51 protein-coding genes and 1 pseudogene (2 of these 52 cut by a window edge) are annotated in these 57,189 nt (G+C 65.2%); 38 read left to right on the plus strand and 14 right to left on the minus strand.

Translation table 11 applies throughout. The annotated features are described in order from the left end of the window. A protein-coding gene (locus ABIG06_RS11400) for a S1C family serine protease (RefSeq protein WP_370136485.1) crosses the window boundary here: on the plus strand, positions 1 to 1,218 show its 3' portion. It extends 30 nt beyond the left edge of the window; only the last 1,218 of its 1,248 coding nucleotides appear in the window; the start codon falls outside the window, past its left edge; it ends in the stop codon at positions 1,216 to 1,218. A gap of 98 nt (positions 1,219 to 1,316) precedes the next feature. Here ABIG06_RS11400 and ABIG06_RS11405 read toward each other — a convergent pair whose 3' ends face one another. The 4 genes from ABIG06_RS11405 to ABIG06_RS11420 form a co-directional block, all read right to left on the minus strand. Continuing rightward, positions 1,317 to 1,694 (minus strand): SRPBCC family protein, encoded by a 378-nt coding sequence (locus tag ABIG06_RS11405; protein ID WP_370140824.1) that lies wholly within the window; start codon positions 1,692 to 1,694, stop codon positions 1,317 to 1,319. After that, a complete protein-coding gene (locus ABIG06_RS11410; RefSeq protein WP_245454497.1) occupies positions 1,661 to 2,110 on the minus strand; it encodes an ArsR/SmtB family transcription factor in 450 nt (149 codons plus the stop codon). Before ABIG06_RS11410 ends, ABIG06_RS11405 begins: the two co-directional genes overlap by 34 nt. Before the next feature lie 92 nt (positions 2,111 to 2,202). Next, a complete protein-coding gene (locus ABIG06_RS11415) occupies positions 2,203 to 2,481 on the minus strand; it encodes a DUF3551 domain-containing protein (RefSeq protein WP_370136488.1) in 279 nt (92 codons plus the stop codon). 149 nt (positions 2,482 to 2,630) lie between these two features. Continuing rightward, complete coding sequence (locus tag ABIG06_RS11420; protein ID WP_370136489.1) at positions 2,631 to 3,605, minus strand: Bug family tripartite tricarboxylate transporter substrate binding protein; 975 nt, start codon at positions 3,603 to 3,605, stop codon at positions 2,631 to 2,633. A 119-nt stretch (positions 3,606 to 3,724) separates the two neighbouring features. Here ABIG06_RS11420 and ABIG06_RS11425 point away from each other — a divergent pair, with 119 nt between their 5' ends. Together ABIG06_RS11425 and ABIG06_RS11430 are read left to right on the plus strand one after the other, a co-directional pair. After that, the gene (locus ABIG06_RS11425; protein ID WP_319332999.1) at positions 3,725 to 4,135 is read left to right on the plus strand and encodes a VOC family protein; all 411 of its coding nucleotides are present in this window, start codon (positions 3,725 to 3,727) and stop codon (positions 4,133 to 4,135) included. Between the two features lie 226 nt (positions 4,136 to 4,361). Continuing rightward, positions 4,362 to 5,942 carry an AMP-binding protein gene (locus tag ABIG06_RS11430; RefSeq protein ID WP_370136491.1) on the plus strand — a complete coding sequence of 527 codons (1,581 nt, stop codon included), beginning with the start codon at positions 4,362 to 4,364 and terminating at the stop codon, positions 5,940 to 5,942. A gap of 78 nt (positions 5,943 to 6,020) precedes the next feature. Here the strand turns inward: ABIG06_RS11430 and ABIG06_RS11435 are convergent, their stop codons facing one another. From ABIG06_RS11435 to ABIG06_RS11445, 3 genes and pseudogenes are all read right to left on the minus strand, one after another. Further along, a complete protein-coding gene (locus ABIG06_RS11435) occupies positions 6,021 to 7,115 on the minus strand; it encodes an HD-GYP domain-containing protein (protein ID WP_124160166.1) in 1,095 nt (364 codons plus the stop codon). Between the two features lie 380 nt (positions 7,116 to 7,495). Continuing rightward, a pseudogene (locus ABIG06_RS11440) lies at positions 7,496 to 9,782 on the minus strand (molybdopterin cofactor-binding domain-containing protein). After that, a complete protein-coding gene (locus ABIG06_RS11445) occupies positions 9,779 to 10,270 on the minus strand; it encodes a (2Fe-2S)-binding protein (RefSeq protein ID WP_124160164.1) in 492 nt (163 codons plus the stop codon). Before ABIG06_RS11445 ends, ABIG06_RS11440 begins: the two are co-directional and overlap by 4 nt. A 357-nt stretch (positions 10,271 to 10,627) precedes the next feature. Between ABIG06_RS11445 and ABIG06_RS11450 the strand changes: the two genes are divergently transcribed. The 3 genes from ABIG06_RS11450 (at position 10,628) to ABIG06_RS11460 (ending at position 12,584) form a co-directional block, all read left to right on the plus strand. Then, entirely contained in the window at positions 10,628 to 11,413 is a 786-nt protein-coding gene (locus tag ABIG06_RS11450) for an alpha/beta fold hydrolase (protein ID WP_124160163.1), read from the plus strand. Positions 11,414 to 11,416: 3 nt separating this feature from the next. Beyond that, a complete protein-coding gene (locus tag ABIG06_RS11455) occupies positions 11,417 to 11,752 on the plus strand; it encodes a hypothetical protein (protein WP_124160162.1) in 336 nt (111 codons plus the stop codon). 160 nt (positions 11,753 to 11,912) lie between these two features. After that, a complete protein-coding gene (locus tag ABIG06_RS11460; protein ID WP_370136496.1) occupies positions 11,913 to 12,584 on the plus strand; it encodes a dienelactone hydrolase family protein in 672 nt (223 codons plus the stop codon). Positions 12,585 to 12,731: 147 nt separating this feature from the next. Here the strand turns inward: ABIG06_RS11460 and ABIG06_RS11465 are convergent, their stop codons facing one another. Next, positions 12,732 to 13,475: a polysaccharide biosynthesis/export family protein gene (locus ABIG06_RS11465; RefSeq protein WP_370136498.1), complete on the minus strand. Its 744-nt coding sequence runs from the start codon at positions 13,473 to 13,475 to the stop codon at positions 12,732 to 12,734. Positions 13,476 to 13,776: 301 nt separating this feature from the next. Beyond that, entirely contained in the window at positions 13,777 to 14,094 is a 318-nt protein-coding gene (locus ABIG06_RS11470; protein WP_027563964.1) for a hypothetical protein, read from the minus strand. A gap of 423 nt (positions 14,095 to 14,517) precedes the next feature. On the opposite strand from ABIG06_RS11470, the gene rpsT reads away from it, so the two are divergent. The 13 genes from rpsT to ABIG06_RS11535 all read left to right on the plus strand — a co-directional run bounded on the left by rpsT (position 14,518) and on the right by ABIG06_RS11535 (position 30,936). Next, a complete protein-coding gene (gene rpsT / locus ABIG06_RS11475) occupies positions 14,518 to 14,784 on the plus strand; it encodes a 30S ribosomal protein S20 (RefSeq protein WP_035704405.1) in 267 nt (88 codons plus the stop codon). A 1,234-nt stretch (positions 14,785 to 16,018) separates the two neighbouring features. Continuing rightward, complete coding sequence (dnaA, locus tag ABIG06_RS11480) at positions 16,019 to 17,428, plus strand: chromosomal replication initiator protein DnaA (RefSeq protein WP_124160157.1); 1,410 nt, start codon at positions 16,019 to 16,021, stop codon at positions 17,426 to 17,428. 259 nt (positions 17,429 to 17,687) lie between these two features. Next, positions 17,688 to 18,806, plus strand: coding sequence for a DNA polymerase III subunit beta (gene dnaN, locus ABIG06_RS11485; RefSeq protein WP_124160156.1), 1,119 nt, complete (start codon positions 17,688 to 17,690; stop codon positions 18,804 to 18,806). A 56-nt stretch (positions 18,807 to 18,862) separates the two neighbouring features. Then, entirely contained in the window at positions 18,863 to 19,150 is a 288-nt protein-coding gene (locus ABIG06_RS11490) for a GIY-YIG nuclease family protein (RefSeq protein ID WP_370136500.1), read from the plus strand. 47 nt (positions 19,151 to 19,197) lie between these two features. Then, entirely contained in the window at positions 19,198 to 20,334 is a 1,137-nt protein-coding gene (gene recF, locus ABIG06_RS11495) for a DNA replication/repair protein RecF (protein WP_124160154.1), read from the plus strand. A gap of 110 nt (positions 20,335 to 20,444) precedes the next feature. Then, the gene (locus ABIG06_RS11500; RefSeq protein WP_370136502.1) at positions 20,445 to 21,188 is read left to right on the plus strand and encodes a hypothetical protein; all 744 of its coding nucleotides are present in this window, start codon (positions 20,445 to 20,447) and stop codon (positions 21,186 to 21,188) included. Positions 21,189 to 21,327: 139 nt separating this feature from the next. After that, positions 21,328 to 23,475, plus strand: a complete 2,148-nt coding sequence (locus tag ABIG06_RS11505) for a hypothetical protein (protein ID WP_370136504.1) — start codon at positions 21,328 to 21,330, stop codon at positions 23,473 to 23,475. Between the two features lie 325 nt (positions 23,476 to 23,800). Next, positions 23,801 to 26,236 carry a DNA topoisomerase (ATP-hydrolyzing) subunit B gene (gene gyrB / locus ABIG06_RS11510; protein ID WP_370136505.1) on the plus strand — a complete coding sequence of 812 codons (2,436 nt, stop codon included), beginning with the start codon at positions 23,801 to 23,803 and terminating at the stop codon, positions 26,234 to 26,236. Between the two features lie 200 nt (positions 26,237 to 26,436). After that, positions 26,437 to 26,904, plus strand: a complete 468-nt coding sequence (locus ABIG06_RS11515; protein ID WP_370140825.1) for a hypothetical protein — start codon at positions 26,437 to 26,439, stop codon at positions 26,902 to 26,904. A 126-nt stretch (positions 26,905 to 27,030) separates the two neighbouring features. After that, on the plus strand, positions 27,031 to 28,326 hold the full coding sequence (gene murA / locus ABIG06_RS11520) for a UDP-N-acetylglucosamine 1-carboxyvinyltransferase (protein WP_124162473.1): 1,296 nt from the start codon (positions 27,031 to 27,033) through the stop codon (positions 28,324 to 28,326). A gap of 83 nt (positions 28,327 to 28,409) precedes the next feature. Continuing rightward, complete coding sequence (locus ABIG06_RS11525) at positions 28,410 to 29,804, plus strand: MATE family efflux transporter (protein ID WP_370136507.1); 1,395 nt, start codon at positions 28,410 to 28,412, stop codon at positions 29,802 to 29,804. Then, entirely contained in the window at positions 29,801 to 30,289 is a 489-nt protein-coding gene (locus ABIG06_RS11530) for a DUF2867 domain-containing protein (protein ID WP_124162471.1), read from the plus strand. Before ABIG06_RS11525 ends, ABIG06_RS11530 begins: the two co-directional genes overlap by 4 nt. Beyond that, positions 30,286 to 30,936, plus strand: a complete 651-nt coding sequence (locus tag ABIG06_RS11535; RefSeq protein WP_370136509.1) for a 2-hydroxychromene-2-carboxylate isomerase — start codon at positions 30,286 to 30,288, stop codon at positions 30,934 to 30,936. The genes ABIG06_RS11530 and ABIG06_RS11535 overlap by 4 nt, the downstream gene beginning before the upstream one ends. A gap of 1 nt (position 30,937) precedes the next feature. Here the strand turns inward: ABIG06_RS11535 and ABIG06_RS11540 are convergent, their stop codons facing one another. Next, positions 30,938 to 32,053, minus strand: a complete 1,116-nt coding sequence (locus ABIG06_RS11540) for an FUSC family protein (protein ID WP_370136511.1) — start codon at positions 32,051 to 32,053, stop codon at positions 30,938 to 30,940. A gap of 118 nt (positions 32,054 to 32,171) precedes the next feature. Between ABIG06_RS11540 and ABIG06_RS11545 the strand changes: the two genes are divergently transcribed. From ABIG06_RS11545 to ABIG06_RS11555, 3 genes are all read left to right on the plus strand, one after another. Next, on the plus strand, positions 32,172 to 33,542 hold the full coding sequence (locus tag ABIG06_RS11545; RefSeq protein WP_370136512.1) for an MmgE/PrpD family protein: 1,371 nt from the start codon (positions 32,172 to 32,174) through the stop codon (positions 33,540 to 33,542). A 186-nt stretch (positions 33,543 to 33,728) separates the two neighbouring features. Next, the gene (locus ABIG06_RS11550; RefSeq protein WP_370136515.1) at positions 33,729 to 34,646 is read left to right on the plus strand and encodes a pirin family protein; all 918 of its coding nucleotides are present in this window, start codon (positions 33,729 to 33,731) and stop codon (positions 34,644 to 34,646) included. A 92-nt stretch (positions 34,647 to 34,738) separates the two neighbouring features. Beyond that, positions 34,739 to 35,653 carry a phosphoribosylaminoimidazolesuccinocarboxamide synthase gene (locus tag ABIG06_RS11555; protein WP_370136517.1) on the plus strand — a complete coding sequence of 305 codons (915 nt, stop codon included), beginning with the start codon at positions 34,739 to 34,741 and terminating at the stop codon, positions 35,651 to 35,653. Positions 35,654 to 35,689: 36 nt separating this feature from the next. Here ABIG06_RS11555 and ABIG06_RS11560 read toward each other — a convergent pair whose 3' ends face one another. Continuing rightward, complete coding sequence (locus ABIG06_RS11560) at positions 35,690 to 36,826, minus strand: SbmA/BacA-like family transporter (RefSeq protein ID WP_370136518.1); 1,137 nt, start codon at positions 36,824 to 36,826, stop codon at positions 35,690 to 35,692. A 324-nt stretch (positions 36,827 to 37,150) separates the two neighbouring features. Here ABIG06_RS11560 and ABIG06_RS11565 point away from each other — a divergent pair, with 324 nt between their 5' ends. Further along, positions 37,151 to 38,533, plus strand: coding sequence for a hypothetical protein (locus tag ABIG06_RS11565; protein WP_370136520.1), 1,383 nt, complete (start codon positions 37,151 to 37,153; stop codon positions 38,531 to 38,533). Positions 38,534 to 38,693: 160 nt separating this feature from the next. On the opposite strand, the gene ABIG06_RS11570 is transcribed toward ABIG06_RS11565, so the two are convergent. Then, the gene (locus ABIG06_RS11570) at positions 38,694 to 40,187 is read right to left on the minus strand and encodes an NAD-dependent succinate-semialdehyde dehydrogenase (protein ID WP_124162464.1); all 1,494 of its coding nucleotides are present in this window, start codon (positions 40,185 to 40,187) and stop codon (positions 38,694 to 38,696) included. A 107-nt stretch (positions 40,188 to 40,294) separates the two neighbouring features. After that, complete coding sequence (locus ABIG06_RS11575) at positions 40,295 to 40,615, minus strand: hypothetical protein (RefSeq protein WP_124162463.1); 321 nt, start codon at positions 40,613 to 40,615, stop codon at positions 40,295 to 40,297. Positions 40,616 to 40,957: 342 nt separating this feature from the next. Here ABIG06_RS11575 and ABIG06_RS11580 point away from each other — a divergent pair, with 342 nt between their 5' ends. After that, positions 40,958 to 42,154: a serine hydrolase domain-containing protein gene (locus tag ABIG06_RS11580; RefSeq protein WP_124162462.1), complete on the plus strand. Its 1,197-nt coding sequence runs from the start codon at positions 40,958 to 40,960 to the stop codon at positions 42,152 to 42,154. A 198-nt stretch (positions 42,155 to 42,352) separates the two neighbouring features. After that, on the plus strand, positions 42,353 to 44,047 hold the full coding sequence (locus ABIG06_RS11585) for an AMP-binding protein (protein WP_124162483.1): 1,695 nt from the start codon (positions 42,353 to 42,355) through the stop codon (positions 44,045 to 44,047). A 110-nt stretch (positions 44,048 to 44,157) separates the two neighbouring features. On the opposite strand, the gene ABIG06_RS11590 is transcribed toward ABIG06_RS11585, so the two are convergent. After that, positions 44,158 to 45,159 (minus strand): adenosine kinase, encoded by a 1,002-nt coding sequence (locus tag ABIG06_RS11590; RefSeq protein WP_124162461.1) that lies wholly within the window; start codon positions 45,157 to 45,159, stop codon positions 44,158 to 44,160. A gap of 126 nt (positions 45,160 to 45,285) precedes the next feature. Here ABIG06_RS11590 and murJ point away from each other — a divergent pair, with 126 nt between their 5' ends. From murJ to lnt, 13 genes are all read left to right on the plus strand, one after another. Then, positions 45,286 to 46,821, plus strand: coding sequence for a murein biosynthesis integral membrane protein MurJ (gene murJ / locus ABIG06_RS11595; protein ID WP_370136522.1), 1,536 nt, complete (start codon positions 45,286 to 45,288; stop codon positions 46,819 to 46,821). A 219-nt stretch (positions 46,822 to 47,040) separates the two neighbouring features. Further along, positions 47,041 to 48,093, plus strand: a complete 1,053-nt coding sequence (trpS, locus tag ABIG06_RS11600) for a tryptophan--tRNA ligase (RefSeq protein WP_124162459.1) — start codon at positions 47,041 to 47,043, stop codon at positions 48,091 to 48,093. A gap of 89 nt (positions 48,094 to 48,182) precedes the next feature. Next, positions 48,183 to 48,677 carry a universal stress protein gene (locus tag ABIG06_RS11605; protein WP_124162458.1) on the plus strand — a complete coding sequence of 165 codons (495 nt, stop codon included), beginning with the start codon at positions 48,183 to 48,185 and terminating at the stop codon, positions 48,675 to 48,677. 148 nt (positions 48,678 to 48,825) lie between these two features. Continuing rightward, on the plus strand, positions 48,826 to 49,395 hold the full coding sequence (locus tag ABIG06_RS11610) for a NifU family protein (RefSeq protein WP_124162457.1): 570 nt from the start codon (positions 48,826 to 48,828) through the stop codon (positions 49,393 to 49,395). 88 nt (positions 49,396 to 49,483) lie between these two features. After that, positions 49,484 to 50,179, plus strand: coding sequence for a tRNA (adenosine(37)-N6)-threonylcarbamoyltransferase complex dimerization subunit type 1 TsaB (tsaB, locus tag ABIG06_RS11615; protein WP_370136524.1), 696 nt, complete (start codon positions 49,484 to 49,486; stop codon positions 50,177 to 50,179). Then, positions 50,176 to 50,661: a ribosomal protein S18-alanine N-acetyltransferase gene (gene rimI, locus ABIG06_RS11620; protein WP_370136525.1), complete on the plus strand. Its 486-nt coding sequence runs from the start codon at positions 50,176 to 50,178 to the stop codon at positions 50,659 to 50,661. Before tsaB ends, rimI begins: the two co-directional genes overlap by 4 nt. Before the next feature lie 38 nt (positions 50,662 to 50,699). Then, positions 50,700 to 51,155: a Fur family transcriptional regulator gene (locus ABIG06_RS11625; protein WP_124162454.1), complete on the plus strand. Its 456-nt coding sequence runs from the start codon at positions 50,700 to 50,702 to the stop codon at positions 51,153 to 51,155. A 5-nt stretch (positions 51,156 to 51,160) separates the two neighbouring features. After that, positions 51,161 to 51,841 carry an HAD family hydrolase gene (locus ABIG06_RS11630; RefSeq protein WP_124162453.1) on the plus strand — a complete coding sequence of 227 codons (681 nt, stop codon included), beginning with the start codon at positions 51,161 to 51,163 and terminating at the stop codon, positions 51,839 to 51,841. A gap of 190 nt (positions 51,842 to 52,031) precedes the next feature. After that, positions 52,032 to 53,426, plus strand: coding sequence for a tRNA (N6-isopentenyl adenosine(37)-C2)-methylthiotransferase MiaB (gene miaB / locus ABIG06_RS11635; RefSeq protein ID WP_424578281.1), 1,395 nt, complete (start codon positions 52,032 to 52,034; stop codon positions 53,424 to 53,426). 64 nt (positions 53,427 to 53,490) lie between these two features. After that, positions 53,491 to 54,486, plus strand: a complete 996-nt coding sequence (locus tag ABIG06_RS11640; RefSeq protein ID WP_124162451.1) for a PhoH family protein — start codon at positions 53,491 to 53,493, stop codon at positions 54,484 to 54,486. A gap of 58 nt (positions 54,487 to 54,544) precedes the next feature. Then, positions 54,545 to 55,054, plus strand: a complete 510-nt coding sequence (ybeY, locus tag ABIG06_RS11645) for an rRNA maturation RNase YbeY (protein ID WP_124162450.1) — start codon at positions 54,545 to 54,547, stop codon at positions 55,052 to 55,054. A gap of 1 nt (position 55,055) precedes the next feature. Beyond that, positions 55,056 to 56,174, plus strand: a complete 1,119-nt coding sequence (locus ABIG06_RS11650; protein WP_245454603.1) for a hemolysin family protein — start codon at positions 55,056 to 55,058, stop codon at positions 56,172 to 56,174. Beyond that, positions 56,171 to 57,189, plus strand: the 5' portion of a protein-coding gene (gene lnt / locus ABIG06_RS11655; protein ID WP_370136529.1) for an apolipoprotein N-acyltransferase. It continues 595 nt past the right edge of the window; 1,019 of the gene's 1,614 nt are visible here — the first part of the coding sequence; the start codon lies at positions 56,171 to 56,173; its stop codon lies off the right edge, out of view. Before ABIG06_RS11650 ends, lnt begins: the two co-directional genes overlap by 4 nt.

A 57,189-nucleotide genomic window follows, 5' to 3' on the forward strand; every position in this document is an offset into this window, starting at 1 on the left:
GTGTTGCAAGTGAGTTTGGTCGGGGCGAACGCGGCGGGGCCGTTCGGCACCGTCAATGTCGGCAACTGGGCCGGCGGCGCCTTCAGCAATGACGAGACGGGCGCGTTCTCCCATTGCGCGGCGACCGCACCTTACGCCAACGGCGTGAGTCTCTTCGTCGCGCAGAATGCGGCCGGCTCCTGGCTGCTGAGCTTTGCCAGCCCCAGCTTTCGCTTCAACAAGGGCGATACCGCTCCCATCGACTTCATTTTCGACGGCCAGGAGCAGGCCAGGTTGTTTGCGACCGCCGGCACCACCAATATGGTGACGACCATCCTGCCCCCCAACGTCGCTCGCGCCTTCCAGAAGGCAAGCCTGATGGTGGTGACGACCAACGGCAGCAAGCCACTCCAATTTGTGCTGACGTCGACGGCGCCCCTGATCGCGGCGCTGGCGAACTGCGTCACGCGGGTGAAGGCAGACGGGCTCAGCAAGGCCGGCGATTTCACCAAGGGTGCGGCCAAGCCGGCGGCGACGGCGGAGAAACAGGCGGCAGCGCCGGCCGGCGGCAAACCTGCCCGAGCCAGGAGCGGCACCGGTTTCGTCGTCAGCACGGGCGGGCACATCGTCACCAATCACCATGTGATCGACGGCTGCGTCGGCGACATCAAGGGCAATCTCACCGGCGAAGCCGCAATGGTGCTGCGCGTCGTCTCGAGCGATGCCAACAACGATCTCGCTTTGTTGCAGGCGCCGTCGACCACGACATTCAAGGACTTTGCCCGGATCCGCGACCGCTCGATCCGCTCCGGCGATTCCGTGGTCGCGATCGGCTTTCCCTATCACGGAATCCTGACCTCGGACTTCACCGTGACGACGGGGATCGTGAGCTCGCTCAGCGGCATGCGCAACGACTCGCGCTTCCTGCAGATCAGTGCTCCCGTGCAGCCCGGCAATAGCGGCGGGCCGCTGTTCGATAACACAGGCCAGGTCGTGGGCGTGGTCACCGCAAAGATCCCGGCATTGCGCATCGCCGTAGCGACCGGCAATATTCCCGAGAACATCAACTTCGCCATCAAGACCGGCGTGCTGCGCGACTTTCTCGACAATTCCGTGGTGCCCTATCAGACCGCCGAACCGAAGAGCGAGCTCAAGACCACCGACATCGCCACCAACGCCCGGCCCTACACGATGCTGATCTCGTGCAATGCGACGGAGCAGGCCGAGGCGAAGCGGTAGCATGAGCCACGGTTAGCTCCGCTGCCATTCCGCGCGAAAGCGGAATCCATTGCTCGCGCGAGACGATCTAATGGTGCTGCATGGCGTTCTCCCTGGCGTCAGGCGACGAAGGCGTCGAGCTTGTCGAGGAACGAGCTCCAGCCGCGCCGGTGGTTGTCGCGCGCGGCCTCGTCGAAGAACTGGGCGTGATGGAAGACCATCAGGGTGCCGGCACCGTCCGGCTTCAGCGAGATCGTCACCAGCGACTCGCGTTCCGGCGTCGAGTGCCAGGTCCAGGTGAAGACGAGAAGCTCGTTCGGCACCACCTCGCGATAGAGGCCGCCGGCCTCGAAATATTCGCCGTCGTCGCGGGTGAAGCTGATGCGGTAGCGCCCGCCGACGCGAACGTCGAGCTCGGCCTGAAGCGTCGCCGGCTTCATGTTCGGCGGCCCGAACCATTGCGCTAACTGCGCGGCTTGCGTCCAGGCGGCGTAGATCTTTTCGGGCGGCGCGCGGAGCTGGCGCGTGAGCGTGAGGCTTGGACGTTCTGCCGGGCGTTCGGCGGCGTTGGCGGCGGCGGCCATTTCTCATCCTCCACGAAGGCGGCGAGGCGATCGAAATTGTGGGACCAGAACTGTGCATAGCGATTGAGCCAGTTCATCGCCTGCTCCATCGGCTGCGCGGTAAGCCGGCAGGCGACCGTGCGTCCGGTCTTCTCCCGCATGATCAGGCCGGCATCCGTGAGCACGTCGAGATGCTTCATGATCGCCGGCAGCGAGACCGGAAACGGCGCGGCCAGCTCGCTCACCGTCAGGCCGTCCTGCTCGCCGAGACGCGCCAGCAGGGCACGCCGCGTCGGGTCCGATAGCGCCGCAAAGGTCCGGTCCAGCGTCTCGTCCCTATACTTAACCATGTGGTTTAGTATAGACGCGAGCGGAAAGGCGTCAAGCAGGAACCCGTTCGCACGGGTCCGCACGACTGCGTGATCAGGCGAGCGTAGCGCGATCAGTACGGAGTGACAGGCCGCATGCGCCGGTGCGGCCGCGGTTGAGGGACCTGTTGCTGGCCGTAGGCAAAGCGAGGATTGCGGTCGCAGAACAGCAAGCGGCCGGAGACGCTGGCCTGGCATTGCTCATAGGTGCTGTAGGCGCATTCGCCGGGATAATCGTACTCGCCGCCCTGCGCGCACCAGGGATAGTCGCGCGCTGTGGCGGGGGTGCTGGCGGCCAAACCGACGAGAACCATCGTGGCCAGCGCCGGCAGCGCCAATTGCATCATGCGCATGATTCGAATTCCTCTCTTGGTGACGCGAGATACGGCCCCACATACCATCAGGTTTCGTTGCGCCCCTTTATTCCAGATCAACGGAATCGTGCGCGCAAGAAAAAAGCCCTGCCGAACGGCAGGGCTCCATCTCGGTCATCACAAGATCGCTACTCGACCTTCAGGCCGGCGAACTCGACGACCTTCTTCCACTTCTCGGTCTCGGCCTTGATCTCCTCGCCGAACGCCTCCGGGGTCTGCACGCGCGGCTCGCCCCCGAGCTCGACCAGGCGCTTGGTCATGTCGGGCTCCTTCATCAGCGCGTTGACCTCGGCGTTGAGCTTGGCGATGATTTCCTTTGGCGTGTTCTTCGGCGCCCCCATGCCGAACAGCGCGCTGGCCTCGTAGTCCTTCACGGTCTCGGCGATTGCCTGCACGTCCGGCAGTTGCGGGGAGCGCTGCGCGGTGGTGACGCCGATCGCGCGCAGCGCACCGGAGCGGATGTGCTGGATGATCGAGGGCATGTTGTCGAAGATCACCTGCACCTGGCCGCCGAGCATGTCGGTAATCGCGGGCGCAGCGCCGCGATAGGGCACGTGCTGCATCTTGCAGCCGGTCATGGCCATGAACATCTCGCCGGACAGATGCACCGAGGTGCCGTTGCCGGACGAGGCCATGTTCACCTTGCCGGGATTGGCTTTCACATATTCGATGAACTCGGCGACGTTCTTGGCCGGGACGTCCTTGTTCACGGTCATCACGTTCGGCACCCGCTGGAACGAAGCGACCGGCGCGATGTCGCGCACGAAGTTGAACTTCAGATTGGGGTAGAGGGAGGCATTGATGTAGTTGGCCGGATTGACCAGCTGCAGCGTATAGCCGTCGGGCTCGGCATTGACGACCGATTCGGTGGCGATATTGTTCCCGGCGCCCGGCTTGTTCTCGATCACGAATTGCTGGCCGAGCTTTTCCGAGAGCCGCTGGCCGATCAGTCGCGCCAGGATGTCGGTGGCCCCGCCCGGCGGATAGCCGACCACCCATTTCACCGGACGGGCCGGATAATCGGCGGCAAGGGCCCTCGACAGCGGGGTGGCTGCAAGCGGACTGGCGGCGAGCAGGCCCAGCGCGGTACGGCGAGTGATCATCTCAAGGGTTCTCCCAGTGTTGTTCTTGAAAGTCGGATAGCTTGAAAGTCGCGTCGGTTGTAACAAAGCTTGCCGCAGGCGGAAAGTGCGCGCGGCGCATCGTGACGAAAGGATGAGACATGCCGCTCAAGGTTCACGCCCTGGATCATCTCGTGATCAATGTCAGCGATGTCGCAGTCACCGCGGAGTGGTATCGCAAGATTCTCGGCATGGAAGTCAAGCTGTTCGATCCCGGCGGCGGCAAAGCGCCCCGTACTTTCCTTGAATTCGGTAACCAGAAGATCAACGTCCGGCAACGCGATGCCGACAAGGTGGAGTGGTTCACGGCCGGCCACCCGACCGCCGGCAGCGAGGATCTGTGCTTTCTCACCTCGGCCACACCGGACGAGGTGGTGGCGCATTTGCAGGCACATGGCGTCGCGATCGAGGCCGGCCCGGGCCCGAGGCAAGGCGCGCGCGGCACATTGCGTTCGGTCTATTGCCGGGACCCGGATGGCAGCTTGATCGAGATTTCGTCGTACGAGGATTGAGGCGCGCTCGCGCGCCTCAGGCTCCGTCATTGCGAGCGCAGCGAAGCAATCCAGACTGTATCCGCGGACGCGCCCTGGATTGCTTCGTCGCAAGGGCTCCTCGCAATGACGGAGGAGAGAGCGCAGCCGCTTGCCCCCCGATTTGCTTCCCGCGTCGTCCGATGGCAGGAAGACGCAATCATCAAAAAGCAGCCGCCAGCAAGATGCAGGCTGCACGGGAGGACACATGGCTATCCAGAAGACCGCCGCCGGAATCGTCGGCCCCTTCGACGGGCTCGACGTCCCCTGGCTGCTCAAAATGCGCGCCGAGGTGCGCAGCTCGCATCCGTTCCTGATCTGGGCGCCATTCGACGCGCCGGCACAGCACTGGAGCTACGGCGAATTTCACGAGCGAGTCGGCGCGCTCGCAGCAGGGCTGGCCAGGCGTGGCGTCAAGCCCGGCGAATATGTGCTCATTCACCTCGACAACTGCATCGAGGCGCTGCTGGCCTGGTTTGCCTGTGTCGAGCTCGGCGCCATCGCGGTCACCACCAACACCCGCTCGGCGCCGGCCGAGATCGAATATTTCGCCGATCATTGCGGCGCGGTCGCCGCGATCACGCAGCCGGCCTATGCGGAAGTCGTCGCGCGGAACTGCCGCAACATTCGCTGGATAGCGGTGACTTCGCATGATTCCGGCACGGCGCCCGCGCAGGCCGTCTCGCGCGGCGACCGTTTCGAAGCGCTGTTCGCCGACAGCGCCGACCGCCCGCAGCGCGCGACCGATCCGCTGGCGCCTTGCAGCGTGCAGTACACGTCCGGCACCACGTCGCGGCCGAAAGCGGTGCTGTGGACCCATGCCAACGCGCTGTGGGGCGCCAAGATCAACGCCGCGCACGAGGATCTGCATGCGAGCGACGTGCACCAGACCTATCTGCCGCTGTTCCACACCAATGCGCTGGCCTACTCCATGCTGGCGACGCTGTGGGTCGGCGGATCCTGCGTGATCCAGCCGCGCTTCTCCGCCAGCCGGTTCTGGAGCGTCGCGCGCGAGCATGGCGCGACCTGGACCTCGACCATTCCGTTCTGCATGAAGGCCCTGCTCGAGCAGGAGATCCCGAAGGACCACAAATTCCGCCTGTGGGGCACGGCGATCAACGAGCCGCCGGCCTTTGCCGCATTCGGAATCAAGATCATCGGCTGGTGGGGCATGACCGAGACCATCACCCACGGCATCGTCGGCGAGGTCGATCAGCCCAACATCCCGATGTCGATCGGCCGCGCCGCGCCCGAATATCGGATCCGCATCACCGACGACGACGGCCGGCTGACGGAAGTCGGCGGCACCGGCAATCTCTCGATCAAGGGCATCCCGGGCCTGTCGCTGTTCGCCGAATATCTGCACAACGAGAAGGCGACGCGCGAGAGCTTTGACGAGCACGGCTTCTTCCTCACCGGCGACCGCGTCGAGCGGCTTCAGAATGGCTATATCAAGTTCGGCGATCGCGCCAAGGACATGCTGAAGGTCGGCGGCGAGAACGTCGCGGCCTCCGAGATCGAGCAGGTGATCGCGCTGGTTCCCGGCGTGCGCGAGGCGGCGGTGGTGGCGAAGACGCACCCGATGCTTGACGAGGTGCCGGTCGTCTTCATCATCCCGCAAGGCGGCGTCACGGGCGCTGCGCCCGACCTGCATGACAGAGTCATGGCGGCCTGCCGAAGGGGCCTCGCCGACTTCAAGGTGCCGCGCGAGATAAGATTCGTCGACGACATGCCGCGCTCGACGCTGGAGAAGGTGGCGAAGGCGGAGCTCAGGAAGATGGTAGGGTGACCAGAGTCGTTCCGGGGCGATGCGCAGCATCGAACGCTGGTGCGCGCCGCGCGCGCCCCGGAATGGCGGACTGGATTGTCAGAACGATCCCAGCGCCACCGGCCGGAACGCCTGCAGCAGCTGCTGGTCGAGCTTGCCGCCCATGCCTTCCATCATCGTGAAGGCGCGGGAGTGGGTGAAGGGCATGCGGTAGGCGCGCTTCTCCACCAGGGCGGCGTAGATGTCGACGATTGTCGTCAGCCGCACGATGTCGCTGATCTGGTTCGACGACAGGCCGTTCGGATAGCCGGAGCCGTCGAGGAATTCGTGGTGATGCAGCACCACGTCCAGCATCTCCGGGGGGAAGCCGCCTTGCGCGGCGAGCGCTTCATAGCCGCGGCGTGGATGCTGGCGGACCTCGGCCATCTCCTCGTCGGTGAGCTTGCCGGGCTTGTCGAGCAGCCAGGCGGGAACGAAGGCCTTGCCGACGTCGTGCAGCAGCGCGGCGCGGGTCAGGCGGCGCTGGTCGTCATCGCGCATGCCGAGATGCTGGGCGAAGGCGACGGCGAAGCCGGTGACGAACAGGCAATGGCGATAGCTGCCGACATGGTGGCAGCCGACCGTGGTCAGCCATTCGCGCAGCGAGGAATGCTTGATCGCCTTCAGGATCTTGCTCTCGGCCGCAATGATGTCGTCGAAGTTCAGGGGCACGCCGAGCGGCAGCTTCTCGAACATCCTGGTCAGCACCGCATGCGCCGCCTCGACGCCGCGGTTGAGCGTCTTGCCGCGATCGGTCGCGTCATAGGCCGCAGTGTCCGGGAAGGCGGCGCGGATGCGCTGCAAGATGGCCTCGGCCTGAAGCGGGCGTGAGATGGTATCGGTGGCCCCTAACGCCCAGGCCTGCATGGTGCCGTGATGCAGGGCGTCTGCGAGCACGAACAGCCGCGGCATCGAACGGTAGGCATCGCCGCGCAGCTTGTCGCGGACCCGCTGCACGCTTTCGGGCGAGCGCAGGTTGATGTCGACCACGAGGCCGGAAAGATCGCGCGCCGGTTGGGCGGGGATGGCCTCTGTCGTCACCGTCGAGACGTCGCCGACCGCCTTCAAGATGCTGGCGAGCTCGCTGCTCTCGTCGCTGCGATCGGAGGCGAGCAGAAGCCGGCGTTTGGCGGCGGGTTTGGCTGCGGCGTTCATGACTTCCCCAAAGCACGGGACTGGATTTGGAGACAACCTAAGCCGCATCAGGTTCTCCGGCCCTTAAGAGGCGTGCTCAATGGAGCCTTGGGGAATTGGTTGCAATTTTAGGGGATTCGGGTTCCGCGGCCAGGAACTTCAAAAAGTGAAAACAACCCCATGCACAGTAGAAAGGGCGTTGATGGATAAGGGGAATTTCCTCCGTCATGGCCCGGCTTGTCAGGCCATCCACGGCCTTGGCCCGGAGCACGGAGAACGTGGACGCCCGGGACAAGCCCGGGCATGAACGGGCGCATGTGAAGATGCGGGGCCTCCTCGAAACAAATCCGCCGGAGGTTGGCCCTCCGGCGGATCAACTCGTTCAGCAATCGCAGGCCGCCCTACGCCTTCATGCTCGCCTTCACGGCCTCCGCCGTGATCGGCAGGGCGCGGACACGGGCGCCACTGGCCTTGAAGATGGCGTTGCCGATGGCGGGCGCCACCACGGTCACGGCGGGCTCGCCGACGCCGGTGGCCTTCTCGCCATTGGCGATCACGGCGACCGCGATCTCGGGCGTCTGGCTCATGCGCAAGGGCGTGTAGCTGTCGAAATTGGTCTGCTCGATGCCACCGTCCTTGAGCGTCGCCTTCTCGTACATCGCCAGCGACAGGCCCCACAGCGCCGCGCCCTCGACCTGGGCGCGGATATTGTCGGGATGCACCTGCGTGCCGACGTCGGTTGCGACCGTGAGCTTCTTCACGGTCACGGCCCCCGACGGCGCGACGGCGACGTGAGCCACGCACGCCGTCCAGCTTGCGCTCGCGCGTTCCTGCGACGACACGCAGGCGACGCCCATGCCCTCGCCTGTCGGCAATTGCCGGGTGCCATAGCCCGACAATCCCATCGCGGCGAGCAGCGTGTTGCGCAGCCGCTGCGCGCCGCCGTCGTTCTTGCCGGCGCCGTCGAGCAGCGAGATGCGGAACTGCGCCGGATCCTTGCCGGTCGCAGCAGCAATCTCGTCGATCATGCTTTCCACCGCCCAGAAGGTCCAGCCCGGCGCCACCGAGCGAAGCTGGCCGGACGGCGTGGCATTGTGCGCGAGCTCGTTCTTGATCGCGCGCACATAATGGTTGGGCACGGTGTAGAAGAAGTCCGCTCCATTGACCGTGAAGGAATCGAGCGGGCCCTTCTTGTCGACCGAGGGCGTCAGGAAATCGGGGATTCCCCAGCGCGCGGTCGGCCAGGCCGAGACCACGTCGTGGCTGATCGCAATCAGCTTGCCGTCACCGTCCACGCCGGCCTTCACTTTCTGGTAGGTGAGCGGGCGCGAGAAATCCATCGTCATGTCGTTCTCGCGCGAGTAGATCACTTTGACGCGGCTTTCCGACCGCCTTCGCCGCCTGCACCGCCGGAATCATCATGTCTGCATCGAGACGCCGGCCGAAGCCGCCGCCTAGCCAATGCTGGTGCATCACCACGAACTTCGGATCGATCCCGGCTGCGCCTGCGGCGATCGCCCCGGAGCGCGTCGCAAACTGGTTGCCGGAATAGATGTGCAGGATGTCGCCCTTGAACTCCGCGGTGGCGTTCATCGGCTCCAGCGGCGCGTGGATGTTGATGCTGGTGGTGTATTCGGCCTCGACCACCTTGGCCGCCGAGCCGAAGGCAGCAACGGGATCGCCGTCCTTGACGAAGAACTGGCCGGAATCCTCCAGCTTCTGGAGCCGCTTGGCTTCATCGAGCAGCGACTGGCTCGACAGCTTCGCGTTCGGACCGCCGTCATAGGCGATCTTCAGCGCCTGCGCCGCCTTCCTGGCGTTGGCGTAGGTGCTGGCGACGGCGACGACCCAGCCCGACGTCGTGCCGGTCTTGTCGTCGAGCGTGACGGCCTTGATGAAGCCCGGCACCTTCTTCGCCGCGCTGTCGTCGACCGATTTCACCGTCGCGCCGAAGCGCACCGGCGGCGTGACCACCGCACCATAGGCCATGCCCGGCAGCATCACGTCGATGCCATACTTGGCCGTGCCGTTGGTCTTGGAGGGGATGTCGAGCTGCGGCACCGAGACCCCGATCATGGTGTATTGGTCCGGCGTCTTCAGCTTGATGGCCTTCAGCTCGTCCGGCGTGAAGGTTTTGGTCGCCTTGCCGCTCTTGACGATCTCGGCGAATGACATCTGCTTCTTCGACTTCGGATGCACGATCATGGAATCGCGCACCACGAGCTCCGACGCCGGCACGCCCATTGCGGCGGCCGCACCTTCCGTTAGCGCCATGCGGCCGGCGGCGCCCGCGCGGCTCATGGCGTCAAAGTTCATCATGGTCGACCAGCTGCCGCCGGTGATCTGGGCGCCCAGGACGGGATCGTTGAACTTGGGGTCGTTGGAGGCGAGCGATACGCGCATGTCGCTCCATTTCGCGCCCAGTTCCTCGCAGACGAGCTGCGCCATGGTGGAGGCCACGTGCTGGCCCATATCGGCCTTGCCGCAGGTCACGGTGACGAGACCATCCGGCGAGATCGCATACCAGACGCTCGGCTCGAAATTGGCGGGCGCCGCGGCAGCGGCAGCATCGATGCCGGGCACGCCGGCATAGCCGAGCACGAGACCGATCGCGGCGGTGCCGACCAGGAACGAGCGGCGGCTGAGATCGGTCGTCGCGGGGACGACGTTCTTGACGTGCTCCTTCATGTGGGCCTCCGCTCGCTGGAGGTGGTGGACGCGGTGCGCATTTCGGACGCGGCGCGCATGATCGCCTTCTGGATCCGCGAATAGGTCATGCAGCGGCAGAGATTGCCGTCCATATGCGCGACCACTTCTTCCTTGGTCGGATTGGGATTCCTCGCAAGCAGCGAGGCGGCCTGCATGATCTGCCCCGACTGGCAGTAGCCGCATTGCGGCACCTGCTCGGCGATCCACGCCTTCTGCAGGGGATGATCGCCCTTGGCGGAGAGGCCTTCGATGGTGGTGATCTTCTTGCCGGCGACGTCGCCGACCATGGTCTGGCACGAGCGCACGGCTTCGCCGTTGACGTGCACCGTGCAGGCACCGCACAGCCCGGCACCGCATCCGAACTTGGTGCCGGTCATCTGCAATTGCTCGCGGATCGCCCAGAGGAGCGGCGTGTCGTTCGCCGCATCCACGGACAGACTCCGCCCGTTGATGGTGAGTGTTGGCATAGGCGTCTTCCCCTGCCGGTGCATGAAGCCGCTTACGGCGGCAACTTGAATGGCGGACGCCCACCGGGCTGGCGTCAGCCTTGCGTCGAGAATGATCGGGTTCAGGCGCGGAGGCAAATGCAATTTGGAAGCAGTCGAACAAACGACCTCCGCGCCGCCCGTTGTGCGCCGCGCCAAGGGCGGCGACGCAGCCACTGGACACAACAGCGCGTGCATCCGGCATGCGTGCCATCGCATTCAGGCAGTTTCTTCGAGGTAACTTGGCAAAGTAGAATGGGGCCAACCGCGACCCTTACCCTCAGCTGGAGGGGGAAGCACTGAAGTCGCGACTGCAACAAAAACGAAAGGGCGGAAGCAATGCCTGAGATCGATCGGGACGGCGTCAACATCTACTACGAGGTTCATGGCGAAGGTCTGCCATTGCTGCTCACGCACGGCTATTCCTCGACCTCGGCGATGTGGCATGGGCAAGTCGACGCGCTCGCGAAGGATCACAAGCTGATCGTGTGGGACATGCGCGGCCACGGCCAGTCCGACTATCCCGATGATCCCAACGCCTACAGCGAAGCGCTGACTGTCGGCGACATGGCGGCGATCCTCGATGCGGTCGGCGCCAAGCGCGCCATCATCGGTGGTCTCTCGCTCGGCGGCTACATGTCGCTGGCGTTCTACCGCGCGCATCCGGAGCGGACCCGCGCGCTGCTGATCATCGACACCGGCCCTGGCTTCAAGAAGGACGACGCGCGCGAGGCGTGGAACGCGCGGGCGCTTGCCACCGCCGACAGGCTCGATCGCGAAGGCCTCGGCGTGCTGAAATCGGCCACGCGCGAGCGCGCCACCGCCAGCCATCGCAACGCCAGAGGGCTGGCGCTTGCCGCGCGCGGCATGCTGACCCAGCGCGATGCGCGCGTGATCGAGCTATTGCCCGACATCAAGGTGCCCAGCCTGATTGTGGTCGGCGCCGACGACACGCCTTTCCTCGCCGCGTCCGACTACATGGCAGCAAAGATCCCCGGCGCACAAAAGGTCGTGATCCCCGCCGCCGGACACGCCGTCAACATCGATCAGCCCAAGGCTTTTGTTGACGCGGTCGGGCCTTTCCTGAAGAACTTGCCGGCACAGGTCGATCAAGCAAGGACGTAGGCGATGAAGCTGATGATGCTGGCCGCGGGCGCGATGCTGCTGTCGATATCTGCGCAGGCCGAACCGTTCGGCACCGTGCCGCCGCGCCAGCCCTTCGTCGCGACCTTGTCGAACAACACGCCGCTCGCCTTCGGGATGGATGCGGAGCAGACCGCGCGCGCCCTCGGCCAGCCGCTGCGATATGTCCGGGGACGTCCGGGCAACGAGATCTATCTGGCTTTGCGCAACATCGGCGGCAGCGGACTGATCCCCTACCGTCACCGCCTGTTCCTGCAATTCCGTCACGGGCGGCTGGCAGGATGGAAGGAGGATTACGGCGAGAACTGGATGTGGGAGTGAGGTGTTACCCCTCATCCTGAGGAGCTTGCATAGCAAGCGTCTCGAAGGATGCAGGCGCGGCTGCTGCATCTCGGCCTTTCATCCTTCCAGACGCGCGCAGGTGCGCGCTCCTCAGGATGAGGGGAGAATTTCGGATCGACAACCAAGAAGGACAACCCACGTGGGACAGGACATCAAGCTGACGGCCTCGGACAATTTCCAGCTCGGCGCCTATCGCGCTGACCCCGCCGGCACGCCGAAGGGCGCAGTGGTGGTGATCCAGGAGATCTTTGGGGTCAATCACCACATCCGCTCGGTCTGCGACCGCCTTGCCGGGGAAGGCTATGTCGCGATCGCGCCGTCGATCTTCGATCGGACCGCACCGAACTTCCAGTCGGGCTATTCGCCCGACGAGATCGCGGAGGCGCGCAAGTTCGTGGCCAACCCGGACTGGGCCGCGATGCTGCGCGACACGCAAGCTGCGATCGATGCGGTGAAGAGCGTCGGGCCCGTCGGTATCATCGGCTTTTGCTTAGGCGGCAGCGTCGCTTTCGTCGCGGCGACGCGATTGACCGGCCTGAAGGCCGCGATCGGCTATTACGGCGGTGCCGTCGTGCGCTTCGCCGACGAGACACCGAAGGTGCCGACCCAGCTGCATTTCGGCGAGAAGGATGCCGGCATTCCGCTCGCCGACGTCGAGACCATCAGGGACAAGCGGCCCGAGGTCGAAGTCCACATCTATCCGGGCGCGCAGCACGGCTTCCATTGCGACGAGCGCGCCAGCTACGACAAGGCCAGCGCCGACATCGCCTGGCCGCGCAGCATGGCATTTTTCGCAAAGCATCTGAAATAGAGCGCGCGACTGTCTCCGGCGTCATTTCGGGATGCGCCGCGAAGCGGTGCAGGCCCGGAATTCATCCGGCGACGGAGTTGGTGGCGCAATGGATTCCGGGCTCGCGCCAAGAGGCGCGCCCCGGAATGACGGGAGTGAGGGAGAGAGCTAGAACCAGCGCTCGCCGACGAACACGGTGTCACCGGGCGCGAGCGGCGTGCCGAGCGGCACCACGGCGCGCATGGCGCCGCCGTTCTCGGTGTGCGTGACGGTGACCATGTCGCGCTTGGCGCGCGGCGAGAAGCCGCCGGCAATGGCGACCGCGCTCTCGACCGTCATGTTCGGCACGTAAGGATATTGGCCGGGCGCGAGGACCTCGCCGAGAATGAAGAACGGGCGATAAGTCTCGATCTCGACCGCTACTGACGGCTCGCGGATATAGCCGTTGCGCAGGCGCGCGGCGATCTCGCCGGCCAGACCTGCGGTGGTGCGGCCGCGCGCCGGCACGGCGCCGATCAGCGGCATGGTGATGGAGCCGCCGGCGTCGATCGAATAGCTGTTGGTGAGACCTTCCTGGCCGTAGACCACGACGCGAAGCTTGTCGCCGGCGTCGAGATGGTACGAGGCGCCATTGCGCACCGTCATCGGCGCGGCGTAGCCGACCGGCATGGGTACGGGCGACGAGGCAAAGGAGTTGCTCAGCGCCGCGATGGCGCCGCCGCCGTTGTTGGCGACGACGACCGGCTGCGGCGCACTGTAGGGCTGGCCATAGGCCATGGAGTCGAGATCGGGACGGGGCTGCATCACTGCGACGGGACCGGCGGTCTGCATGCAGCCGCCAAGGGCAAGCGCGGCGGACGCTGCCAGGGACGCTGCCAAGATCGACCATCGAAACGCGCGTGCAACCGGCACCGGACCTATCCCTCGAAACGAGACGGCTCCAGTGATGCACCGGTTATGGTTAACAAAGCGTTGAGTGGGGGGATGACGATGCCCCCCCCTGGAGGGGCATACGAGATGTGGCCAGGGCACCGGCTGTCTCCGCAGCCGTCATGGCCGGGCTTGTCCCGGCCATCCACGCCTATCCACGCAGCACAAAGAACGTGGATGCCCGGGACAAGCCCGGGCATGACGACCTCTGCAATTTTCAGATGCGATTGCCCTGCCTCGAGGGGAGGGTAAGACGCAGCTCCGCAACGCGGCTCGCGCGCGCTCAATCCCGGGAATAGCCGATCAGCGGCTTGCGCGGGCGGAACAGGATCATCAGGAGAATGCCCAGAATGCCGAGCACGGCGAAGACCGGCTGATCCAAGACGAGGCGGATCACCGAGGTCCAGAGCCAGGGCGCCTTGGCCTCGACCCAGGTGCGGAAGGCCGACTGGCTGGCCTGATTGATGTCGTTCCAGAACTGGCCGAACCGGGTGAACCTGAGGGTCTGGTCGGCCACCCAGCGGGCACCATCATAGACCATGAAGATGAACCCGCCGGCGAGCAACAACAGCCCAATCAATCGGAAAAAGCCGCGGATCATGCCACACCTACGATGGCCGTCCGACCGGACGACCTCTTGGGAACGTTGCCAGCCAATAGCCGGGCGACGGCAGAAATTCAACCTCTTCAGGGCGTTACGGCTCCATCCAGGCCATCAAAGACCGGATTCCCGGCTCCCGAAAGCGTTGACGGTGCCACAGACCCTCTCTATAAGGGCGCCAATTGGCGGTGGGCGCAATCCTGCCGCCGCTGTTCTTTGAGCAGTTGCAGGCACCTTGAGCTTGAAGACTCTCTCGAGCTTGAAGACTCTTTGGAGCCTCGGAGACGGCCGCAAGGCTGTCGCTCATGTTCCGGGAACGGCCCAGCAACCGAACACCCTAAATCCGAGCGTCGATTACGCGGTCAAGCAAGCCGGCGCTACCCGATCAAGACGCGACCGGTACCCGCAAAGGATATTGAGACCATGGCCAATACCACTTCCGCCAAGAAAGCGACGCGCAAGATCGCCCGCCGCACTGCCGTCAACAAGTCGCGCCGCACTCAGATGCGCGGCGCCGTGCGCACCGTCGAGGAAGCCATCAAGACCGGCGATCGCGCCGCTGCCGTGAAGGCCCTCGCGACTGCCGAGCCCGCTCTGATGCGCGCCGCCCAGCGCAACATCATTCACAAGAACAACGCCAGCCGCAAAGTCTCGCGCCTCACCGCGCAGATCGCCAAGCTCGCGAAGTAATCTCGCGACACCATCTGATCGGTCGACCCGGTCAGCGCGTCAAACAGCCCGGCATCACGCCGGGCTTTTTTTGTTGACTGTCATATTCACGCAAGCGGTCACGCGAGGTCGGATGTTGGACGATTTGCATCGCCAGCGTTATTTTTCGTCCCGCCGTTTTGATTGCCGATGTCTTGCAACAGCGGAGGGCTTCATCGCGTTGCAAAAACCCCTGCGCGGCGGGCTCGAATTGAATCGGCGACGGAGGAGAGGCCTGCACACCGTAGATTCACTGGGGCGCGCGGCCTTGGAGTTACCCTGCAAAACCAGTCTCGAAAAGCGGTGCACCAATAATCACTTATCAACATAGCAGCGACAAGCATTTGGAAAATTCGCTCGCGCGTAGCGTGCGTGACGAATTTGTAAAAAAAATTTGGCGGTGGTCGAGAAATGTCACACGATGCGAGACAGTCTCGATTCTGTGCACGGATTCAAAAACTTGCTTCGGAGCCTGTGAACAAGTCGCGCGCGGCGTTAACCGAGGTCAAGTTTTTTGACGCCTCAAGTGTGAATCAATTCCGTTGCGAGTCTTTCCGCTTAGTGTATTCCTTAAGTCGTCCGCGGCGCCCACGATCTTCAGACCAGTGCGGTTTAGGAAACGGGGCGAACGTGCAAATCGGCGGCGGTGTGCACGTAGGCGACGCTTCAAAAAGCGATGTCGGTTCGAAACCCATAGTAATATGGGAATGGTAGCTGTTTGTCTGAATGTCTCCAGGCGGGATCTTCCCGCTCGCGCCCGGCGCAGTATGAGAGACATCGCAATGCTACCCCGGCGCGCGCAAGGTGGCGAAGTCGAGCGGACGACCAGTACATTGGGCAGGCATCCGCGACAGGAGTACGGCGCGGTTGTCTTCAGGACACGCAGGACCTTGTCGTGAGTGATCACGGCAGGACGGGGAGGTATCATGTCTTACGGACTCAGCGCGGTATTGAAGCAAGTTTCCCATTCCAATGATGCCGTTCTAGCTCCGTCGGATATCCAGCCTCCCGCGTGTGACAGAGCGCCGAGTACGCGCTGACCTCGCGACCCCTCCATCCCCAGACATCGCTGATCTGACCTGCGGCGTCCGCGCCGAACGGTCGAGCCATGCCTGACGATGGACTCGCTTGAGGTCGCGCCAATTCAGGGACCGTGGCAGGAACCCTGCATGGCGCTCACAACGCAACTAAATCTCTCAAGAGAAGTTTTCTGACGATGACAATGGAACAGGATCGCTGGTCACGCGTGAAGGGTCGGCTGCGCTCGAGCGTTGGCGAGGACGTTTACACAAGCTGGTTTGCACGCATGGATCTGGAAGGCGTGCAGGACGAGAGCGTGCGACTGTCGGTGCCGACGCGTTTCCTGAAGAGCTGGATCCAGGCGCACTATGCCGAGCGCGTGCTGTCGTGCTGGCAGGCCGAGATGCCGGAAGTGCATCGCATCGACCTCACCGTTCGTTCCGCCGTGCGCCCGGTGGTGCAGGCGAAGGAAGCGCCCGCGCCGATCGAGGCGCGCCGCGCGCCGACGCCGGAGCTGCGCTCGACCGCGACCGCGCCGGTCTCGGCCAATCACGACGCGCTCGGCGGCTCGCCGCTCGATCCGCGCCTGACCTTCGCGAGCTTCGTCGTCGGCCGCTCCAACACGCTGGCGCATGCGGCCGCACGCCAGGTCGCCGAAGGTCGCCGCGGCGACCCCGTGATGTTCAACCCGCTCTACATCCATGCCGGCGTCGGCCTCGGCAAGACGCATCTGCTCCAGGCGGTGACCTGGGCCGGCAATTCCGGCAACGAGCGCAAGGTGCTTTATCTCACCGCCGAAAAATTCATGTACGGCTTCGTCGCCGCGCTGAAGACGCAGACGGCGCTGGCCTTCAAGGAAGCGCTGCGCGGCATCGACGTGCTCGTGATCGACGATCTCCAGTTTCTCCAGGGCAAGTCGACGCAAGCCGAGTTCTGTCACACGCTGAACGCACTGATCGATGCAGGCCGCCAGGTCGTGATCGCAGCCGACCGTCCGCCGTCCGACCTCGAAAGCCTCGATGACCGCGTGCGTTCGCGGCTGGCCGGCGGGCTCGTGGTCGAAATGGGCTCGCTCGGCGAGGAGCTGCGCCACGGCATCCTCAAGTCGCGTGTCGCGGCTGCCCGGGCCCATCATGCGACGTTCGAGGTGCCCGAGGAGGTGCTGCATTATCTGGCGCGCACCATCACTCATAACGGCCGCGACCTCGAAGGCGCGATCAACCGTCTGCTCGCGCATTCCAAGCTCAACAACCGGCCGGTGACGCTGGAGATGGCGGAGCACGAGGTGCGCGACCTGGTGCGGCCGCAGGAGCCGAAGCGGATCAAGATCGAGGACATCCAGCGCGTGGTGGCGCGGCAGTATAATGTCAGCCGCTCCGACCTGCTGTCCTCGCGCCGCACCGCCAACGTGGTCCGCCCGCGCCAGGTGGCGATGTATCTCGCCAAGACGCTGACCCTGCGCTCGCTGCCCGAGATCGGCCGCCGCTTCGGCGGACGCGACCACACCACCGTGCTGCACGCCGTGCGCAAGATCGAGGCGCTGGTCTCCAAGGACACCGCGCTGTCGGAAGAGGTCGAGTCGCTGAAGCGCCAGCTCCAAGAATGAAGGCCTAGGGCTCCCGCCCTGCTCCCGCCGCCCCGGCTTTGCCTGGGCGGCGGTCTTCGTTCTGGGACGGTAAATCGTGGGGAACTGGCCGCAATCCCTTGAATCCGGGGGCCATCCGGGCCACCTTGCGCGACCCTGACGGCTTTGGTCATATCGGGGGGTTGATCCGGCTTTTCGGGGTCTTCGGTGCCGTGGCGCGCGTCCCGCCGCCCGGCCTTCTCAACGCTGTGTTTTCCTTGGGGATCGGGCGAGTAGTGCAATGAAGGTTACGGTCGAACGCGCGCAACTCCTGAAGTCGCTGGGCCATGTCCACCGCGTGGTCGAGCGCCGCAACACGATTCCCATCCTCGGCAACGTGCTGGTCCGCGCCGAGAACGCTAAATTGTCGCTGAAAGCGACCGACCTCGACCTCGAGGTGACGGAGACGCTGCCGGCGGAAACCGCCACTGCCGGTTCCACCACCGTCCCGGCGCACATGTTCTACGACATCGTGCGCAAGCTGCCCGATGGCTCGCAGATCGTGCTGGAGGCCGACGGCGACCGCGCCGTGCTGGCGATCCGCGCCGGCCGCTCGCGCTTCACGCTGCAGACGCTGCCGGAGAACGATTTCCCGGATCTGGCCGCCGGCGACATGTCGCACTCCTTCTCGCTACCCGCCAAGGACGTCAAGCGGCTGATCGACCGCACCCAGTTCGCGATCTCGACCGAGGAGACGCGCTACTATCTCAACGGCATCTATCTGCACGCCGCCGGCACGCCCAAGGCCGCCACCCTGCGCGGCGTCGCCACCGACGGCCACCGCCTCGCCCAGCTCGACCTGGTGCAGCCCAAGGGCGCCGAGGGCATGCCCGGCGTCATCGTGCCGCGCAAGACCGTCGGCGAGGTGCAGCGCCTGATCGAGGACAGCGAGGCTGAAATGACGATCGAGCTGTCGCAGGCCAAGATCCGCTTCACCATCGGCAATGTGGTGCTGACCTCGAAGCTGATCGACGGCACCTTCCCCGACTACGGCCGCGTCATCCCGCAAGGCAACGACAAGGAGCTCGTCGTCGACAAGAAGGATTTCGAGAACGCGGTCGACCGCGTCTCGACGATCTCCAGCGAGCGCGGGCGGGCGGTGAAGCTGTCGCTGTCGCCCGGCAAGCTGGTGCTGTCGGTGACCAATCCGGATTCCGGCAGCGCGACCGAAGAGCTGGAGGTCGAATACGCCTCCGACGCCCTCGATATCGGCTTCAACTCCCGCTACCTCCTCGATATCGCCGCCCAGATCGAAGGCGACGTCGCAACCCTGAAGCTCGCCGACCCCGGCTCGCCGACCCTGGTGCAGGACCGCGACGACAAGAGCGCCCTGTACGTGCTGATGCCGATGCGGGTGTGAGGGGCTTTTTCTCTTCTCGTCATGGCCGGGCTTGACCCGGCCATCCATCAAACAAGATGACTTATTGGGTGGACATCCTCGCCAGCAAACCCGGTGGAACACTCTATATCGGCGTCACCAACAATCTAGTTAGACGCGTTTATGAGCACCGCGAAGGGCTGGCAGACGGTTCCACCAAACGCTATGGGGTGAAGACCCTGGTCTATTTCGAGGCACACGACACGATCGCCGCTGCCCTCCAACGCGAAAAGAACATGAAGCACTGGTCGCGCGAGTGGAAGATCGATTTGATCGTGAAGGGCAATTCCGCGTGGCAAGACCTATATGATGAAATTGCCCGCTGAAGCGGGCGATGGGTTGCCGGGTCAAGCCCGGCAATGACAGAAGTAACATGACCCCCTCCCGCATTCATCGCCTGACGCTGACGCATTTTCGCAATTATCGGGCGGCGGGCCTCGAGACGGCGGCTGACATGGTGGCGCTGGTCGGGCCGAACGGGGCGGGCAAGACCAATTGCATCGAGGCGATCTCGTTCCTGTCGCCGGGACGCGGCCTGCGGCGGGCGACGCTGGAGGACGTTGCCGACAACCAGGGCGACGGCTCCTGGGCGGTGTCGGCGCAGGTCGAGGGCGCGCTGGGGCTGGCGACGCTCGGCACCGGCATCGACGCGCCGCGCCCCGACGCGTCCGTCAGCCGGCGCTGCCGCATCGACCGCGAGCCGGTCGGTTCGGCCAGCGCCTTCGGCGATCACATCCGCATGGTGTGGCTGACGCCGGCGATGGACGGGTTGTTCATGGGTGCAGCCTCCGAGCGGCGACGCTTCTTCGACCGCCTGGTGCTCGCGATCGACAGCGAGCATTCCAGCCGCATCAACGCGCTCGAGCGCTCGCTGCGTTCGCGCAACCGCCTGCTGGAGACGCGCAACTACGACGACCATTGGTGTGACGCGATCGAGCGCGAGACGGCTGAGCTTGCGGTCGCGGTCGCGGCAACCCGCGGCCAGACCGCAGCAAGGCTCACCGGTATGCTCAACGCGCGCGCACAGGAATCCGCCTTCCCCTCGGCGCAAATCGCGCTCGACGGCTGGATGGAGAACGCGCTGCTCGAGGAGACCGCGACCTCGGTCGAGGACCGCTACCGCCAGATCCTGCGCGACAACCGCCCGCGCGATGCGATTGCCGGCCGCACCACCGACGGCCCGCATCTCACCGATCTGCAGGTCATCTATGCGCCCAAGAGCATGCCGGCGCGCGATGCCTCGACCGGCGAGCAGAAGGCGCTCCTGATCGGGCTCGTGCTCGCGCATGCGACGCTGGTCGCCGAGATGACCGGCATCGTGCCGCTGCTGCTGCTCGACGAGGTGGTTGCGCATCTCGATCCGAACCGCCGTGCGGCACTGTTTGAAGAGCTGAAGAAGCTCGGCGCGCAGGTGTGGCTGACCGGTGCGGATCCTGCCGCCTTCACCGAGATCGGCGCAGGCGGCGAAGTCTTTGACGTCGAGAGCGGACGAGTCTCGGCCCGAAGCTAGGCCGCCACATTGAACCCGCCCGTTTCCATCAGCGACTAGCTGCTTGTGGCTGCTGGACGCCGCCATCGCGCAGGATTTCAGACACGCGCGATATCCTTTGGAGCAAGAGCATGGCGACGGTGGAGCGTGGGGCGCGAGCTCCGGCACGATGGCAGCTTGTTGCGTGCGGCCTCGCTCTCGTTGCAAGCTGCCTGCTCGCGGCAGGCGCCGGCGCCTTCGTATCGAACCTGCCGCCGTTGTTCTCGGCCGCGCTCACGCTGGATCCCGCTGCCAAGCTGCCCGCACCGACCCGCTACACCTATCGTGGGATCCACACCACCGTGATGCCCGGCATCGAAGCTCCGCTCCGGACCAGGCTCGAAGCCCGCGTGCCCGCAGCGCTCAGTGACGTCCTCGCCTTCTATCGAACCGAGCTTCGAAAGCTCGGCTGGCAGGAACGGCAGGATGACGCCGAGGTCACCGCCGATCGCGCGCGCCTCGCCTTCGTCTCCCCGATCGGGCCGGCAACGCTGGAGCTCGAACGCAACGGCGGCAGCACCGCGGTCCGTCTCGTGCAGAGGAATCCGGATGTCGCGATCCGGGCGAACGTCCTTCCCGAACCCGGCCAGGCGAAGCTGGTGTTCAGCAACATCGGCGAGAGCGAAGCCGTAGTCGAGATCAACGAGCGGAGCATCCCGCGCCCAGCTGGCGCGAACGCCGTCGCGCTGGACCTCGTACCCGGCAAATACGCCTACAGGCTGGGCGTGCCGGGCCATCCGACCACGACGAGCGTGCTCACCGTCGCAGCTGGCGATGCCTGGGAGCTCACGGTCGGGCGCGACGGAGAGACGTGGCCGCCGCTCCAGCTGTATTGAACCGTGTCTGCTGTTCGCCCACTGCGCCTGTTGAACCTGACCGGTTCCTGCCGCGACTTCTCGTCTGAGGCCGCGCCGACGGTGTCGCAGCCTGCAATTGCGCGAGCATGACGACGCGCCAAAATCCGGAGCTTTGACGATGCCGTTGATCCGGCGCGGGGCGCAAGTCCCGGCAAGATGGCTGTTGCTTGCGTGCGTCATCGCAATGGTGAGCGCTCCACGTCCCGCGAGCGCAGCCGACGAGGGCATCGTCGACGTCCAAGCCTTGCCGCGGCTGGACGGCGCGGTGGAGGAGACTTCGCGCCCGGACACCTACCGTGTGACGTACGCCGTGCCGACCGGGGTGGCAGCCACGTCGGAAGCCACCAGGAAGCTGCTGAGCGCGGACGGCTGGGTGCCGTATGTGTATCCGCTGGACGAGAAGAACTCCGCGCTCAACTTCAAGAAGGGACGGCAGGGGCTCCGTGCCTCCTTCACGCAGGCCCGCGGCCAGTCCGTCGTGTCCTACGCGCCGAACCGGATCTATTCCAATGTGCCGTTTCCGGACGGCGCGATCGATCTCGTGTTCGACGAGACCCGGCCCTATCTCGGCTGCATCGCGCCCGGCGCGCTCGAGGCGACCTCGGCCTTCTTCGCCAAGGAGATGGCAACGATGGGCTGGCGCAAGCTCACGCCCGAGACGGCGGCGCGCTGGCCGAATGCCGATCTCGCCGAGACCGTCCCGAACGGCGTGCGCGTCTTCTACGACCATCCCGACGGCGACACGACGCAGTTCTACAAGCAGAAGCCGGTCATGCTGACCCTGACACGCCGCGACGACGGCCGCACCAATGTCGAGATCCGCGTGGCGCCGTTCGCGCTGCCGGAGGTACTTCAGGCCGACGACGACATGGCCGGCCTGCCGCGGCCCAAGCCGACCAAATCCGCGCGGAGCCTTGGCAGCGCGAGCTCCAACAAGCGCGAGATGGCGGCAGCGGCGATGGCCGAGCTGCCTGCCGTGCTCGCCTTCTATCATCGCGAGCTCGCCGCGCGCGGCTGGCAGGAGGATGGCAGCGCGCCCCTCGCCCCCGGCGACGAGGTCGCGATCAGGATTTCCTCGGCGGAAGAAAACGGCGTGCTGCGACTCGGCCGCAAATACGATTTCACGATGATCAGCCTGACCGCGCAGGTGAAGGAATCAGCGCTTGCCGCCCGCGCCAGGGCGAAGAAGGAGGCCGACGAGAAGTTCCTTGGCGATGCGTTGGGTGCGGCTCAGCAGCTCATTGCGGCTGATGAGGCCAGGCGCAAGGCGCAGGCCGCCGCCCTGTCCGATGCGCCGCTCAATGCGCTCGCCGACAGCAAGACGCCGGTGCCGCTGCCCGCGACCGCCGAGGCCGTGACGTTCGAGGGTGGCGCCGGCCGGCTGGAATTCACTTCGTCCTCGACCGTAAAGGCGCTCAGCACGTTCTACCGCACGACGCTGAGGACTGCGGGCTGGAAGGAGCAGCCCTCCGTCATCAACCAGCCCAACATGGCGGTGATGGCATTCTCCAGGGGCGGCAAGTCGATCTCGATGACCGTGATGCAGATGGGCCCGAAGGTGAAGGTCCGCGCCGACGGATCTGGCCTGGTGACGGAAGCGGCCAAGCCTGCGGCGAGCGCGGAGCTGCAGGCCAGATCCTCCGAGCCGCTCGAGCCCGATCCTGACTCCCCACTGCCGGTGCCGACGCAGCGTTCGTCGAAATCGCTGGCCACCACCAAGATGCCAGGCAGCGAGACGCCATTCCGCCGCGAGTTGGCGGCCAGCATTCCCGCCCCGCTCGGCGACGTCCTCGCCTTCTACCGCGCGGAGCTGTCCAAGCTCGGCTGGCAGGAGAAGACCGACGCCGCGACCGTGTCCGCAGAACGCGCGCAGATCGACTTCACCTCGCCGCAAGGCCCGGCCGTGCTCAAGCTCGGTCGCGCCAAGGGCGAGACCACGGTCAATCTGGCGCAGAAGAATTCGGATGCCGCGGCCAAGGCCGACATCGTGCCGAAAGCAGGCCAGGCGCGGCTTATGCTCGGAAATATGGGACCGAACGAGGCCTCGCTGACGATCAACAAGCAGACGGTGAAGATCGCGGCCGGCGCCGGCGGCCCGCAATCGCCGAAGGGCCCGATGCTCGACCTGCCGCCCGGCAAGTACCGTTACGCGCTGCGCCTGCCCGGACGCCCGGCCCGCACCGAAGCGCTGACCGTTGCGGCCGGCGAGGCCTGGGGCCTCCTGGTGGGGCCAGGCGGAGACGTGCTGCCGCTTCAGATGTACTGAGGCGCACCGCCTTCCAGCACGGCGTTGCGCACGGCCGGGCCTGCGGAACGCCTCCGCATGTCACGGCCAAGACTGTTCGGAACCACTTCCCGACCCCGCAAAATCCACGTCCTGCAACGCCCGAAACGGCCCCTCGAATCGCGCTTTTTGCAGTGCCGGAAATCGCCCTCCAAAAGCCTTGAAAACCGGCCTAAAAACCCTATCTGTTCAAAGGGTTGCCGGGAGATACTTTGCGCTAGGCGCAAGCGGTCTTTCATGGCACAAATAGCCCCGCAAATCAGCGCCTTTTGAGCCGCTGATTCGGGCGACATCTCGAAGGCCTCTCATGACAGAACCTGCTCGGCAGCCTGCTGCCGAAAACGAGCCCTCTACCGCGAGCGAATACGGCGCGGAATCGATCCGCGTGCTCAAGGGTCTGGACGCCGTCCGCAAGCGCCCGGGCATGTATATCGGCGACACCGACGACGGCTCGGGCCTGCACCACATGGTCTACGAGGTCGTCGACAACGCGATCGACGAAGCGCTCGCGGGCCATGCCACGCGCGTCGAAGTGATCCTCAATTCCGACAATTCCGTCACCGTGCGCGACGACGGCCGCGGCATTCCGGTCGACATCCACAAGGGCGAAGGCATCTCGGCGGCCGAGGTCATCATGACCCAGCTGCACGCCGGCGGTAAGTTCGACCAGAACTCCTACAAGGTCTCCGGCGGCCTGCACGGCGTCGGCGTCTCCGTCGTCAACGCGCTGTCCAGCAAGCTGGGCTTGCGCATCTGGCGCGACAACAAGGAGCATTATATCGAGTTCGCCCATGGCGATGCCGTCGCACCGCTGAAGGTGGTCGGCGATGCGCCCGGCAGGCGCGGCACCGAGGTGACGTTCCTGGCCTCGACCGAGACGTTCAAGAACGTCGAATACGATTTTGCCATGCTCGAGCACCGCCTGCGCGAGCTCGCTTTCCTCAATTCCGGCGTCAACATCATTCTCTCCGACATGCGTCATGCGGTCGAGAAGCGCGAGGAGATGCACTATTCCGGCGGCGTCGAGGAATTCGTCAAATACCTCGACCGCAACAAGAGCCCGATCGTGCCGGCCCCCATCATGGTGCGCGCGGAAGCCAACGGCATCGGCGTCGAGGCCGCGCTGTGGTGGAACGACAGCTACCACGAGAACGTGCTGTGCTTCACCAACAACATCCCGCAACGCGACGGCGGCACGCATCTCGCCGGTTTCCGCGGCGCGCTGACGCGCCAGGTCAACGGCTATGCCGAGGCCAACGCCAAGAAGGAAAAGATCGCGCTGACGGGCGACGATTGCCGCGAAGGCCTTACCGCCGTGCTGTCGGTGAAGGTGCCCGATCCGAAATTCTCGTCGCAGACCAAGGACAAGCTGGTGTCCTCGGAAGTGCGTCCCGTGGTCGAGAACGTCCTCAACGAGGCGCTCCAGACCTGGTTCGAGGAGCACCCGAGCGAAGCCAAGATGATCGTCGGCAAGGTGATCCAGGCCGCGGCGGCGCGCGAAGCCGCGCGAAAAGCGCGCGAGCTGACCCGCAAAAGCCCGCTTTCCGTCTCCTCGCTGCCGGGCAAGCTCGCCGACTGCCAGGAAAAGGATCCGGCCAAATCCGAGCTGTTCATCGTCGAGGGCGACTCGGCAGGCGGCAGCGCCAAGCAGGGCCGCAACCGCGAATTCCAGGCGGTACTGCCGCTGCGCGGCAAGATCCTCAACGTCGAACGCGTGCGGCCCGACAAGATGCTCTCCTCGGAGCAGATCGGCACGTTGATCACCGCGCTCGGCACCGGCATCAGCGACGAATTCTCGATCGAGAAGCTGCGCTATCACAAGATCATCGTGATGACGGACGCCGACGTCGACGGCGCTCACATCCGCACGCTGCTGCTCACCTTCTTCTACCGCCAGATGCGCGAGATCATCGACGGCGGCTATCTCTATATCGCCCAGCCGCCGCTCTATAAGGTCAGCAGAGGCAAGTCCGAGCAGTACCTGAAGGACGAGCGGGCACTGGAAGACTATCTGATCGACACCGGGCTCGACGACTGCGTGTTCCTTCCCGGCACCGGCGGCGACCGCACCGGCCGCGACCTGCGTTCGCTGGTCGAGGATGCCCGCGTGGTCCGCAGTGTTTTGCGCAATTTGCACAGCCGCTACAATCGCAAGGTGATCGAGCAGGCCGCGATCACCGGCGTGCTGAACAAGGCGATCTACGGCGATCCGGAGAAAGCTGCGGCGGCAGCGCAATATATCGCCGGCCGCCTCGACAATCAGTCCGAGGAGGTCGAGCGCGGCTGGATCGGCCAGTACGTGGAAGGTCAGGGCTTCCAGTTCGAGCGCACGGTGCGCGGCGTCAAGGAAGCCGCCGTCATCGACGATGCCTTTCTCGGCTCGGTCGAGGCGCGCAAGCTCGACGAATACACCGTGAAGCTCCAGGACGTTTATGCCCGCCCCGGCAAGCTGAGGCGCAAGGACGTCGAGCACATGGTCTACGGTCCGGTCGACCTGTTCGAGGCCGTCACCGACGCCGGTCGCAAGGGCGTCACGCTCCAGCGCTACAAAGGTCTCGGCGAGATGAATCCGGAGCAGCTCTGGGAGACCACGCTCGACACCGATGCGCGGTCGCTGCTCCAGGTGAAGGTCAAGGAGGTCGACGAGGCCGACGACATCTTCACCAAGCTGATGGGCGACGTGGTCGAGCCGCGCCGCGACTTCATCCAGGAACACTCGCTCAGCGCGACGATCGATATCTAGGGCCGGGATGGCTTTTGAACGGTCGTCATGCCCGGGCTTGTCCCGGGCATCCACGTTCTTCGTGCGGCGAAGCAAGACGTGGATGGCCGGGTCAAGCCCGGTCATGACGAGGTGGGTGCACATGGCCTGAACCTCCCCCCGCTCGTTCGCGACGAAGTGGCATGAACCCCTTGGCCATTCCGGCCGGGAAGCCTCACGCCATGATCGCCTCTGCAAGGCCCACTTCCACCGTACCGCCCCGCCGCCTCGGCATCATCGGCAGCATCGTCGGCGTGCTGGCGCTGTTGTCGGCGGTACTGCCACATTGGGTGGTGCCGATCGTGTTTCCGCCGCCGCCGGCGGACAAGGTGATCGTCGACACCGGGCGTCGCATCAAGGACCGCATCGTCGCGAAGGTGAAGGGCGTGGAATATCAGGCCCCGAAGGTCGAAAAGTCGGCTGGACGAAGCTGGAGTGAAACCGCCTCGGTCGCCGCGATCTCGCTCGGCCTGCTCGCCATCCTGTTCTCGGTTCTCTCGTTGATCTTCCGGGAGGAGCGGCTCCTTGGCGCCGTCGCCGCCACACTCGGCACCGGCGCCATCGCGATCGAGATCTCCTTCTTCATGATGGGGGCGTTGATCCTGATCGCAATCCTCTATGTGATCGGGAATATCATCGGACTGTTCTAAGGGCGGCTGCCCGCCACAAGCTTCAGGCGGGCCTGCGAGTCCGGGCCAGCACAATTGCTCCCGCGCTCAATTCTCTGTAGTTTCCGCCGAAACGGCCCCGCCCACCAACAGGACAGCGAGAATCACGTGGCGCCCATCCAATACATCGTCGAGGGCGGTCACCGGCTCTCGGGCTCGATCGAGCCGTCCGGCAACAAGAATTCGGCGCTGCCGATCATCGCCGCCGCGCTGCTCACCGAGCATCCGGTGACGCTTCACAACGTGCCGCGGATCCGCGACACCGAGACGCTGGTCGAGCTGATCCGCTCCGTCGGCGCGTCGGCGGAATGGAGCTCCCGCAATACGCTGGTGATTCACGCCAAGAGCATCCGCGCCGCCGACCTGGACCCCGAGCTCTGCGTGCGCATCCGCGCCTCGATCCTGCTCGCCGGGCCCCTGCTCGCCCGCTGCGGCGAGCTGATGCTGCCGCCGCCCGGCGGCGATGTCATCGGCCGGCGCCGGCTCGACACCCATGTGCTGGCACTTGAGCAGCTGGGGGCAAAGGTCACCGCGACCGACCGGCTGGAGTTCCGCGCGCCGAAGCTGACCGGAGCGGACGTCTTCCTGGACGAGCCCAGCGTCACCGCGACCGAGAACGCCCTGGTGGCGGCGGTCGCCGCCGACGGCGTCACCTATTTGCGCAACGCGGCGTCCGAGCCGCATGTGCAGGACCTCGCCAATTTCCTGGTCGCGCTCGGCGCGAAGATCGAGGGCATCGGCACCAACACCATGATCGTGCACGGGCCGGCGACGCTGGGGGAAACGACCTACCGGATCCAGCCCGACCACATCGAGGTCGGCTCGCTGATCGGGCTTGCCGCCGTGACGCGCTCGCCGCTGCGCATCACGCGCGCCGGCGTCGAGCATCTGCGCTCGATCCGCATGGGTTTCGAGCGCCTCGGCATCCTCTGCCGCGTCGAGGGCGACGATCTCATCGTGCCCTCGAACCAGACGCTGAAGATCCAGGACGATTTCGGCGGCCATGTGCCCAAGCTGGAGGACCAGCCCTGGCCGGCCTTCCCGGCCGACCTGATGTCGATCGCGATCGTCACCGCCACGCAATGCGAGGGCGTGATCCTGATGTTCGAGAAGATGTTCGAATCGCGGATGTTCTTCGTCGACAAGCTGATCGCGATGGGCGCGCGCATCGTGTTGTGCGACCCGCACCGCGCCATCATCGCCGGCCCCAGCCGCCTGCACGGCGCGACGATGACCTCGCCCGACATTCGCGCCGGCATGGCGATGCTGCTCGCCGCGGTATGCGCCGAGGGCACCTCGACCATCAACAACGCCGACCAGATCGAGCGCGGCTATGAGCGCATCGACGAACGGCTGAACGCGCTCGGGGCGAAGATCAAGCGCGTGCCTGAGAGGAAGGGCTGAGGTCCTTCTTCCTTCTCCCCTTGCGGGGAGAGGGAAGAAACGTGGGCCATGTTTTCGACGTGTGGCTGTGCTATTGAGCCGCCATGCTCGACACCGTCCAACAACATGCGCAGCCGCAGGCCGGCGTGCCGCCAAACCATCTCGCCCTGGAATTCGTCGAGACGCTGCGCCTCGCCGTGCCGTTGATGCTGACGCAGCTCGGGCAGATCGCGATGATCACCACCGATCTCGCGATGATCGGGCGGCTCGGCGAGGATGCGGTGGCCGCGGCGGCGCTGGCCCATACGGTCTATTTCGTCAGCTTCACCTTCGGGCTCGGATTGACGTCCGCCGTGTCGCCGCTGGCGGCGCAGGCGTTCGGCGCCGGCGATGTCAGGCTGATCCGCCGCTCTCTGCGCGTCGGGCTATGGATCGCGCTGCTGATCTCGCTGCCGATGATGGCCTCGCCGCTCTATGGCGAGCAGATCCTGCTCGCGCTCGGGCAGGCGCCGCATTCAGCCAATCTCGCCCAGCGCTACCTGAACGGACTTGCCTGGGGCATTGCACCGGCGCTCGGCTTCATCGCGCTGCGTGGCATGATGAGCGCGGTAAACCGGCCGCAGGCACCCCTGTGGATCACGGTCGCGGCGATCCCCGTCAATGCCGCGCTGGTCTATGCCCTGATCCACGGTCTGTTCGGCGTGCCGGAACTCGGCCTGTTCGGTGCGGGGCTTGCGACCACGCTGGTCAATCTCGGCACCTTCGTCGCCGCTCTCGCCATCGCCGGGCTGCGCAAGCCGTTTGCGGACTACCGCCCGCTCGCACGTCTGTGGCGGATCGACTGGCCCTTGATGCGCCAGCTGATTGCGATCGGCGCGCCGATCTCGTTTTCGCTGCTGATGGAATACGGCCTGTTCTCCTCGGCGGCACTGCTGATGGGATTGATCTCAACCACGGCGCTCGCCGCGCATCAGATCGCGCTCCAGGTCACGGCCGTGCTGTTCATGGTGCCGCTCGGCATCGGCATGGCGGCGACGGTGCGGGTCGGCCATGCCTTCGGCCGCGGCGATCCCGCGGCCGTGAAGCGGGCAGGACTGGCTGCGGCCGTGCTCGGCGTCGCGCTGGTGTCCGCGCTGACGATCGCCATCATCATCGGGCGCTACCAGCTCGGCCGGCTGTTTTTCGGCGCCGGCAGCGAAAGCGCGGCCACCGTCGAGCTGACCGGGACGCTGCTGGTGGTCGGCGCCACCTTCTTCATCGCCGACGGCCTCCAGACCATCATGGGTGGCGCGCTGCGCGGCCTCAACGACACCAGGATGACGCTGCTGTTCGCGGCGATCGGCTATTGGGCCGTCGCCTTTCCGATCGCCTGGGTGCTGGCGTTCGATGCCGGGCTCGGCGCGGTCGGCGTCTGGATCGGATTCTCGGTCGGAACGTTCGTTTATGCCGGGCTGCTGATCTTGCGCTTCCGGATGCTGACGCGCAGATTGGCGGGATGATCGGGACCGTCCGGGAAGTCACGCCTGAGGTCGATGCCAATGCACTGCTGGCCGGTGCCCAGTTCATCGACGCGTTTCGCGTGGAAATCGGCGCGACGGCAGTGAATGCCCGCGAGGCCTGCACCAGGATGGTGCTGGACGGACCGCGCTGGATCGACGCACTGCTGCGCCTGCGCAACATTCTGGTGAAGCCGTTCGGATTGAAGACATCGGGCGAAGGCGCCCCGGCGCCGCACGGCCTGATCGGCCTGTTTCCGGTGCTGAGCGAGACGCCGGAGCAGCTCGTCGCCGGCTTCGACGATTCGCACCTCGATTTCCGCATCGTCGTCGACGTTTCAGGCAATGCCGCGAGCCGGCAGGTGACCTCGACCACGCTGGTGCGCACGCACAACTTGCTCGGCCGGACCTATCTCGCGCTGATCATGCCCTTCCACAAGCTCGTCGTCCGCAACATGATGGGACGGATCGTGGAGCCTGTCCGATGACGCTGTCCGTCGACCTCTTCTACTCCTATCGGAGCCCTTACAGCTATCTGGCGCTGCCCAAGACGCTGAAGCTCGTCGAACAGTATGACCTCGCAGTGAACCTGCGTCCGGTCTATCCGCTGGCGATCCGCGAGCCGGGCTTCTTCAAGAAAACCAACCCGCAATTCATTCGTTATGTGGTGCTCGACAGCACGCGCGTAGCGGAGCACGAGGGCATTCCGTTCCGTTTTCCCCGGCCCAATCCGATCGTGCAGGACCTGACCACGCTCGAGGTCGCGGCGGAGCAGCCCTACATCCATCGCCTCACTCGCCTCGGCGCCATGGCGCAGCTCGAAGGGCGCTCGCTTGCATTTACCTACGCGATCGCGCGCGTATTGTGGGACGGCTCGGTCTCGGGGTGGAACGAGGGCGATCACCTGGCACGGGCCGCCGAACGAGCCGGCTTCGATCTCGCCACGATGGATACGGCCATCACCGCAGATCCGGACCGTTACGAGCGGGTGATCGCGGAGAACGAGAAGGACCACGCGGCATCAGGCCATTGGGGCGTGCCGACCTTCGTGTTCGAGAACGAGCCGTTCTTCGGCCAGGACCGCATCGATCTCCTGGTCTGGCGCATGCAGGGCAAAGGGCTGAAGAAGCGGTAGCTTATTCCGCCACCCGCGCGGACTTGCCGGCCGCAGCCTCCGACCATTCACCGACGACGCGGTCGAGGTCGCACAGATTCTGATGCATCTGCTCCAGGGAGAAACCGAGCGCGAAGAAGCGCTCGGCGGTGTCGCTGGGCTGGCCGCGAATCAGGCCATCCTGGCGGACCAACGCGACCGCCTCGGCATAGCGCTGGAGCGCGACGTGGACGGGATGGATGGGCGGCGCACCGGCGCCTTCGCGCAAGGCCGCGGCGGCCAAGCGGAGGAAGCGCGCGATCACCGTCGAGACCTCGGTCAGCGGTCCCGATAATCGCGTCTGCACCTCGATCGGCAATGGCACGACCGTCGCCCGGCCAATCATGACGACGTCATGTCGCAGCCGCAGGATGGTTCGCAGCAAGGGACCGGTATCAGGGCCACTCGACAGGCGCACGGCGCGCTCGCGCTCGGCCTCGGAGCCAATCGCGTTGAGGCTGACCATGGCCGTGCCGATGCCGTCCTGGATCCGGTGCAGCGCGTCGTTGTCGCGGCCGCGCGTGAGGCCCGCGAGCAGCTCGGTGAAGGCATCCGCGATCAATTCGAGCAGCGTCGCCGCGCTGGCGCGGATTTGCCGCACCGCGCGCGAGGGCAGCACCAGGAACGAGACCAGCAGGCCCGTGACGGCGCCGACCGCGACCTCGCTGACCCGGTCGATCGCCGAGGTCATGGGATCGGAATGATGCATGGTCGGAATCAGGAGCACGATCACGGCGGTGACCGTGGCGGCGCTGAGGCTCGGATGGATCGCGGCGATGAAGGCGAGCGGGGCGACGGAGAGGACCAGAAGCCCCAGCAGGCCGGCTTCGCTGGAATAGGGAATCAGGATCGCAATGGCGCCGCCATAGACGGCGCCGCCGATGGTGCCGAGCATGTAGTCGCGCGTCGCTTTCAGCGAGCGGCCGACGCTCATCTGGGTCACGATCAGCGAGGTCAGCACCGCCCAGAGCGGCAGCAACAGATGCAGCGCGGTCGCGATCGCATAGGCCGCAGCCGCGGCCACCGTGACCCGGATCGCCAGCCCCAATTGCGTCCGCCGCGACCTGATGTGGTCGAACAGCTCTTTTTTGAGTGCCATCGAAGTCCCGGTCCGATCCTGGAAGCCAAGCAAAAGCATGGCTGATGCCCGCAGCCCCAAGGCCGCTTGAAAGGCCAAATCAGCCCGCCTAACTTGCGCGCCAAAACGAGGAAACACGATGGCCCACGAAACCGCAACGCTCGCCGCCTATGTCTTCCATCTGAAATACCAGGATATTCCGGCGGAGGTGCTGGATCGCGCAAAAGTGCTGACGCTGGACTTCCTCGGCAGCGCGATCCGGGCGAGACGCGAGGCCGAATCGACCCCGTCGATGCTGAAAATGCTGGAGGCGCTGGCGCTCGATACCAAGGGCCAATCCACCGTGTTCGGCGATGCCAAGACCTGGACGCCGGCGGTCGCGGCGCTGCTCAACGGCGCGCTCGGCCATTCCCTCGACTTCGACGACACCCACGCCGATTCCTCGCTGCATCCGAGCGCACCGGTGGTTCCTGCCGCCTTCGCCGTCGGCGAGATGGTCGGCGCGTCCGGCCGTGACGTGCTGACCGCGATCGTCGCGGGTTATGAGGTCTGCTGCCGACTCGGCAACGCGCTCGACCCGACCTCGCATTATGCGCGCGGCTTCCACCCGACCGCGACGGCCGGCACCTATGGCGCGGCGGCGGCGGCCGGCAAGCTGTTCGGCCTCAACGAGAAGCAGCTCATCGCCGCCTTCGGCGTCTCCGGCAGCCAGGCCGCGGGCTCGCTGCAATTTCTGGTCAATGGCGCCTGGAACAAGCGCTACCAGGTCGGCGCCGCCGCGATGAACGGCGTGATCGCCGCGACGCTCGCCCGCAACGATTTCGTCGGCGCGACGGAATCGGTCGAGGGCAAGCACGGCCTGCTCGCCGGCTATACCGACGACGCGCATCCGGACAAGGCGGTGGCCGAGCTCGGCAAGACCTACGAGACCATGAAGATCGGCGTAAAACCCTATCCGAGCTGCCGCTACACCCATGCGGCGATCGACGCGCTGATCGCGATGCGGCGCGAGCACAATCTGACGCCGGACCAGGTCAAGCGCGTCGAGATCGGCCTGCACCGCAACGGCATCACCCTGACGGGCGATGCCGCCACCAAGCGACACCCGCGCTCGATCGTCGGCGGCCAGTTCTCGATGTTCTTCACCGGTGCGCTCGCGCTCGACCAGGGCTCGTTCGGCTGGGACGATTACAACCGGCTCGGCGATGCCGCGATCGACGCGCTGGCCGACAAGTTCGACGTGGTGCAGGACGACCGCCTCGAGATCGGCCGCACCCATCCGTTCGGCGCCCGCGTCAGCATCACGACAGAGGACGGCGTGCATGAGCGGCTTTATGCCGATCCCTCCGGCGAGCCGACCTCGTTCCCCGACACGCAGGCGATGCAGCAGAAATTCCTGACGCTGGCCCGCCCGGTGCTGAACGCACGCGCGGAGAAGTTTGCGGACGCGATCATGACGCTGGAGCGGTTCGATCGCGTGGCCAAGGCGACGGAATTGGGAAGGTCGTAGCCGTCCCATTCGCCTCGCCCCGCTTGCCGCGCTATCGCATCTGATCGTGACGGTGAAGCTTCGACGACAGCTTGTCACACGTCGAATCCGGCTGCCCTGCGGCAAGTGCATGATTGCGGGGTTTGCCGCGACGACGATGTGGATTCCTGCTACGATCGCGCTCAAGGAAGTCAAAAGGAGTCCTCCATGAGCTGGCAACCCTCGAACGATCCCGTGCTCGGCGATCCCATGTCCTGCGATGCGCTCGATCTCGTCATCGTGCCGCGGACGCGCGATCTCGGCGATGGCTTCGCGGTGCGCCGCGCGCTGCCGCATGGCAAGCGGCAGATGGTGGGGCCCTTCATCTTCTTCGATCATTTCGGCCCGGTGCAGTTCGTCTCCGGCAAGGGCATGGACGTGCGGCCGCATCCGCATATCGGGCTCGCGACCGTCACCTATCTGTTCGACGGCGCGATCATGCATCGCGACAGCGAGGGTAACGTCCAGGAGATCGCGCCGGGCGCGATGAACTTGATGACGGCCGGCCGCGGCATCGCCCATTCCGAACGCACGCCGGATGCGCAACGCGCCTCGGGCCAGAAGATGCTCGGCCTGCAAAGCTGGATCGCGCTGCCGGCGGGATCGGAAGAGATCGCGCCATCGTTCCAGCATTACGGCGCCGGGGACCTGCCGATGATCTCCGAGCGCGATTTTACCGCACGCGTGATCGCGGGCTCGTCCTTCGGCATCGCCTCGCCCGTCACAATGGTGTCGCCCTGGTTCTACACCGAGGTCACGGCGGTCGCGGGCGCGACGGTGCCGCTCGATCCTGATCATGAGGAGCGCGCGATCTACCTGGTGGACGGCGAGGTCGAGATCGCGAACGAACGTTACGAGGGGCCGCGGCTCCTGATCTTCCGGCCGGGCGACCGCATCACCGTGAAGGCGCTCAAGGCGACGCGGATGATGTTTCTCGGCGGCGATGCGCTCGAAGGCCCGCGCCACATCTGGTGGAATTTCGTCTCCTCCAGCAAGGAGCGGATCGAGCAGGCCAAGCAGGACTGGAAAACCGGCCGCTTCGCCGCAGTTCCGCAGGAACACGAGTTCATTCCGCTGCCGGAATAGGCTAATCCGGTTTCCGGCTGCGCCATCCGGCGCGGCCGGATTCTTGGCCGAAGGCCATGCCTGCAAAAGATTTGTTTGCGAAAGCCATCCCGATGACCACCATGCTCTCCAGCGACCTGCCGCTGCCCAAGATCGGACGCGGCAAGGTGCGCGACATCTACGCCGTCGACGACGATCGCCTGCTGCTCGTCACCACCGACCGCATCAGCGCCTTCGACGTGGTGATGGGCGAGACCATTCCGATGAAGGGCGCCGTGCTCACGCAAATCAGCGCGTTCTGGTTCAATGAGCTCGAAGGCGTGGTGCCGCATCACATGATCAGCGCGGACACCGACGAGATCGTTGCGGCCGTGCCGGCGTTGAAGCCGCACCGCGCCGAGATTCTCGGCCGCGCCATGCTGTGCAAGCGGACCACCGTGTTCCCGATCGAATGCGTGATCCGCGGCTATCTCTCAGGCTCCGCCTGGAAGGAATATGCCGCGAGCGGCACGCTGGCCGGCGAGAAGCTGAAGGCAGGCCTCGTCGAAAGCGAGAAGCTGGAGCCCGCGATCTTCAGCCCCGCGACCAAGGCCGAGAGCGGCCATGACGAGAACATCACCATCGCCAGGATGCGCGAAGTGGTCGGCGAGGAGGTCGCCTACACGCTGGAGAGCATGACGCGCGCGATCTACACGCTCGGCGAGGAGCTGGCGCGCGAGCAGGGCATCATCATTGCCGACACCAAGTTCGAGTTCGGCCGCGACAAGGACGGCCGCATCATCCTGATCGACGAGGTGATGACGCCGGATTCCTCGCGCTTCTGGGCGGTGGATGCCTACAAGCCCGGCCAGCCGCAGGCGAGCTTCGACAAGCAGCCGCTCCGCGATTATCTCGACGCCGAACGCCGCGCCGGCCGCTGGAACGGCGATGCCCCGCCCCCGCCGCTGCCGGCCAGCGTCGTCGATGCGACCAGCAAGCGATATCTGGAAGCGTATCGGCGCGTGACGGGGACAGAGCTGAAGATTTAGCCCACTCCTTTGTCGTCCCGGCGCGACGCGCTCGTCTCAGGCGTCCGACGGCGCGATGCGATTGCCAGGGATCGATCGATGACCCGCCTCAGCGCCGGGCGCGCGATCCGCGTCGAGGGCCAGCAGGAGTTCGGCAACCCGGTTGGCGGAGGCGGTCCATTCCGCGAGCTTGGCATAATTGTCCGTGAACCAGTTGAACGCGGTCTGGACCACGACGAATGCCGCCGAAGCCTGAACCACTTCGCCCAGCGTCATCGTGCCGCCAAGATACTTGGGGAGGCAAAGCAGGAGCCCGACCACCGGCGTCACCAGCAGACCCGTATAGGTCACCAGCGTCATCCGCATCAATTGCCAGCAGTAAATTCGCCAGATCGCAATCACGGCTTTCAAGGCGGCGCCGACGGCGTGGCGGCCGTTCATGCCGGCCTCCTGCATGACCTTGCCTTCGCGGCTCTCGCGCACGTGCGTGCCGATGGCCCGCAGTTCGGCTTCCATGCGCTTGTTTTCCTCGATGACCCGCGTCAGACGGCCGGCAGTCAGCCAGATGCCGATCACCAGCAGGGCGGAATACGCGATCACGGCGAGGACGAGGTAACCGGGAATTGCAAAGGCGATACCGTCGAAATCGATTTCCAGGCTGCCGCCGACCGACCATAGCACCCCGACGAAGGTTGCAATCGTGAGCACCGATTGAAGCAGGCCTGTCGCCAGATCGATCGGGAGGTCCGTCGCGACCTTGGCATCCTCGGCGATGCGATACTCCGGTGCCTCGTGATGTCCCTGGATTGCGTTGCGCCTCGGAAGACGATCATCCGCCAGCCAGTCGCTATAGAGGCTGTTGCTCAGCCACTCGCGCCAGGAACGCTGCAGGGTCATGCGCGCCCATACCGAGAACACGGTCAAGGCGATGCTCGCCGCCGCCAACGGCAGAAACCGGAACGCCTGGGACAGAAGCTCCGCCTGGTCCTTCCGGCCAATGGCGTTGAAGAAGTCACGATTCCAGAAGTTGAGTCCGTACTGCGTCAGGAGCTGCAGGATGACGTTGACGATCAGCGCGACCACCAGCAGCCACGCTGTCCATGCCGTAAGTCCGCGCCAATATCCCGAGGCGCTCTGCCAGAAGCGGCCTAAGAGTTGCTTTTCACCCTGAGCGAAAGAAATCCTCGTCAGCATTCGCGAGCCGCAATCTTGCGCGCGCGCCACCATATGATGCCGCTAGCGCTAGACTATGCAGTCACGCCCGAGGGCTTTTGATCTGCGTCAAGCGCAGTTGCCCGACCTCATCAGTTCGGTTCCCTGGACCAAGCAGCATGAGAAAGCATGGCGCCATCACGCACTAGTGAAACTTACCGCAGGACAGCCGCGGCCCTAGCGAGTGAACACAAGGGCCGGCAGGTGCGACCAACGTTCTACAGCGGAAGACTTGCCACAGCGCCTGTCTCGGCCGGCCGCATGTCAGGAGGTCCGAGGCAGCATTTTGGTATCCGGAGACACCATATGCAGCTGAAAGATAAGGTCGGACGGTTCGCGGCGACGGGTCGCAGCTGCCAGAACTGGAAAAAGGACCAGGAGCTGGTCATTTCGCTGCTCAACAAGATCTCCATTTCCGACGGCGGTGCCGAGAACATGCTCAAACCGCAGCTGGTCGTGACCGGTCACGCCAGCGATAGCCTCTACAGCTCGATTCTATATTTCCAAAAGAAGAACTTTCCCGGCACGCCCGACGGTTACATTCGGCCTGCGGGCCCGACATTCAAGCGGCTCGTCGAACTGTCGACAAAGGCGGTCGCCAAGCCCGCCCCGCAAAAGGGCCAGTGGGATGCCGTCGCTACTCCTTCCGTCAATGCTGCACTTGGCAAAGGCATCGCCGACGATTCAAAGCTGGATTACGCGGAGGTGGTCGATATCATCCGGGCCACCGTCACGGACGGCATGGTCACCGCATTCGAGCTGGACGACCTGCTCACCATTGCGAATACCTCCAGAACGCTCTCCCCTACTTCGAAAAAGCTCATCAACCTTTTCGTCGGCGACGAAAAGAAGAAGTGGCTCGGAATCGGGCCATACGATCTCAATTCCGATCACAAGAAACTCGCCGCAGAAATGGTCTGCGATTTCCTCAAGAACACGAGGACCACGTTCTTTCCGAAGCTCGACCCGCACCGCGTCGGGATAGGTATTCTCAGGCGCATCGCGAAGCCGAGCCTCATCGATCAGGATAAGGGAAGTCTGTGCGGGCCCTCCGCGCTGATGTTCAGCTATGCATCCGATAAGCCGGGGCACTACGCGCGGTTCGCGATCGACCTGTATCAGAAGGGGCATGCGAATCTTGGCCGCCTGCTGATCAAGCCGGGAAAGGATGTGAGGAACTACACGCCGCCCTGGTCGCTGGACCACGTCGATTGGCTGACATGCGCCTCCATACGCGATTCAGAGAATTGGTTCCTCGATTTCGACGACACGGGCAAAATCAGCGATCTTGCCGGCGTCACCCTGCCGAGCGAAATGGAGCAATGGTTCCGCAAGGCCGGATACCGGGACGTGCGCGAGAATACCAACATCTCGCGATTCAACAAAGGCATCGACGATGTAAACGAAGCCAACACCCTGCTCGATCGGGGGTATCGCGTATGCCTCTTCATAAGCGCCAATATGACGGACTATGATGATCAGTCCGATAAAGGCTCCGCGTTCACGATGCACTGGGTCGTGTTGCGCGAAAAGATACAGGTCGTGAACGGGTACGTGAAGGCGAAGGTTTTCTCATGGGGCAATGGCGATTACGAGATCCCGCACCCGAATAAAGCCGGCGCCATAAAGTCCCTCGCCACGAAGGACTTTCTCATGAACTTTTACGGGTACGTTGCTGCCAAGGCGTGATTGGCGTGAAGCCTTGGCTGATCCCGCCTTCGACGGCCGGGCGTGTGCCGGCCGGCGAAAAAATGCGGGTCGTGAAAGGCGAAGGTAGCGGCACAGACTTCGAGTTTAATCTCGAACGGCCAGAGTTGAGTCGCAACGACCCGTAACACGAGGCCGGGGGCTACACCCCCGCCATCATCACGTATTTGATCTCGACATATTCTTCCATGCCGTGATGCGAGCCTTCGCGCCCCAGGCCGCTTTCCTTGACGCCGCCGAAGGGCGCGACCTCCGTGGTGATGAGGCCGGTGTTGACGCCGACCATGCCCGACTCCAGCGCTTCGGCGACGCGCCAGACGCGGCCGAGATCGCGGGAATAGAAATAGGAGGCTAGACCGAACGGCGAGGCATTGCACATCGCGATGACGTCGGCCTCGTCCTTGAAGCGGATCACCGGCGCTAGCGGGCCGAAGGTCTCCTCCTGCGACACCAGCGAGTCCGGCTTGACGTCGGCCAGCACGGTCGGCTCGAAGAACGAACGTCCGAGCTCGCTCCGCTTGCCGCCGGTAACGACCTTGGCGCCGCGCTTCACGGCATCGGCGATGTGGCGCTCGACCTTGTCGACGGCCTTCATGTTGATGAGGGGCCCTTGCGTGACGCCGCTCTCGGTGCCGTCGCCGATCTTCATCGCTGCGACCTTCTTCGACAGTTTTTGCACGAACTCGTCGTAGATCTTGTCCTGGGCGTAGAGGCGGTTGGCGCAGACGCAGGTCTGGCCCATGTTGCGGTATTTCGAGACGATCGCACCTTCGACCGCCGCGTCGATGTCGGCATCGTCGAACACCACGAACGGCGCATTGCCGCCGAGCTCGAGGCCGAGCCGCTTCACGCCGACCGAAGCCTGCTGATAGAGGATCTTGCCGACCGCGGTCGAGCCGGTGAAGCCGACGAAGCGCACGGCCGGATGCTCGCACAGCACCTTGCCGATCGGCGGGGCATCGCCGGTGATGATGTTGAAGACGCCCTTGGGCACGCCGGCCTTCTCCGCCAGCACGGCGAGCGCCAACGCCGACAGCGGCGTCTCGTTGGCGGGCTTCAGGACCACGGTGCAGCCGGCGGCGAGCGCCGGGGACACCTTGCGCGTGATCATCGAGTTCGGGAAATTCCATGGCGTGATCGCACCGCAGACGCCGATCGGCTGCTTGATCGCGAGCAGCCGCGCATCGGGACGTTGCGTCGGGATGGTCTCGCCATAGACGCGGCGCGCCTCCTCGGCGAAGAACTCGACATAGGCGCCGCCGATATCGACCTCGCCCAGCGCCTCGGTGAGCGGCTTGCCCTGCTCGGAGGTGAGGATCAGCGCGAGGTCCTCGCGATTGGCGACGATCAGCTCGAACCATTTGCGCAGGATGTTGGAGCGCTGCTTGGCGGTGTGCTTGGCCCAGGCCGGAAAGGCGCGCTCGGCGGCTTCGATCGCTTTGGTGGTCTCGTCCGCACCAAGCTGCGGAACCTTTGCAAGCTCGACGCCGGTGGCGGGATTGTTGACGGCGAAGACCGGTGTGCCGACCCAGGCGCCGTCGATGTAGCAGGCCTCCTTCAGCAGCGAAGGATCCTTCAGCCGGTCGCGCAGGGTGGCGGTGGCTTGCGGGGCGCGTGCGGCGGCGGTCTGGGTCATGGCGTTTCTCCCTAGCGGCGATCGGATCGGCCGCAATATAGGGATGGACGATGCGCAATGCACCGCCCTGCAACGCACGTCAGATGGCAGTTAAACTGGCAGCGGCCTTACGCCGCGCCGCTCATATAGGTCTCGCGGCGGCCGATCATGCGCTCGGCGGCGGCCTTGGCATCAGCCTTCGACGAGGTCGCGCAGGTCCGGTATTCGAGATCGGGGACCGAAGAGGTGTCGCGGCGGCCGAACCATGATTTCGAGCCGACCGGCAGCAGCGCCAGCGCCTGCGCCAGATTGTCGACCGCACCAAAGGAATAGAGTGCGCCGGTGCCGGCGATGCGGACCTCGTAAATGCCGGGCGAAATCGGCGCCTCCAGGTTCTCTCCCCGTCCCTGACGGGGATAGCGCTTCCATTCGCTCCAGGTCGAAATCATCTCAGGTCCCCCTCGCCACCCGTCCACGGACGGCAACATTGCATCAAATCTTAGTCGGCCCATGGACCGGGTGCTGAACGCAGCAGCTCACGAAATGTTTCAGGCGTCCAAAAACTCGTGAAACATATCGCCTGGAGCCCAATCCAGGGTGAGGGCGACGTGCGGCCATCCACCGCAGATTGCGAAGGAGCGTCGCCGTTCAGCCCGTGTCGTCCTGCGTGGGGCCAAGGCCGTCAAGTCACGACATCGCGACCGGCGCACGCGTGTAGATGCGCTTGCCGCGCCGGGCATGTGGGACGACAATCGATCACTTCCAACAATAATCAAACCCGAGGAAACGCCATGCAAAGCAAAGCACAGATCGATGAGATTCTGCGTCAGAAGAGCGAGGCCAAGGAGATTCCGGGCGTCGTCGCGATCGCCGCGAGCGGTAACGACGTGCTGTATCAGGGCGCGTTCGGCAAACGCGACCTGTCCAAGCCCGACGCGATGACCGATGACAGCGTGTTCTGGATTGCCTCGATGACGAAGGCGGTGACGTCAGCGGGCGCAATGCAGCTGGTCGAGCAGGGCAAGCTGTCGCTGGATGCGCCGATCGGCGACGTCCTTCCCGATCTCGCCAATCCGCAGGTGCTGGAAGGCTTCGATGCCAACGGCGAGGCGAAGCTGCGCCCGGCGAAGGGACCTATCACGCTGCGCCAGCTCATGACCCACACCGCCGGATTCTGCTACAATATGTGGAACGGCGATCTCGCGGTCTATCTGGACAAGAACGGCATCCCCGCCATCACCACCTGCCAGAATGCGGCACTGAAGACCCCGATCATGACCGACCCCGGCACGCGCTGGGAATACGGCACCAATATCGATTTCGTCGGCAAGGCCGTGGAAGCCGTCAGCGGCAAGCGGTTGGATGCTTACCTGCGCGACAATCTGTTCAGCCCGCTCGGCATGAACGACACGGCCTTCAAGATCGCCGACGACATGCGCAAGCGCCTGGTCGGCATGCACGCGCGCGGCGAGGACGGCCAGCTGGCTGCCATCCCGTTCGAGCTCGAGCAGGAGCCGGAATTCCACATGGGCGGCGGCGGCCTCTACTCGACCGCGGCCGACTACATCAAGTTCACTCAGATGATCCTCAACAGGGGCCGCGGCAACGGCAACCAGGTGCTGAAGGCCGAGACCGTTGCGACGATGGGGCAGAACCACATCGGCGATCTCGCCATGGGCAAGATGACGACGGCGGCGCCGATGTACACCAACGACGTCGACCTCTATCCGGAACAGGTGAAGAAGTGGGGCCTCAGCTTCATGATCAACACCGCCAAGACCGCGGAAGGACGCAGCGCCGGGAGTCTCGCCTGGGCGGGCCTCGCCAACACCTATTACTGGATCGACCCGGCCCGCGACGTCACCGGCGTGATCCTGATGCAGCTGTTGCCGTTCGCCGATGCGAAATGCCTGGAGGCGTTCGCGGGATTCGAGCGCGGCGTTTATGCCGGGCTGGATGCGGCTGGAAGCGGGCAGAAGGCGGCCTGAAGGCGCGGCTCTCACCAACCCGTCATGGCCGGGATCGTCATGCCTGCGCGGCCGAAGCCGCTTCGGCGCGGCGAAGACCCGCCCATCCACGTGCAGCCGCAGGGCACAAAGACGTGGATGCCCGGGTCGAGCCCGGGCATGACGACCGAGAGACTATGCTGGGTGTTTTGACGAGAGGATTTCGACTTGGCTGACAATTTGGCTGATAAAGCGGATAGTTACGTTTGCGGTATCTCGGACGCGCCGCTGCTCGGCGACACCATCGGCCGCAGCCTCGACCGGGCTGTGCGCCGCTGGGGCGATCGCGAGGCGCTGGTTTCGCCCAGCCACGGCGTCAGATGGACCTGGAAAGAATTCGCCGAACGGGTCGATGCACTCGCCGCGGGCTTTCTCGCGCTCGGGCTCGCACGCGGGGAGCGGATCGGCATTTGGTCGTTGAACCGGCCGGAATGGACGCTGACCCAGTTCGCCGCCGCCAAGGCCGGCCTGATCCTGGTGACGATCAATCCGGCCTACCGGCTCAGCGAGCTGGAATTCGCGCTGAAAAAGGTCGGCTGCGCGGCCATCGTCACCGCCACCGCGTTCAAGACCAGCAATTACATGGAGATGCTCAACACGCTGCTGCCGGAGCTGGCGGACGCCAGGCCCGGGCAGTTGCAGGCGGCGCGATTGCCGGCCTTGCGGATGGTGATCCAGATCAGCGGCCCGGCGGCCTCAGGCACTGTCGCGTTCGAGGAGGTCGCGCGCATGGGCCAGGCACAGCATCGCGAGCAGCTTGCCGCGCTCGGCGCCGCCCTGCAATTCGACGACCCCGTCAATATCCAGTTCACCAGCGGCACCACGGGATCGCCGAAAGGCGTGACGCTGACCCACCACAACATCCTCAACAACGGCTATTTCACGGGACGCGCGATGCGCCTGACGGAGCAGGACCGCATCTGCATTCCGGTGCCGCTCTATCATTGCTTCGGCATGGTGATGGGCAACCTTGCCTCGGTCACGCTCGGCACCACCATGGTCTACCCGGGCGAGGGTTTTGATCCGCTCGCGACGCTGCGTGCCGTCGAGCAGGAGAAATGCAGCGCGCTCTACGGCGTGCCGACCATGTTCATCGCCGAGCTCGATCACCCCGAGTTCAAGACGTTCGATTTGAAATCGCTGCGCACCGGCATCATGGCCGGCGCGCCCTGCCCGATCGAGGTGATGAAGCGCGTCAACACCGAGATGAACATGCGCGAGGTCACCATCGCCTATGGCATGACCGAGACCAGCCCGGTCAGCTTCCAGAGCGCAACCGACGATCCGCTCGAGCGGCGCGTCTCCACGGTCGGCCGCATTCACCCGCATGTCGAGGTGAAGGTCGTCGATCTCGAAGGCAAGATCGTCAAGCGCGGCGAACGCGGCGAACTCTGCACCCGCGGCTACAGCGTCATGCTGGGCTATTGGGAGGAGAAGGAAAAGACGGCCGACGTGCTCGACGCCAATGGCTGGATGCATACCGGCGACCTCGCCACCATCGACGACGAGGGTTATTGCAACATCGTCGGCCGCATCAAGGATCTGGTGATCCGCGGCGGCGAGAATCTCTACCCGCGCGAGATCGAGGAGTTTCTGTACCGTCACCCCAAGATCCAGGATGTGCAGATTTTTGGCGTCGCAGACCCCCGGTACGGCGAGGAGCTCTGCGCCTGGATTCGCGTCAGGCCGGGCGAAATGCTGACGGCCGAGGAGGTCCGCGCCTTCTGCGACGGCCAGATCGCCCACAACAAGATCCCGCGCTATGTCGAGTTCGTCGATGAATTCCCGATGACCGTGACGGGAAAGATCCAGAAATTCGTGATGCGCGACGCGGTGGAGCAGCGGCTGGGATTGAAGGCGGCGCAGACAGCGTGAGTCTCGCCGTCATTGCGAGGTTCTTGCGACGAAGCAATCCGGGCTGTCTCTGCGGAAACAGACTGGATTGCTTCGCTTCGCTCGCAATGACGAGGAGAGAGTCGCGCGCTCTACGCGGTCAGCCCGCGCTGCTGCGCCAGCTCCTTGAGCGACACCTGCGGACGCGCACCGATGTGCTGAATCACCTCGGCGGCCGCGAGCGCGCCGAGCTCGCCGCACTGCTTGTACGCAAGATTGCGCGCCAGGCCATAGAGAAAGCCGGCAGCGAAGAGATCGCCGGCGCCCGTGGTGTCGACCACCTTGTCGACCGGGAATGCCGGCGCGGCAACGGCGTCTTCCACCGACACCACCATGCAGCCCTTCTCGCTGCGGGTGACGACGCCGAGATTGACGTCGTTGCGCAGCTGCTTCAGCGCGGTGTCGAAGTCCGAGGTCATGTAGAGCGAATGCAGCTCGGATTCGTTGGCGAAGACGATGTCGACGGTGCCGCCCCGCATCAACGAGAGAAACTCGTCGCGATAGCGGTCGACGCAGAAGGAATCCGACAGCGTCAGCGCCACCTTGCGCCTGGCGTCATGGGCGATCTTGGCCGCCTTGACGAAGGCATCCTTGGCGTTCTTGGGGTCCCAGAGATAGCCCTCGAGATAGACGATTCCGGCACTCGCGATTTCGGCCGGGTCGATATCGGCGGGCGACAGGTCCTGCGCCGCGCCGAGATAGGTGTTCATGGTGCGCTCGCCGTCGCCGGTGACCAGGATGTAGGAGCAGCCCGTGGCGGGGCCGTCCTTGGCGGCGGGCGTGTTGAAGGCGACGCCGGCGGCGCGGATGTCATGCACATAGAGGTTGCCGATCTGGTCGTCCTTGACCTTGCCGACATAGGCGGCGCGTGCCCCCAGGCTGCCGATGCCGACGATGGTGTTGGCGGCCGAGCCGCCCGAGACTTCCGTCGCCGGACCCATGTCCTTGTAGATGGCGGCCGCGCGAGCCTCGTCGATCAGCGACATGCTGCCCTTGGCCATGCCATGCTTGGCCAGAAAGGCCTCGTCGGTCCTGACCAGCACGTCGAACAGCGCGTTACCGATGCCGAGAACGTCATATTTCACGTCAGCCATTCACCTTGATCCTGTTTGCCGGATTGCGATCCTTACGGAAATCCGCTTCCTGTCGGCCTGAAATCCAAGCTCGCGGCCTATCATGACCGGGCCGGCGCGGGCAAGCAACGGTATGATAAAGGGCCGATGATCCGCTCCTTCCTCACCGTCTCGACGGGAACGCTGGCCTCGCGGCTGCTGGGTTTTGCCCGCGATTCAATGATTGCGGCGCTGCTCGGCACCGGCGCCGTGGCGGATGCGTTTCTCGCGGCGTTTCAGCTCGTCAACGTGGTGCGCCGGCTGCTCAGCGAGGGCGCGCTGAACGCGGCGCTGATCCCGGCCTGGCTGCGCATCAGAGATCGCGACGGGGCGGCAGCCGCAGCGGCGTTCGCCGGGCGCGTGCTCGGCACGGTCAGCGCGGCCCTGATCGCGATGTCGATCCTGCTCGCGTTGCTGATGCCGCTGGTCATCACGGTCGTCGCACCGGGCTTCCTTGGGAGCGGCACGCTCGATCGCGCGGTCGAGAGTGCGCGGCTGATGCTGCCTTACCTCGCCTTTGCCGGTCCCGTCACCGTGCTGATGGGACTGCTCAATGCGCAGGGCCGCTTCGCGCTGACGGCGTTCTCGCCCCTGTTGTTCAACATCGCGCTGATCGCCGCGATCGCGGTGCTGCTCGCCTGGCATGCTGACGCCAGTTTCGCTGCGTGGATGTTGGCGGCCACCGTCGGCATCGCCGGCCTGCTGCAACTTCTGATGCTGCTGTCGCAACGAAGCGCGCAACTTGCGGCGCCGCTGCGCGCAAGTTTCGACAAGGAGATGCGCGGCTTCTTCGCCAAGGCGATCCCCGGCATGCTCGCAAGCTCGGGCCCGCAATGGCTGATGGTCGCGGGCGCGATCATCGCCTCGGCAACACCATCCGCCGTATCCTGGCTCTATTTCGCCAACCGCTTGATCGAGCTGCCGCTCGGCATCGTCGGCGTCGCCATGGGCACGGTGCTCGTGCCGGAGCTGACGCGCGCCGTGAGCAGCGGCGATCGCGACGCCGTGGCGCATGCCGAATCGCGCGCGCTGGAGCTTGCGGCCGGGCTGGCACTGCCCGCGACGCTCGGCCTGGTCGTGCTGGCCGAGCCGATCGTGCGGCTGCTGTTCGAGCATGGTGCGTTCGGCGCGGGCGACAGCGCGGCCACTGCGCATGCGTTGATGTGGCTGGCGCTGGGACTGCCGGCGCATGTGCTGATCAAGGCGCTATCGCCGGCCTTTTATGCCCGGAGCGACACGATGACGCCGCTGCTGGCCACGGCCAAAGGCTTTGTGGTCGCAGTCGCGCTTGCCCTCCTGCTCGGCCACCTCGTCGGCACGAGCGGAATCGCCGCCAGCATCGCGGCCGGCGCCTGGAGCAGCGCGCTCTCGCTGCTCCGCAAGGGCACGAGCGAGTTCGGCTTCTCGGTCGATGCGAGCGCCCGCAAGCGGCTGCCGCGGATCGCGCTCGCCGCCGCTGCCATGGGCACTCTGCTCTGGCTGACTGCAGGCCTTGTGCCGGCCGGAGCCCATGGCATCATCGATTTCATCGTGCTCGGCGCGCAGATCGCGGCCGGAATCGCTGTCTACGGCCTGCTGCTGCAGATCCTCGGAGCGGCGTCCTGGCGCGAAGCGGTTCACGCGTTGAAAGGGCCCGCTCATTAGAGTGCGCGCCAACGGCTCTTCACCTCTCCCGTCGGGAGAGGTCGATTTGCGCAGCAAATCGGGGGAGGGACTAGCTCCCTCGATGGAGCCCACCCCCTCACCCGCGCCTTCGGCGCGACCTCTCCCGATGAGAGAGGTGGAATTGCCCTTGACGGGGCAGCGCCGCTGTTGGAAACGACGGCCGAATAGCTTCAGGAAGGCTTGCCAGGAAAACTAACCATGCCATTCGTTGAACGGGTCTTTTCGGGCGTCCAGCCGACGGGCAATCTGCACCTCGGCAATTATCTCGGCGCGATCGTCAACTTCGTGAAGATGCAGGAAACCCACAACTGCATCTATTGCGTCGTCGACATGCACGCGATCACGCAGGGCGTCGACGTCTGGGGCGGCCCGGCCGAGCTCACGCGCAACACCCGGGAGGTGACTGCGGCCTTCATCGCAGCCGGCATCGATCCCAAGAAGCACATCGTGTTCAACCAGAGCCAGGTCTCGGGCCATGCCGAGCTCGCCTGGATCTTCAACTGCGTGGCCCGCATGGGCTGGCTCGGCCGCATGACCCAGTTCAAGGAGAAAGCCGGCAAGGACCGCGAAAACGCGTCCGTTGGCTTGTTCGACTACCCCGTGCTGATGGCCGCCGACATCCTGCTGTACCGCGCCACCCATGTTCCGGTGGGCGAGGACCAGAAGCAGCATCTCGAGCTCTCGCGCGACATCGCGCAGAAGTTCAACAACGATTTCGGCGATTCCATTCGCGCGCAAGGAAACAATGACGGCCTGTTCTTCCCGCTGCCGGAACCCCTGATCACGGGCCCGGCGACGCGCGTGATGAGTCTGCGCGACGGCACCAAGAAGATGTCGAAGTCGGATGCCTCCGACAATTCGCGCATCAACCTCACCGACGACGCCGACACCATCGCGCAGAAGATCCGCAAGGCGAAGACCGATCCGGAGCCGCTGCCGACGGAGGAAAAGGGCCTGGAAGCCCGCCCCGAGGCCGACAATCTCGTCGGCATCTTCGCCGCGCTCTCCGGCCGCTCCAAGGCCGAGGTGCTCCGCGAGTTCGGCGGCGGCCAGTTCTCCAGCTTCAAGAACGCGCTGGCGGAGCTGTGCGTCACCAAGCTCGCGCCGATCGCCGGCGAGATGAAGCGCCTTGTCGCCGACCCCGGCCATATCGACGCGATCCTCATCGACGGCTCCGACCGGGCCCGTGCCATCGCCGACGAGACGATGAAGCTCTCCAAGGACATCGTCGGCTTCATCCGCCGGCGCTAAAGCGGTCGGCGCCAGGCGCCGATCGCGTCTCCTCTCCCCAAGCGGGAGGGAGTGTGGCAGCATGCGGCCATGCACTCGCCGGGACATGCATGACCAGCAAGCGACTTTGCTTCGAGCCGGGTCACAAGCCCAAATGCCTCGTCGTCGTCGACGACACCGCTGAATGGGATCGCGCGGTCTATTATGCCAGCCGCTGGGCGATCCGCGCCGGCGGCGGCGTGGTGATGCTGCGCATCATCGAGCCCGAGCAGCAGAGTCAGGAATGGCTTGGCGTCGCCGACATCATGCGCGCCGAGGCGCATGAATCGGCGGAGGCAGCGCTCGACCGCGCCGCCGGCCGGGCCAACGGCATCGCCGCAATCACGCCGGAGCGGGTGATCCGGGAGGGCGCACCGATGGAACAGCTGCTCGCGGTGATCGATGAGGACCCCGACATCGCGATGCTGGTGCTCGCCGCCAGTCCCGGAGCGGAAGGGCCGGGGCCGCTGGTTGCACTGCTGACGCACGAGCTGGGCACGTTCCCGGTGCCGGTGACCATCATCTCGGGCGCGTTGAGCGACCAAAGCGTGGATTCGCTGTCGTAGCTGCGCTGCCGCTCACCCTCCAGGGAGGGCCAACTCCCTGATTTCTATGTGCTAATAACCCACCTGCCCTTGATCGTGCGTTCCCCGTCGCCATCTGCTAGGGGATAGGCACGCGCCGGCCTTGAACCGGCGACGTCTGGAGAGAACCATGTTCATTCAAACCGAAGCCACCCCCAATCCCGCCACGCTGAAGTTCATTCCCGGCCGCGTTGTGGTCGACGGCAGCCCCGTGGAGTTTTCGAGCCGCGAAGCCGCAGGTCGTTCGCCGCTCGCCGAAAAGCTGTTCGACGTGCCCGGCGTCACCGGCGTGTTCTACGGATCGGACTTCATCACCGTGACCAAGGCGAGCGGTGAATGGCAGCAGCTCAAGCCCGCGATCCTGGGTGCCATCATGGAGCACTATATGTCGGGCGCGCCGCTGCTTGCCGACGGCACGGCGCAAGGCGACGCCGATCTCGACGACGAGGACGAGTTCTTCGACGAGGCCGACGCTGAGACGGTCGACATGATCAAGGACCTGATCGAGACCCGGGTGCGGCCGGCGGTCGCCAACGACGGCGGCGACATCACCTTCCGCGGCTTCAAGGACGGCATCGTCTATCTCAACATGAAAGGCGCCTGCTCCGGCTGCCCGTCATCGACGGCGACGCTCCAGCACGGCATCCAGAATCTGCTCAAGCACTTCGTGCCCGACGTGGTCGAAGTCCGGCCGATGTGATTAGAGCGCGAATGGCGAGTAGCGAATGGCGAATGGAACTCCGATCGGCTAGACTGTTCGCCATTCGCCACTCGCCATTTGCTTTTTCATGCTGATCCTCGCCATCGATACTGCGCTCGACGCCTGCTCCGTGGCCGTGCTCGACACCGAATCGGCCGAGCTCCTTGCACAGGAGCAGCTGCTCATGAAGCGCGGCCACGCCGAGGCTCTGATGCCGATGGTCGCGCGGGTGATGCAATCGGCCGATCTCGCCTTCACTGCGCTCGATCGCATCGCCGTCACCGTCGGTCCCGGAAGCTTCACGGGCCTGCGCGTCGGCATTTCGGCGGCGCGCGGCCTTGCGCTCGCGGCCGAGCGGCCGGCCGTCGGCCTGACTACCTTGTCGGCCTATGCCGCCCCCGTCGTGGGCCAGAGCGGAGCGGCGCCCGTGCTCTCCGCAATCGATGCGCGGCACGATCACGTCTATTTCCAGATTGTCGCCGGCGACGGCAGCCAGCTGGTGCGACCTAAGGTCGCCAGCATCGACGAGGCGATCACGGCCTCGCAATTCGGCGCGCCGCATCTGGTCGGCAACGCCGCAAAGATCCTCGCCGATCGCTGGCCGAAGGATGGACCGCGACCTGTTGCAGTCGACGCGCAGCCCGCGCCCGATATCGGCTGGATCGCCTGGCTCGGTGCGGCGGCCAATCCCGACACCACGCCGGCGCGGCCGTTCTATCTGAAGGCGCCCGATGCAAAGCCGGCGGCGCAGAAGCCGCTCGCAGCGCAAGCCGCAACCTCATGATGGGATGGCTGTCGGAGTGGTGGCGCGGCGGCAGTGCCGTCGTCGAGCCCGCGACCTTGCGCGATGCCGCGCGGCTCGCGCAGCTGCACGGCGCCTCCTTCGCGCGCGGCTGGGGCGAGGGCGAGTTCGAGAGCATGATCAGCGAGCGCAACACGCTGGTGCATCGCTTGCGTCTCGGCCGCAAGACGATCGGCTTTGCGGTGTCGCGGATCGGCGCCGACGAGGCGGAAATTCTCTCGATTGCGGTGGACGGGGCTTATCGCGGCCGCGGCCTCTCCCGCACGCTGCTGATGACCCATCTCGGCCACCTCGCCGGGCGCGGCGTGCGCACGATATTTCTCGAGGTGGAGGAAAATAACCAGCCGGCGCGGCGGCTCTACGATCGGACCGGATTCGTGGTGGTCGGGCGCCGCGATCGCTACTATAAGCAGCCCAACGGGGAACAATTGAACGCCCTTCTGATGCGACGTGACTTGTCGTAACATCGGTGGCAGAAAGCGCCCGCCAGGCAGACAACGCTATGACCACACTGAAACATTCTTCTGCATCCAAGGCGTCCGATATCGAGGCGCGCTGCGCCGCAACGGGCATGCGCATGACCGAGCAGCGCCGTGTCATCGCCCGCGTGCTCGCGGAAGCGATCGATCATCCCGATGTCGAGGAACTGTACCGGCGCTGCGTCGCGGTCGATGACAAGATCTCGATCTCGACGGTCTATCGCACCGTGAAACTGTTCGAGGATGCCGGCATCATCGAACGCCACGATTTCCGCGAGGGTCGCGCGCGCTACGAGCAGATGCGCGACAGCCATCACGACCACCTCATCAATCTGCGCGACGGCAAGGTGATCGAGTTCACCTCGGAGGAGATCGAGAAGCTGCAGGCGGAGATCGCCCGCAAGCTCGGCTATCGGCTGGTCGACCACCGGCTCGAGCTCTATTGCGTCCCGCTCGACGACGACAAGCCGACGAATTGAGTTTAGTGCCGATAGATCTCATCATCTTCGATTGCGACGGCGTGCTGGTGGACAGCGAGGTGATCTCCTGCCGGGCGCATGCGGACGTGCTGACGCGGCACGGCTATCCGATCACGTCGGAGCAGGTGTTCGCGCGCTTCCTCGGCCGCTCGACAAAACAGGCCAATCTGGAGATCGAGACCGAGCTCGGGCGCAAGCTGCCCGAGGCCTATCACGGCGATCTTCAGGACGAGCTGTTTCGCGCATTCGAAGCCGACCTCGAAGCGATCCGCGGCATCCACGACGTGCTGGATGTCGTCACGCAGGCCGTCTGTGTCGCCTCCAGCGGCTCGCATCCGCGCATGCGCGTGAGCCTCGGGAGCACCGGGCTGTACGAGCGCCTCGCGCCGAACATCTTCTCGGCCTCGCAGGTGAAGAACGGCAAGCCGGCGCCGGACCTGTTCCTGTTCGCGGCGAGCCAAATGGGCGTACCGCCCGAGCGCTGCGTCGTGATCGAGGACAGCCTGGCCGGCATCGCCGGCGCCCAGGCGGCGGGGATGACCGTGTTCGGCTTCTGCGGCGGCAGCCATTGCGGCAACGGCCACGCCGAGACCCTGCGCCAGGCTGGCGCCGACCTGACCTTTGCCGACATGCATCAGCTGCCCGAGCTGGTCCGGCGGGTCGCGGCGGACGCCGTGGCGGGCTGATGTTGCCCCGGACTGTCATTCCGGGGCACGCGCGACGCGCGTGAACCCGGAATCTCGCAGTAAAACCTCTGGATTCCGGGTTCGCGACTGCGTCGCACCCCGGAATGACGGGACCAAGACCCCAATCGCTGGATTTTCGCCCCTCCAGCCTATATCTGAGGGCCGTCCTCCTCCTCCATTTTCGGGTTCCATGACGCCGCCGCGCAAGCTGCACATCAAATCATATGGTTGCCAGATGAATGTCTACGATGCCCAGCGCATGGTGGACACGCTGGCTCCGGAAGGATTCGTGGAGACGGCGAGCGCGGAAGATGCCGACCTCGTCATCCTCAACACCTGCCATATCCGCGAGAAGGCCTCGGAGAAGGTCTATTCCGAGCTTGGCCGTCTGCGCGTCGCCAAGGACGAGGCCGCGCGTGCAGGCCGCGCGATGAAAATCGCGGTGGCGGGCTGCGTGGCGCAGGCCGAGGGCGAGGAGATCGTGCGCCGCGCGCCCGTCGTCGATGTCGTGGTGGGACCGCAGAGCTACCATCATCTGCCTGAGCTCTTGAAACGCGCCGGCGACGAAGGCCGCGCGATCGAGACCGAATTTCCCGCCGCGGACAAGTTCGGCTTCCTGGCCCAGCCGAAGCCCGATGCGATCCGCGCGCGCGGCATTTCCGCGTTCGTGACGGTGCAGGAAGGCTGCGACAAGTTCTGCACCTTCTGCGTCGTGCCTTACACGCGCGGCGCCGAAGTCTCGCGCCCGGTGGCGAAGATCGTCGACGACGTGAAGCGGCTCGCCGATAACGGCGTGCGCGAGCTCACGCTGATCGGGCAGAACGTCAACGCCTATCACGGCGACGGGCCGGATGGAAAAACCTGGCCGCTCGGCCGGCTGCTCGAGCGCCTGGCCAAGATTCCCGGCATCGCGCGGCTGCGCTATTCGACCAGCCATCCCCGCGAGGTCGACGACAGCCTTATTGCAGCCCATCGCGATCTCGGTGCCCTGATGCCCTTCGTGCACCTGCCGGTGCAATCGGGCTCGGATCGCATTCTGGCGGCCATGAACCGCAAACATACCGCCGATGATTACCGGCGCGTCATCGACCGTTTCCGCACCGCCCGCCAAGATATTGCTTTTTCATCAGATTTTATCGTCGGCTTCCCCGGCGAGAGCGAGCAAGATTTTCTCGCCACCCTCGCGCTTGTCACGCAAATCGGCTACGCTGCGGCTTATTCGTTCAAATACTCCGCCCGGCCGGGAACGCCGGCCGCGGATATGCAGGAGACGGTGTCCCCCGCCGAGATGGACCAGCGATTGGAGCGGCTCCAGGAACTGATCGACAGCCAGCAATCGGCCTTCAACAAGGCTTTGATTGGCTCAACGGTCGATGTGCTGTTCGAGCGTCCGGCGCGCAAGGAGGGCCAGATCGTCGGCCGCACAGCGTACCTCCAGCCCGCCCATGTGATGGCCTCGCCCGACATCATCGGACAAATCCTGCCGGTCCGCATCGACAGCCTCGAACGCTACAGCTTTCTCGGCGACCTCGTGACGCCGCGCAACGCGCGCGAGCCCGCTTTATCGCAAGCCATTGGAGCCTGAACCCTTGCCCAAAAGCGCATCGGATTCGCCTTCGTTCGCTCCCAGCCGCAAATTTGACCGCGACATGCAAGTTCCGCCCGAGACCCAGGTCGTCATCGATTTCGACGACAACCGCGCCGCTTCCGCCCTGGTCGGCCCCTACGGCCAGCATCTGGCGCAGATCGAGCGGCGGCTCGGCGTGGTCGTCGATTCCAAGGGCAATCACATCACCATCGGCGGCAGCCGCGACGGCTGCGACGCCGCGCGGCGCGTGCTGGAGATGCTCTACACGCAGGCCGTGAAGGGACAGGATCTTGACCAGGGCGAGGTCGAAGGCGCGATCCGCGCGGTGATCGCGCAGGGCTCGCTGTTCGAGTTCGACGCCAAATCGGCCAAATCCACCTTCGACAGCATCAACCTGCGCAAGCGCCCGGTGCGCGCGCGCACGGCCGCGCAGGACTCCTACATCCGCGCGCTGAAGCGGCACGAGCTGGTGTTCGGCGTCGGCCCCGCCGGCACCGGCAAGACCTGGCTCGCCGTCGCCCATGCCGCGCAGCTGTTCGAGCGCAAGGAGGTCGATCGCATCATCCTGTCGCGTCCGGCGGTGGAAGCCGGCGAGCGGCTCGGCTTCCTACCCGGCGATCTCCGCGAGAAGGTCGATCCTTATCTGCGGCCGATCTACGATGCGCTCTACGACCTCATGGATGCACGCATCGTCGAGCGCGCGCTTCAGACCGGCGAGATCGAGATCGCGCCGCTCGCCTTCATGCGCGGCCGCACGCTCACCAACGCCGCCATCATCCTGGACGAGGCCCAGAACACCACGTCCATGCAGATGAAGATGTTCCTGACGCGTCTCGGCGAGAACAGCCGCATGATCGTGACGGGCGACCCCTCGCAGATCGACCTGCCGAACGGCCAGACCTCGGGCCTGGCCGAGGCGACCCGCCTCCTGAACGGCGTCGAGGGCATCGCCCAGGTTCATTTCAAGGCCGAGGACGTGATCCGCCACGAACTCGTGGCGCGGATCGTCGCCGCCTATGAAGGGCCGCCGCAGCGGCCGGCCAAAGGTCAATCCTGACGAGGCAGCACCGGACCCCAGAGGCGCGAGCACGGCGCCTTTCGTCCCAGACAACACAATGTCCCATTCCAACCTGCCCATGACCGAGGTCCTCGTCGTCGCCGATTGCTGGCAGCGCGAGCCTCATTCCGAAGCCGTGATCCAGCGCGCGGTGGCGGCCGCCGCCGAGAGCGTCGAGGAAGACGTTGCCGACGCGGAAGTGGCTGTGATGCTGACCGATGACGCCGGCATCCGCACCCTCAACAGCAACTGGCGCGGCATCGACAAGCCGACCAACGTGCTGTCGTTCCCCGCGCTCCAGCCGGAGAGCGGGTGGAAGCCGGGCGATGCGCCGCGCATGCTCGGCGACATCGCGATTGCCTACGAGACCATGCGGCGCGAGGCCGACGAGGAACAAAAACCGTTCGATCACCATTTGAGCCATCTCGCCGTGCACGGATTCCTGCACCTGATCGGCTACGATCACGAGAACGACGGCGACGCCGAGGAGATGGAAGCGCTCGAACGTGAGATCCTGGCTCATCTCGGCATCCCCGATCCCTATGCCGACCGCCCGGGGACGCATTGAGATGCCGGATTCCGATCCGATCCAGGACAATCCGCGCAACACGGCCAATTTGCCGGCCGTGGTGACACAAGGCGAGGTGATGCGCCCGGCGGCCGACAGCTGGCTGCTGCGCGCGATCCGGACGCTGTTCGGCTGGAAGGCGGGATCGGTCCGCGACGACCTCCGGGTCGTGCTCGACGCGACGACGCCCGACGACACCGGCTTCTCGGCCGTCGAGCGCACCATGCTGCGCAACATCCTCGGCCTGCACGAGCGCCGTATCGCGGACGTCATGGTGCATCGCGCCGACATCGTCGCAGTGAAGCGCGACATCCCACTCGGCGAATTGATGGACCGCTTCGAGAGCGCCGGTCATTCCCGCCTCGTTGTCTTCAACGAGACGCTCGACGATCCCGTCGGCATTGTCCACATCCGCGACCTGCTCGCCTTCATGACGGCCCGCGCCCGCGTGTCGGAAACCACCAAGACCAAGCGCAAAAAGCCGCTGCCGGCCGGGCTCGACCTGCGCGCCGTCGATCTCGCGCTGCCGCTTCATGATGCGAACATCATCCGCAAGCTGCTCTACGTGCCGCCGTCGATGCGGGCGATCGACCTGCTCGCGCAGATGCAGGCCACGCGCATCCATCTGGCGCTGGTCGTCGACGAATATGGCGGCAGCGACGGGTTGGTCTCGATCGAGGACATCGTCGAGCAGATCGTCGGCGAGATCGACGACGAGCACGACAGCGACGAGCCGCCCTCGATCGTGCGCCTGCCCGACAACGCCTTCATCGCCGACGCCCGCGCCAGCCTCGACGACGTCCGTTCGGTGATCGGCGAGGACTTCGTCACCGGCGAAGCCGGCGAAGAGGTGGAGACGTTGGGCGGCTATCTCGTCAGCTTCGTCGGGCGCCTGCCGGTGCGCGGCGAGGTGATCTCGGGTCCCGGCACTTACGAGATCGAGGTGCTCGATGCCGATCCGCGCCGTGTCAAGCGGCTGCGCATCTCGACGCGGAAGGAACGCCCCGCACCCCGCACCCAGCGCGAGAGCCGGCGCCGTGAAGCGACGCCGGAGAGCGGACAACAGCCGGCCAGCGACACGCCCACGCCGCCACCGAGCGACGGGGCCGGCCCGCAGTGAGTCCATCGCAGCGACTTCGGCAGATTGCGCTTGCCATCATCCTCACCTGGGGATGGCAGCGTGCCGTCATCGCCATGGCAGCCGGGGCGCTGTCGGTGCTGGCACTGGCGCCGTTCAACCTCTTCCCGGTGCTGTTCGTCACCTTCCCGGTGCTGGTCTGGCTGATCGACGGCGCCGGGGCCGGCCGATATGGCGGCATCCCCGCCGCCGCGTTGACCGGCTACTGGTTCGGGCTCGGCTATTTCGTGCCCGGCCTCTACTGGATCGGCTACGCCTTCTTCGTCGACGCCGACGTGTTCGCCTGGCTGACGCCGTTCGCCGTGCTCGGCCTGCCGGCCTATCTGTCGATCTTCACGGCGTTGGGCTTTGCGCTGGCGCGCCTGCTCTGGACCAAGAACGCCACGCGCGTGCTTGCGCTTGCGGCGAGCCTGACCATAAGCGAATGGCTGCGCGGTCACGCACTGACCGGCTTTCCCTGGAACGCGTTCGGCTACGCGCTGTCCGAGCCGCTGCCGCTGGCCCAGACGGCGTCGCTGATCGGCCTGTGGGGCATGACGTTCCTGACGGTTGCGATCTTCGCGAGCCCAGCGACGCTGATCGACCGCACGCCCGATCGCCGCCTGCCGTGGCGCGTGCCGGCGGCGGCCGTCGCGCTTCTGATCGTCATGAGCATCTTCGGCGCAATCCGCCTGACGCTGCATCCGACCACGATGGTCTCAGGCGCCAAGCTGCGCCTGATGCAGCCGAACCTCCAGCAGGACGCAAAATTCAACTATGCCGCGAAGGCGGAGGTGATGAAGAAGTACCTTGCGCTGTCGGACCGCGCCTCAGGCCCGCAATCGACCGGCGTGCGCGATGCCACCATCCTGATCTGGCCGGAATCCGCGTTTCCGTTCTTCCTGACCCGCGAAGCCGATGCGATGGCGCAAATCGCCGAGCTCCTGCCCAAGGGCACCGTGCTGATCACGGGGTCGGTCCGCGCGCCCGACCTGCCGCGGGGCACGCCGATCACGCG

The sequence above is a fragment of the Bradyrhizobium sp. USDA 326 genome (assembly GCF_049739485.1).
GTDB lineage: Bacteria > Pseudomonadota > Alphaproteobacteria > Rhizobiales > Xanthobacteraceae > Bradyrhizobium.

Excerpts from the sequence above, each read along its gene's own strand:
- dnaN (WP_124160156.1), top strand. The coding sequence starts at position 17,688 with ATGAAGGTTACGGTCGAACGCGCGCAACTCCTGAAGTCGCTGGGCCAT.
- ABIG06_RS11610 (WP_124162457.1), top strand. The coding sequence starts at position 48,826 with ATGTTCATTCAAACCGAAGCCACCCCCAATCCCGCCACGCTGAAGTTC.
- rimI (WP_370136525.1), top strand. The coding sequence starts at position 50,176 with ATGATGGGATGGCTGTCGGAGTGGTGGCGCGGCGGCAGTGCCGTCGTC.
- ABIG06_RS11515 (WP_370140825.1), top strand. The coding sequence starts at position 26,437 with ATGATCGCCTCTGCAAGGCCCACTTCCACCGTACCGCCCCGCCGCCTC.
- ABIG06_RS11415 (WP_370136488.1), bottom strand. The coding sequence starts at position 2,481 with ATGCGCATGATGCAATTGGCGCTGCCGGCGCTGGCCACGATGGTTCTC.
- ABIG06_RS11650 (WP_245454603.1), top strand. The coding sequence starts at position 55,056 with ATGCCGGATTCCGATCCGATCCAGGACAATCCGCGCAACACGGCCAAT.
- rpsT (WP_035704405.1), top strand. The coding sequence starts at position 14,518 with ATGGCCAATACCACTTCCGCCAAGAAAGCGACGCGCAAGATCGCCCGC.
- gyrB (WP_370136505.1), top strand. The coding sequence starts at position 23,801 with ATGACAGAACCTGCTCGGCAGCCTGCTGCCGAAAACGAGCCCTCTACC.
- ABIG06_RS11525 (WP_370136507.1), top strand. The coding sequence starts at position 28,410 with ATGCTCGACACCGTCCAACAACATGCGCAGCCGCAGGCCGGCGTGCCG.
- ABIG06_RS11430 (WP_370136491.1), top strand. The coding sequence starts at position 4,362 with ATGGCTATCCAGAAGACCGCCGCCGGAATCGTCGGCCCCTTCGACGGG.
- ABIG06_RS11565 (WP_370136520.1), top strand. The coding sequence starts at position 37,151 with ATGCAGCTGAAAGATAAGGTCGGACGGTTCGCGGCGACGGGTCGCAGC.
- ABIG06_RS11550 (WP_370136515.1), top strand. The coding sequence starts at position 33,729 with ATGAGCTGGCAACCCTCGAACGATCCCGTGCTCGGCGATCCCATGTCC.
- ABIG06_RS11625 (WP_124162454.1), top strand. The coding sequence starts at position 50,700 with ATGACCACACTGAAACATTCTTCTGCATCCAAGGCGTCCGATATCGAG.
- ABIG06_RS11500 (WP_370136502.1), top strand. The coding sequence starts at position 20,445 with ATGGCGACGGTGGAGCGTGGGGCGCGAGCTCCGGCACGATGGCAGCTT.
- ABIG06_RS11570 (WP_124162464.1), bottom strand. The coding sequence starts at position 40,187 with ATGACCCAGACCGCCGCCGCACGCGCCCCGCAAGCCACCGCCACCCTG.
- ABIG06_RS11605 (WP_124162458.1), top strand. The coding sequence starts at position 48,183 with ATGACCAGCAAGCGACTTTGCTTCGAGCCGGGTCACAAGCCCAAATGC.
- ABIG06_RS11445 (WP_124160164.1), bottom strand. The coding sequence starts at position 10,270 with ATGCCAACACTCACCATCAACGGGCGGAGTCTGTCCGTGGATGCGGCG.
- murJ (WP_370136522.1), top strand. The coding sequence starts at position 45,286 with ATGATCCGCTCCTTCCTCACCGTCTCGACGGGAACGCTGGCCTCGCGG.
- tsaB (WP_370136524.1), top strand. The coding sequence starts at position 49,484 with ATGCTGATCCTCGCCATCGATACTGCGCTCGACGCCTGCTCCGTGGCC.
- ybeY (WP_124162450.1), top strand. The coding sequence starts at position 54,545 with ATGTCCCATTCCAACCTGCCCATGACCGAGGTCCTCGTCGTCGCCGAT.
- ABIG06_RS11560 (WP_370136518.1), bottom strand. The coding sequence starts at position 36,826 with ATGCTGACGAGGATTTCTTTCGCTCAGGGTGAAAAGCAACTCTTAGGC.
- ABIG06_RS11420 (WP_370136489.1), bottom strand. The coding sequence starts at position 3,605 with ATGATCACTCGCCGTACCGCGCTGGGCCTGCTCGCCGCCAGTCCGCTT.
- ABIG06_RS11470 (WP_027563964.1), bottom strand. The coding sequence starts at position 14,094 with ATGATCCGCGGCTTTTTCCGATTGATTGGGCTGTTGTTGCTCGCCGGC.
- ABIG06_RS11435 (WP_124160166.1), bottom strand. The coding sequence starts at position 7,115 with ATGAACGCCGCAGCCAAACCCGCCGCCAAACGCCGGCTTCTGCTCGCC.
- ABIG06_RS11545 (WP_370136512.1), top strand. The coding sequence starts at position 32,172 with ATGGCCCACGAAACCGCAACGCTCGCCGCCTATGTCTTCCATCTGAAA.
- ABIG06_RS11410 (WP_245454497.1), bottom strand. The coding sequence starts at position 2,110 with ATGGTTAAGTATAGGGACGAGACGCTGGACCGGACCTTTGCGGCGCTA.
- ABIG06_RS11530 (WP_124162471.1), top strand. The coding sequence starts at position 29,801 with ATGATCGGGACCGTCCGGGAAGTCACGCCTGAGGTCGATGCCAATGCA.
- ABIG06_RS11555 (WP_370136517.1), top strand. The coding sequence starts at position 34,739 with ATGACCACCATGCTCTCCAGCGACCTGCCGCTGCCCAAGATCGGACGC.
- ABIG06_RS11640 (WP_124162451.1), top strand. The coding sequence starts at position 53,491 with ATGCAAGTTCCGCCCGAGACCCAGGTCGTCATCGATTTCGACGACAAC.
- recF (WP_124160154.1), top strand. The coding sequence starts at position 19,198 with ATGACCCCCTCCCGCATTCATCGCCTGACGCTGACGCATTTTCGCAAT.
- ABIG06_RS11455 (WP_124160162.1), top strand. The coding sequence starts at position 11,417 with ATGAAGCTGATGATGCTGGCCGCGGGCGCGATGCTGCTGTCGATATCT.
- dnaA (WP_124160157.1), top strand. The coding sequence starts at position 16,019 with ATGACAATGGAACAGGATCGCTGGTCACGCGTGAAGGGTCGGCTGCGC.
- ABIG06_RS11540 (WP_370136511.1), bottom strand. The coding sequence starts at position 32,053 with ATGGCACTCAAAAAAGAGCTGTTCGACCACATCAGGTCGCGGCGGACG.
- ABIG06_RS11450 (WP_124160163.1), top strand. The coding sequence starts at position 10,628 with ATGCCTGAGATCGATCGGGACGGCGTCAACATCTACTACGAGGTTCAT.
- ABIG06_RS11425 (WP_319332999.1), top strand. The coding sequence starts at position 3,725 with ATGCCGCTCAAGGTTCACGCCCTGGATCATCTCGTGATCAATGTCAGC.
- ABIG06_RS11575 (WP_124162463.1), bottom strand. The coding sequence starts at position 40,615 with ATGATTTCGACCTGGAGCGAATGGAAGCGCTATCCCCGTCAGGGACGG.
- ABIG06_RS11590 (WP_124162461.1), bottom strand. The coding sequence starts at position 45,159 with ATGGCTGACGTGAAATATGACGTTCTCGGCATCGGTAACGCGCTGTTC.
- trpS (WP_124162459.1), top strand. The coding sequence starts at position 47,041 with ATGCCATTCGTTGAACGGGTCTTTTCGGGCGTCCAGCCGACGGGCAAT.
- miaB (WP_424578281.1), top strand. The coding sequence starts at position 52,032 with ATGACGCCGCCGCGCAAGCTGCACATCAAATCATATGGTTGCCAGATG.
- ABIG06_RS11490 (WP_370136500.1), top strand. The coding sequence starts at position 18,863 with ATGACTTATTGGGTGGACATCCTCGCCAGCAAACCCGGTGGAACACTC.
- ABIG06_RS11505 (WP_370136504.1), top strand. The coding sequence starts at position 21,328 with ATGCCGTTGATCCGGCGCGGGGCGCAAGTCCCGGCAAGATGGCTGTTG.
- ABIG06_RS11535 (WP_370136509.1), top strand. The coding sequence starts at position 30,286 with ATGACGCTGTCCGTCGACCTCTTCTACTCCTATCGGAGCCCTTACAGC.
- ABIG06_RS11580 (WP_124162462.1), top strand. The coding sequence starts at position 40,958 with ATGCAAAGCAAAGCACAGATCGATGAGATTCTGCGTCAGAAGAGCGAG.